This is a genomic window from Allobacillus saliphilus (genome assembly GCF_018138385.1).
In the GTDB taxonomy this organism is placed as follows: Bacteria; Bacillota; Bacilli; order Bacillales; family Alkalibacillaceae; genus Allobacillus; species Allobacillus saliphilus.
On the sequence record NZ_JAGSIE010000025.1, the window covers coordinates 1 to 57,671 of the forward strand.

The following is a 57,671-nucleotide window of genomic DNA, read 5'->3' on the forward strand; positions in this document are numbered from 1 at the left end:
ACTATGTGCTTACCGCTACCAGGTCACACTCGGGACTTTCACCCGTTAGAATTCACCCATGCCGGGCAAACTAAAGAAAACTTGGCAATTTACCAAGTTCTTTGTTCGTTTACTTGTACCTTTGCAAGGTGAATATGAGCAAATTGACTTAATAATGCACTTAATTTCTCAAATGATTGGATTTCTTTCGTCGTATAGATAATCGGTTCTACAGGTGCATCCATTGGCTCATGCAGAGTGTTTGTATAAGCTAATATCGATCTTACTTCAGTTGCTGTTTCCAGTGCAGAGGACAAAACCGTTACATGATCGCCAACTACTTCTTCAATGATGTCTTGAATAATAGGATAATGTGTACACCCAAGAATCAGCGTATCCATTTTGGCTTTATCTTGAAAGGGTTGCAAGCTCTCTTTTACGATTTTTTTAACTGCTTCGCCAGTGACATTTCCGTTTTCAATCATCGGAACAAATTTTGGACACGCTACACTCAACGATTCAATAGCCGGATTTAATATTTTCAGTGTATTTGCATAGGCGTCGCTTTTAACGGTATTCGTTGTTCCGATGACCCCAACCGCATTCGTTTTTGTTGATTGAACGGCCGCACGTGCTCCTGGTTCAATTACACCAATCACAGGAATGGATAATTTATCTCGTAAGTCATCTAATAAAATTGCTGTAGCTGTATTACAAGCAATGACTAGTAATTTAATATCATGCTGGGTTAAATAGTTGACTAATTCCCACGTGTATTGAACGACTTGTTCTTCTGTTTTTGTCCCATATGGACATCTTAATGTGTCTCCTAAGTATATAAATTGTTCATCTGGCAATTGACGATGTAATTCTGTTAATACAGTCAAACCGCCTATTCCTGAGTCAATTACCCCTATTGGTTTATTCATTCTAGTTGCCTCTCTCTAGTATAGGATTAATTTTGTTGTTCATGATCAATCATGACTTTGTATAACTGAGCCATGGAGTCATGTAGACAGTCGAATTCATCTTTTGAATGAGTTAATAAGATCTCTGACAAATAATCTTGTCGTTTTTGAATCACTTCAGTAATAATGTCTTTTCCCTTATCTAATAAATGTATTCGTACAACGCGACGATCTTTTGGGTCTCTAATTCGAACAATCAATTCATTTTTCTCCATTCGATCGACTAAATCCGTTGTTGTACTGAAAGCTAAATACATTTTCTTGGAGAGTTCACCAATCGTTAAATCGCCCAGTTCTCTTAACCATTGAAGGGCAATAAATTGTGGTGGTGTAATGGGATAGTTATTAAGAATCTCTCTTCCACGTTGTTTAACGATGTGTGATATGTATCGCAAACTTTTTTCCATCTCCATAATTTTTTGAGCATGCTCTGTCGAATTCACACAATCTCCTCCTGTCCGACTGCTCCATATAACTATTTTCAGTGTTTTTTATCCAAAATTCAAGTCTAAATGTACAAAACATCATTTTAAACGTATATAAGAGTTAATATCAGTATATAAAATAAAAATTTGATTAGTAATGAACTCTTTTTATTATTTTATGCATTTTCAATGAAATGGTCATCATATCTCTTCTTAAAATTCGTTGGATGGGTGTTGGGTAGGCGGCTCTCTAATCTTGTGGGGCGTGTTAAATGATTTTATCGGGTGGTTGAAACGCTGTGTCAAGCGGTTGGAACGCTTTGTCGAGCGGTTGGAACGCTTTGTCGGGCGGCTTAAACGTTCTGTCGAGTGGTTGGAACGCTTTGTCGGGCGGTTGGAACGCTTTGTCAGGCGGCTAGACCGCTTTGTCGGGCATGGAAACACTGAGTCTCGTGGCAGTCAGCATTCAATACACTACTCTCAATCGCGAAATCTAATTAAAACCATAATTAACTTTCTTCAAATGAACCCGTTCAACCAGCTAGTTTCGTCAAACAAGTTTAAATATAGAATAGCAATCAAAAACAAAACAATAAACCGGCAATTATGCCGGTTTACAATTTGATCTCTCCGATGCGGATTAACTCGACAACGGCTTGAGATCGCCCCTTAACTTGAAGTTTTTGAATCGTATTCGAAATATGATTTCTGACCGTTTTTTCAGAAATGAATAGCTGTTCTGCAATTTCTTTTGTTGTCCGATCCTGGACTAACAGCTCAAAAACTTCTCTTTCTCTTTTGGTTAATATATTACTGGCTCGATATTTGTCATTATTCAAGCGGCAACCCCTCCTCTGTGTAAGAAGTGAGCTACTTCTTCATCTGAGGAAATAAACTAGTCATCATACTTTATGAATAAGAAGGGGTTTCTGTTCGTAATTCTTATAATATATGCTCTTATACGGTTAATCTTTTGTTGATTCAATAATTTTTAATTGTTCTTCAGAAAACGGAGTTGATTTGCCTGTTTTTGCGTTAATTTGAACGACACGGCCTCTTCCAGTCAGACAAATATCACCCTTTTCGTCAGTAGCCATATAATGAATATCCATGGAACTGCGACCTAGTTGTTGGATCTTACAATATAGTTTAATGGTTTGACCAAAATACATTTGTTTCAAATAGTCACATTGTAAATCACTGACCACTGGTACATTTTCTACAGAACCGGTCAGTTCTCCAAAAATCTTATGTTCTTCAATGAATGATGTTCTTGCTTCTTCAAAATAAATAAACGTAGACACGTTGTTCACATGACCAAACATATCTGTTTCTGAAAAACGAACTTTAATGGGAATGTAATAAGTAAACTCTTTTTTCCATTCTTCAAAGTTTGGAATATAGGAAATTTGTTTCATTAATTTTTACACCTCATTTAATGATTTTACTAAAATGAATACTCATTCAGTTCTATTAAAAAATATAATGGTAGAAAAAAGGCCAACAAAATAAATTGTTGGCCCTTCCTTCACCATTAGTTGTGATAGTCACTTCCGAAGAAGCTCTTGAAAGAATGAATAGTAGCTTCACGGTTCACAGCTGCAATAGAAGTAGTCAAAGGAATTCCTTTTGGACAAACTTTTACGCAGTTTTGTGAGTTCCCACAGTCTTGAAGTCCGCCTTCTGTTAACAATGCATCCATGCGTTCAGCTTTATGCATCTCGCCTGTTGGATGAGCGTTGAATAAACGAACTTGAGATAATGGAGCAGGCCCAATGAAATCATTACGATCATTCACATTTGGACAAGCTTCTAAGCAAACACCACAAGTCATACATTTTGATAATTCGTATGCCCATTGACGCTTACTTTCAGCCATTCGTGGCCCTGGTCCTAAGTCGTATGTGCCATCAATCGGTACCCATGCTTTAACCTTTTTCAAGGAGTCAAACATACGGCTACGATCGACTGCCAAGTCACGTACAACAGGGAATGTTGTCATTGGTGCTAATTTAATTGGTTGTTCCAGCTTATCGACTAGTGCAGTACAAGATTGTTGTGGTTTTCCATTGATGACCATGGAACACGCACCACAAACCTCTTCTAAACAACCCATTTCCCAAAATACAGGTGTTGTTTTTTCACCTTTAGCATTCACAGGGTTTCTTCTGATTTCCATTAAAGCTGAAATTACGTTCATATTTTCACGATATGGAACTTCGAATTCTTCCTCATACGGCTTACCATCTGGATCATCTTGACGGGTAATGATCAACTTAATTGATTTCTTTTCTTCCGCCATTTTGAATTACCCCCTCTTCCATTTTGTAGTCCGTTCGACCTTACGATTTTGAGTAGTCACGTTTACGTGGCTCAATATAGGAAACATCTACTTCTTCATAAGAAAATTCTGGGGCATTTGTTTCTGGATTATAAGTAGCTTTAGTCGTTTTCAACCATTCTTCGTCATTACGCTCAGGGAATTCTGGTTTATAATGCGCTCCACGACTTTCGTTACGGTTATACGCTCCGATAGTGATTACACGTGCTAATTGTAACATATGATCCAACTGACGGATAAACATTGCTGTTTGGTTACTCCAACGGCTTGTATCATTGATGTTAATGTTTTTGGCACGTTCCATCAACTCTTGAATCTTCTTATCTGTTTCAAGTAGCTTGTCATTTTCACGAACAACAGTTACGTTTGCTGTCATCCACTCACCAAGTTCACGGTGAATATCATACGCATTTTCTGTACCCGTCGTCATGTTCATAATTTCATCAAAATAATCTTGCTCTTCTTTCAACTTCGCATCAAATAACTGAGAGCTCTGATCTGCTGCCAATGAATCTAATCCATTGATGTAATCAACTGCGTTTGGTCCAGCAACCATACCGCCATAGATACATGAAAGTAAGGAGTTTGCGCCTAAGCGGTTAGCACCGTGAATTGTAAAGTCACATTCACCGGCTGCAAATACACCAGGGATATTCGTCATTTGATCATCGCTCACCCATAGTCCACCCATTGAATAGTGAACAGCTGGGAAAATCTTCATTGGTACTTTACGAGGGTCTTCGCCAACGAATTTCTCGTAAATTTCAATAATTCCACCTAATTTAACATCTAGCTCTTTCGGATCTTTATGTGATAAATCAAGGTAAACCATGTTCTCGCCATTGATTCCAAGTTTTTGGTTTACGCAAACGTCAAAGATTTCGCGTGTCGCAATATCACGTGGAACCAGGTTACCATAAGCAGGGTATTTCTCTTCAAGGAAATACCATGGTTTTCCGTCTTTATATGTCCATACACGACCACCTTCACCACGAGCTGATTCACTCATTAAGCGAAGCTTGTCGTCTCCTGGAATTGCTGTTGGGTGAATTTGAATAAACTCACCGTTTGCATAATGTGCACCATGTAAGTATAAGCTAGTTGCGGCTGAACCAGTGTTAATGACAGAGTTGGTGGATTTACCAAAGATAATTCCAGGTCCTCCTGTTGCCATAATGGTAGCATCCGCTTTGAATACTTTGATTTCGTGGGACTGGATATTTTGAGCAACAATTCCTCTTGAAACACCATTCTCATCAATGACAGGTGACAAGAAGTCCCATCCTTCATATTTAGTCACGAGTCCGTTGACTTCATGTCGACGAACTTGCTCATCTAATGCATACATTAATTGTTGACCTGTTGTTGCGCCGGCAAAAGCTGTACGGTGATGTTGTGTTCCTCCAAAACGACGGAAATCCAACAAACCTTCTGGCGTACGGTTAAACATAACGCCCATACGGTCCATCATATGTATGATGCTTGGTGCTGCTTCACACATATCTTTAACCGGTTTTTGGTTTGCCAAGAAATCTCCACCATATACTGTATCGTCAAAGTGAATTGCTGGAGAATCTCCTTCACCTTTCGTGTCTACTGCACCGTTGATACCGCCTTGCGCACAAACAGAGTGGGAGCGTTTTACTGGAACAAGCGAAATCAAATCAACATGCACGCCTGCTTCAGCAGCTTTAATTGTAGCCATCAAGCCAGCTAAACCACCGCCAACAATAACGATATTTTTATTACTCATTGTGTTTGTTTCACTCCCTTATTATTGAACAGTTTAACGTGTTATGAAGCAAATGCGATTAGTGACGCGATTCCCATATAACCGAAAACGACAAATACGACTAGAACGACGTATGTCATAATCTTTTGGGATCTTGGTGTAATGATCAATCCCCAAGTAACAAAGAAAGACCATAGTCCATTCGCAAAGTGGAATACTGCTGAAAGGACACCAATTACATAGAACCAAAACATGAATGGTGATGATAAGATGCTCGCCATCATATCAAAGTTCACTTCAGTACCATAAATTGCGTTTGCTAAGCGTGTTTCCCAAACGTGCCATCCGATAAAAATAAGTGTAATGATTCCTGTAAGTCGTTGAAGCATGAACATCCAGTTACGGAACCACCCATACCTTCCTAGATTCATCTCAGATACAAAAGCGATATACACCCCATAAATTCCGTGGAAAAGAATCGGGATATAAATTAGCCCAAATTCCAAGACGATCCGAAGTGGCAAATTTTCCATAAAACCAGCAGCTGTATTAAAAGCTTCTTCACTATACGTGGAGAAGTGGTTGACTACCAAGTGCTGCATTAAAAATAAGCCAATTGGAATGACACCTAGCAATGAATGCAATCTACGCAAATTGTATTCGCGTTTTTCCTGATCCGCCATGTGTTACCCCCCTCATCTGATGAAAAATTGTTTTGAAAGAGTTTTCATACGACTCCCTAATAAAGTTACATGACAAGTTCAATTGTACTTCTAGGATGAAAAAGCGTCAAGAAAACTTGTCATTATTTTGACATGTAACGACAAGTTAATTGTCCTCTTCTTCCAATTCCAATTCCATGTTCTCTTGCTGAATATAATAATGACGAATATTTTCAGCAATATGATCGGGGATTCCAAGCTTTGTAAACGCTTCTTTTTCAGCTTGCTTAATTTTATCAATCGAACCAAAATGCTGTAACAACATCCGTTTTCTCTTTGGCCCAATTCCTTCAATTTCATCCAGACTAGACTGAATCGTCGACTTCCCTCTTACCTTACGATGAAATGTAATCGCAAAACGGTGAACTTCATCTTGGATACGCTGAATCAAGTAAAACGGTTGTTCATTTCGTTTGAGGGGTACCGGTTCAGGTGGATTCCCATATAATAATTCACTCGTTTTATGCTTGTCGTTTTTCGCAATTCCGCATAAAGGGATGCTCAAGCCTAACTCGTCTTCTAGTACGTCTAAAGCAGCCGACATCTGACCTTTTCCGCCGTCCACTAAAATTAAATCTGGAAGCGGTAATTTATCTTTCAACACGCGTGTATACCTTCTCCGAACGACTTCTCGCATTGTTTCATAATCATCCGGTTTTTCGACTGTTTTCACTTTGTATTTACGATAATCACTTTTTTTCGGTCGTCCGTCAATAAACGTAACCATTGCAGATACAGGATCTGTACCTTGAATATTGGAGTTGTCGAACGCTTCAATTCGATGTGGTGTTTCAATATTCAAGTATTCACCGAGCTCTTCGACAGCTTTAATCGTTCGATTTTCATCTTGTTCGATTAAAGAAAATTTCTCTTGTAAAGCAATTTGCGCATTTTCCATAGCCAAATCAGCAAGCTTTTTCTTCTGCCCTCTAAATGGTGTCTTTGCTCGGACATCTAAATATTCACCAATTAAATCGGCATCAGTACCAATCGGAAGATAAATTTCTTTCGGTTTTATATGATTTGAATGGGAATAAAATCGTGCAATATAACTAGTAAATGCTTCATCTGGATCTGTATAAAACGGAAATAAAGAAACATCACGTTCGATTAACTTCCCTTGTCGAATAAAGAATACTTGGATACACATCCAACCTTTATCGTATGCGTAGCCAAAAACATCTCTCTCCGTTAAGTCACCTAACTGCATCGTCTGCTTTTCCATGACCGATTCAATATGATCAATTAAATCACGGTATTCCTTCGCTTTTTCGAAGTCCAGGTTTTCAGAGAATGCATGCATTTTTTCTTTCAGTTCTTGCTTAATTTCTTTATGGCCGCCATTCAAAAATGTAGTGATTTTTTGGACAATTTCTTGGTTTGTTTCTTTACTAACCGGTAATTCACATGGACCTAAACATTGATTGATATGATAATACAAACAAACTTTTTTTGGCATGACATTACATTTCCGGAGTGGATAGAGTCGGTCTAAGAGTTTTTTCGTTTCTCTTGCTGCATAAACGTTTGTGTAGGGACCAAAGTATTTCCCTTTATCCTTCTTTACTTTTCGTGTCACGATCAATCGAGGGTGTTGTTCATTTGTAATTTTTAAAAATGGATACGACTTATCATCTTTTAGCATGACGTTATACTTCGGGTCATACTTTTTTACTAAGTTCATCTCTAGAATCAAAGCTTCCATTTCAGAAGATGTAACGATATATTCAAAGTCGACGATTTCATTTACAAGCCGCTGGGTCTTCAAATCATGTGCTCCGGTAAAATACGAGCGCACACGATTTTTAAGTAGTTTGGATTTCCCTACGTAAATGACTTCATCTTTATTGTTTTTCATTAAGTAGCATCCCGGCTTATCTGGAAGGACGGCTAACTTTTCTTGAATATTTTTATGCATATATGTACACCTCGATCAGTTTCTTTGTTCCTAGAGGAAGCATGTTAAAAAAGGCAAGAGCTAACTCAATGAGTCAGCCCTTACCCTATGATTTATGCATTTTTTGTAACGAATTCTTTTAAAGCATCTTTTGGTTGGTAACCATGTGCTTGATCTACTTGCTCACCGTCTTTAAATAGAATCAACGTTGGAATACTCATGACACCAAATTTTTGAGCTGTTTCTTGGTTTTCATCAACATCAAGTTTGACGATTTTTACCTCATCTCCCATTTCGGAGTCTAACTCTTCCAATACAGGAGCGATCATTTTACATGGACCACACCAAGTAGCCCAAAAGTCTACTAGCACGGTACCTTCAGATACTTCTTCGTTAAATGTTTGATCAGTTGCATTTACAATAGCCATTTTCTATTCCTCCTAACATTTCAAATTCAAACTAAGTATATCATGGCGTTATTCATTACTTCCAATACTTTGTTTATAAGTCGTCTGTGTGCATGTGTAAACGGTGACTAGTAGTTATTTTTACTGGAATTAGTAAAATGAAGTCTGATTGGGAGAGTAGCCTAAAAAGCTAGGAAGCTTGATTATTTTGTCGGGCGGCTCGACGCATTTGTCGGGCGGCTTGACGCGGTTGTCGGGTGGCTCGGCGCATTTGTCGGGCGGCTCGACGCGTTTGACGGACAGCTTGCACGACACGTTTAAGACCAAGAGTTGCTTTCCTATCAAAAAACCGGCTATATTCCCCTAAAGGAATTAGCCGGTTTTGACTTTAAATAATATTAACCTTTTAGCGCTTTAATTTCTTCCGTCAATGCTGGTACGACATCGAATAGATCTCCGACAATACCATAGTCAGCAACGTTGAAGATATTAGCTTCAGGGTCTTTGTTAATCGCAACGATAACTTTTGAGTTAGACATTCCTGCTAAGTGCTGGATTGCACCTGAAATACCGACTGCGATGTACAGGTCAGGTGTTACAACCTTACCAGTTTGTCCAATTTGAAGTGAATAGTCACAGTAGCCAGCGTCAGCTGCTCCACGAGAAGCACCTACAGCTCCGCCTAATACATCTGCTAATTCATACAATGGATCGAATCCTTCTGCACTTTTCACACCACGTCCACCTGCAACGATAATGTTAGCCTCTGACAAATCAACACCTTCAGAAGCCTTACGAATGACTTCTTTAATTACCGTGCGAAGGTTTTGAACATCTACTTCTACTTTTTGAACATCACCAGAGCGGGATTCGTCTTTTTCAAGCGGTGCAATGTTATTCGGACGAATGGTAATGAATGTCTTACCATTTGTAATGACTTTTTTCTCGAAGGCTTTACCTGAATAAATTGGTCGGATGAATTTTACATCATCTCCACTTCCTTCGATTTCCGTCACATCAGAGATTAATCCACTGTCCAATTTACTTGCAATTCGTGGTGACAAGTCTTTTCCTTCTGAGGTATGTCCCATAACAATGCCGTCTGGGTCTTCTTGCTCGATGACAGCCATTGCTGCTTGTACATATCCATCAGAAGTATAGTTTTTCAAGTTTTCATGCTGCACGACAACCGCTCGGTCCGCACCATATTGAATTAATTCCTGTCCAAGAGACTCAAGGTCCCCGTCGCCTAAAACGGCTGCTACAACTTCACTATTTTCATCGATTTGGCGAGCAGCTGCAATATTTTCAAATGAAACGTTACGCAACTCTCCGTCTCGAACTTCACTAATTACTAAATATTTCCCCATTGCTATTCTCCTTTCTGCACCTGTTGATTAAAGTACTTTTGCTTCAGTTTTTAATAAAGAAATAAGCTCTTTTACTTGCTCGTCTGTTTCTCCTTCTAACACTTTTCCTGCTTCTTTTTCAGGTGGAAGGAAAACTTCGACAGTTTCAGTTGCCGCTTCAACATCATCTTCATCTAAATCAAGATCGTCGATTTCAAGTTCTTCTAACGGTTTTTTCTTCGCTTTCATAATCCCCGGTAAGGATGGGTAACGCGGTTCGTTCAAACCTTGTTGGCAAGTAACGAGTAGTGGTAGTGATGTTTCCACTTTTTCAACGTCACCTTCTACGTCCTTGTCAATTTTCACAGTATCTCCATCGATTTCAAGCGATGTAATCGTCGTTACATATGGAATATCTAGCTTAGCAGCTAATCGTGGACCTACTTGACCACTCGCTTCATCAATCGCAACGTTACCAGCTAGAATAAGATCGACCTCTTTGTCTTCAAAGTATGCTTCCAAGATTCTTGTAGTCGTGACTTGGTCGCCCTCTTCAATGTCGTCTTCTGTGTTAATTAGAACAGCTTTATCTGCTCCCATGGCTAGCGCTGTACGTAACTGTGACTCAGAATCTTCGTCACCGATTGTTACAACAGTCACTTCACCGCCGTGTTCATCACGGACTTTAATTGCTTCTTCAATGGCATACTCGTCATATGGATTAATGATAAACTCAGCACCATCTGTATCGATTTTTCCACCATTGATTTGAATTTTTTCTTCTGTATCAAATGTTTTTTTCATCAGAACATAAATGTTCATTGGATTACCTCCTTCATTCTACTGGTCTTTGAAATTTGGTTTTCTCTTTTCGATGAAAGCTTGAATTCCTTCTTTTGCATCTTCATTACCAAACACTTTGCCAAACTCTTCTGCCTCTCGTTTCACACCTTCTTTAAACTGAGAAGTCTGAGTGAATGGTACTAACTTCATAACAGCATTGATCGAAGGGCCACTTTTTGTTGCGAATTTTTTTGCTAGATTCATAGAAAATTCTTCTAATGAATCCTCATACACAGCATGATTTGCGAGACCTAATGTTGCAGCTTCTTCGCCAGAGATTGGCTCTCCACTTAAAATCATTTCATAAGCTTTGGCCATACCTACATGCTGCGGCAAACGTTGTGTCCCCGCAAAGCCTGGTATAATGCCAAGATTCAACTCTGGCAACCCGAGTTTAGCACTCTTGGTGACAATGCGAACGTGGCAGGACATCGCCAGTTCGAGTCCGCCTCCCAAGGCAGCTCCGTGGATTGATGCAATGACCGGAATCTTAAATTTTTCAATTCTCCGGAATAAATTTTGACCTTGACTGGAAAGATCCTCGTAATCGTCGGCATTTTGTAAGGATGTAAATTCTTTAATGTCTGCACCGGCTGAGAAAAACTTGCCTTCGCCTTGAATGACTACCGTTTTGATCGTGGAATCATTTTCGACATCATCCAGCGCAGTCGCTAAATCTTTTAAAATCTGGGACGATAATGCATTAGCTGGTGGACTTTGAATGGTAACGGTTGCAATATTTTCTTTTTTCGTTAAAGAGAGTGCATCCATTTACTCAACCCCTTTACGTATGTTTTTTTAAGCCGTTGGAAATAAGGAAATGTACATCCTTTGCCTGTTTTTTCAAATCGTAGCGTTGATCCTGCATCACCCAATTGGTCACTACCTCATCAAGCATACCAAAAATCATCTGTCGAACCAACTTAATATTCAGATGATTGTGGAATATTTTTTCTTCCACTCCACTTTTGATAATTGAGTCAATAATGTGTAGATAGCCTTTCAGCACATCATTAATTTGCGCGCGTAATCGTTTATCGGATTGTCTTAATTCCAATTGGGTAACGACGGCTAGATGAGGATCTTCTGATAGTTGTCGAAAATGCGTATCAATTAATGCAAATAGTTTTTCATCTGCTCCCTCATCATTTTCAGTCGCTTTACGGATCCGCTCAATGAAGTTACCCATTTTCTCTTGAAATAAAGAGATGAGTAGATCTTCTTTATTTTTGAAATAAAGATAGATGGTTCCATCGGCTACCCCAGCTTTTTTAGCGATTTTTGATACTTGGGAACGGTGGTAGCCATTTTCTGCAATGACTTCCACCGCCGCATCTAATATTTGATTGTATTTTGGTTTTTCACTCTTCATAAATTCTGACTCCCTAGAATGAATGAATGGTCATTCACCTTTAATCATATAAATAAATCGTATTGCTGTCAACTACGATGCGACATTTTCAAACAATTAGTTTAATTTTTCTCTTTCCTCATCGACTAACTTACGTCGTAAGATTTTTCCGACAGCTGTTTTAGGTAATTCTGTACGGAATTCGTACATTCTAGGAACTTTGAAGGCCGCGAGATTTTCACGACAAAACGTATTTAATTCCTTCTCTGACACATCATATCCATCTTTCAATACAATATATGCTTTAACAGTTTCTCCACGATAAGGATCTGGTACTCCAGCTACTACCGCTTCTTGAATAGCTTCATGCTCATAAAGAACTTCTTCCACTTCTCTTGGATAAATATTAAATCCACCTGCAATAATCATATCCTTTTTTCGATCGACGACATAGAAATATCCATCCTCATCCATTTTACCCATATCACCTGTAAGGAGCCAGCCATCTTTTAAAGTCTTCGCTGTATCCTCTTCCCGATTCCAATAGCCTTTCATAACTTGTGGTCCTTTTACAGCTATTTCTCCGACTTCTCCTACTGGCATTTCTTCCATTGTTTCAGCATTGACAATTTTGGAATCCGTATCTGGCCAAGGTATACCAATAGTTCCTGAGCGTCTATTTTCCCAAACTAAATTGGCATGTGTCACAGGAGAGGTCTCTGTTAGTCCATATCCTTCAACTAATCGACCACCCGTAACCTTTTCGAATCGTTGTTGAACCTCACTTGGTAATGGAGCTGAACCACTAATGCACGCTTCAACAGAAGAAAGATCATACTTGTTCAACTTTGGATGATTGAGAAGTCCAATATAAATTGTCGGGGCACCCGGGAACATCGTTGGTCGCTCTTTTTGGATGGTTTTCAACACAGTATCGACATCAAATTTCGGGATAAGTATCATTTTCTGAGCCATCATGATCGATAAGTTCATTACAGTCGTCATCCCATAAACGTGGAAAAACGGCAAAATTCCAAGAATGCTTTCTTTCGCATACTCCGTTTTATATAACCAGTTCGAACACATTTGTGTGTTGGATACTAAATTGTAGTGTGTAAGCATTACCCCTTTAGGATAACCCGTCGTTCCACCAGTGTATTGTAACAAAGCCAAGTCTTCCACAGGGTCAATCTCAACAGGTGTATAATCCGTCGTGGAATCATCCATTACTTTTGTCCAAACATGCGTATCACCTGAATGCTCAGGTTTAACTACCATATTGTATTCACGTTTTTGAATGAATGGATAAATTAAGTTTTTCGGAAATGGTAAATAATCCTTGATACCGGTTACAATAATGTGTTCGATATCTGTTTCTGGCTTCACAGTCGTTGTTCTCGGCAACAAAATATCTAAACAAACGATAAATTTCGCGCCAGAGTCCTTCATTTGATATTCTAATTCACGTTCTGTGTACAATGGGTTTGTTTGCACAACAGTTGCTCCACCAAGCAATGCACCATAATAAGCAATTACTGCTTGCGGTGTATTCGGAAGCATGATAGCAACTCGATCATCCTTCTCTAACCCTAATGATTGTAAATAGGATGCGAATTTTCTTGCTGAATCGTAAACTTCTTGAAACGATAATTCTGTCCCCATAAAATGAACGGCAATTTTATCAGGAAAACGACTCGCAGATTCTTCCAAATATTCATGAAGTGGTCTTTTGTCGTATTCCATCGTTGGTGAAACTTGTTCTGGATAATGTTTAAACCATGGTTTCACTACGTCTACCCCCATAAATGATTCCTCCTTATTTTTCATCTTACCTTTATTATATACATTATTTCCGGAAATTTAAAATAGAATTTAAAATTGTCTGAAAATAAGTGAATGAATATTCATCTGTTCTTATTTAAATAACCTATATGTAAATGCTCCTAGTAGAAAAATGCTTATACAATAGTGCGGTTCCGGTGGATTAACTTTTAGCATGTTTCTAAATCCAAAAGGTTATGATAATGTAATAATAAGAAAATTCTAGAAATGAAGATTTCATTTGAAAGTAGGTATTGTTATGTGGATTATATTAGGTCTTATTGCTGTAGTAGCTACACTTATAAATATCTATATGTACATAGCTGGAAGAGATTATAAGCTTGCTATGGCAATTGGATTATCATTTACAGCATTTACTTTATGTTCAGAATACAGCCTTGTAGCTCAATGGGTAAAAGCGGAAGATTGGGCAGCTTTATCGGATGTAGTCTCAGGTATGGAAAGTGTGCTATGGCTATTAACGATTGCTTCAATTTTACTAAATATAAGCCCTATATTTCTTGAACGATTAAAAAATGACGCCCATTAGCCTGGACGTCATTGATTCATCAATTCATCACCATAAATACAACCCCGATAATCATAAACAAAACCGCCACAACAACTAACACTTTTGCTAATGTTTCCATGTCTAATCTCCTTGTTGTTCTATTTAAGCGAAAGGATTGTCACACCACTTCCACCTTCATTTGGATGACCTAAATGATAGCTTTTGATTGACCGATGATTTCGAGCGAATGCATGGACACCCTTCATTAACGCTCCGGTCCCTTTTCCATGAATAATTGATACTTGATGGTATCCTGCCAATAGGGCATCATCTAGATATTTTTCCAACCGATGTAGGGCATCCTCGTATCTTTCACCTCTTAAATCCAATTCTGTCTTCACGTGACTTTGTCTCCCGCGAACAGTAGCCATTGGCGTCGTCTTTTGCTCTTTTTCTTTTCGTTTAATGAGCTGTAATTGTTTTTTTGGTACCTTCATTTTCATAATTCCGAGCTGAACTTCATACTCATTGTCATTCAATTGAGAGACAATATGACCTTTTTGGTTGAAGGAAGATACATGAACTTCGTCGCCTGATTCAAATACGTCTGGTTGGTCTGTTGTCTCCATCTGTTGTTTTTGATCGGTCTCTTGTAAAGCTTCTTTTTGGTCCGAAATTTTCTTCCGGGCGTCAATTAATTGGTGTTCTTTGATTTCTGCTGAACTTTTCATTTGTCGAAGTTCTTGTAAAATTGATTCCGCTTCTTGTTCTGCCTGATCAACAATCTTCTGGGCCTTTTTCTTAGCCGCTTCTTGGTAATCCTCTTTCTTTGCTAAGTAGCGGTCATATTCCCGTTTCAATTCTTCACGTAGTCTCTCGGATTCTTGTAAAATTTCTTCCGCTTCTTCAAAGTCTTTCTCAGCTTGCTTTCTGGACGTCTCCAATGAAGCAATCATATTTTCTACAGATCGGCTATCCTCGTGAATCATCGTTTTTGCTTGTTCGATAATTTCTGGCTTCAAACCGATTCTTCCAGAAATCTCAAAAGCATTACTTCGACCCGGTACACCGATCAGTAATCGATAGGTAGGTTGTAATGTCTCCACGTCAAATTCAACGGAAGCATTGATGACTTGCTCTCGATTATATCCGTATGCTTTTAGTTCCGGATAATGGGTTGTCGCAATGACTCTGGCGTTAAAGTTGACGACATAGTCCAAAATGGACATGGCAAGACCTGCACCTTCTTGAGGGTCTGTACCTGCACCGAGCTCATCGAACAGGACCAACGAATTCGAATTAAACCGCTCAATAATGGATGCGATATTCGTCATATGACTGGAAAACGTACTTAAATTTTGCTCAATGGATTGCTCATCACCTATATCCGCAAACACGTGGTCAAATACAGCAAGCTGACAGCCATCAAGCGCAGGGACTTGCAAACCCGATTGGGCCATTAATGTACATAATCCTACCAGTTTTAATGTAACTGTCTTACCGCCCGTATTTGGACCAGTAATTAATATTGCACGATAGTCTTTTCCGATTTCGATATCATTACTGACCACTTTATTTTCAGGAATGAGTGGATGTCGAGCTTGGACCATTTTAATGTAACCGTCATGGTTCATTTCAGGTTTTGCTGCACGAATTTGCTGAGCATACTTCGCTTTAGCAAATAAGAAATCAATTTTTTGTAAAATATCCCCATTATGCTCTAACGGTTCCGCGTCTTGCTGAACTAATTCCGTTAACCGAGTCAAAATCCGTTCAATCTCTTGTTGTTCTTCCACCTTTGAAGCTTGCAACTTATTATTTAACTCAACGACCGCTTGTGGTTCGATAAATAGCGTCTGACCGGAGGAGGATGAATCGTGAACAATGCCACCAAAACTTCCTCGATGTTCGGATTTAACTGGAAGAACGTAGCGATCATTTCTAATCGTGACAATGGCATCTGATAACTTACTGCTAGAAGTTCGGGTATACCCTTCCAGTCGGTCACGTATACTGCTCTCCGACGAGCGGATTTGGCTACGTATTCTTCTTAGGGTTTGCGAAGCACTATCGATCACTTTGCCATCTTGATCGATGCACATATGAATCTCTTTCTCGAGGTTACTAAGCGGTTCAATTTGTTCAACTAAATTGATTAGAACCGGCGTATCCACTTCTTCTATATCTTGAACAAATATTTTCACCCGTTTACTCCCGCGCAATGTATCCGAAATCTCGAGCAGTTCTGTCGCACTCAACATTCCACCGATTTTAGCACGTTTTGTACTTCCACGAAGGTCATGAATACCACCTAATGGCATATGCCCTTGTGTTCGTAAAACTTGAACCGCTTCATCCGTTTCGTTTTGCCATCGAATGACTTCTTCAAAATCAGCTGAAGGCATTAACTTTGCAGCCGCTTCTTTTCCGCGATTTGTTTCCGCATGATCCACGATTTGCTTGATCAATTTTGGGAATTCAAGTTGTTTCATTATTTTTTGATCCATTACGCTTCACCTTTTTTCATTTTCAAAAATGATTGTAACTCCTCTGGGGTCCATGTATTGACTACTGTATGTTTTTCGATCCACCCTTTTCGAGCAGCCTTCACACCAATTGCCATATCATCGAGCATTTGATAGCTATGTGCATCTGTGTTGATCGCAATCCGTGCACCTTTTTCTTGTGCTTTTCGAAGTTCCGTCCAATGTAAGTCCAATCGGTTTGGGTTCGCATTCAGTTCGATAATCGTATTAGTTTCGACGGCCCAGTCAATGAACGTATTGATGTCTAATGCATAGCCTTCACGTCGTCCAATCAATCGTCCAGTCGGGTGAGCAATCATATCCACATATGGACTTTCCATAGCGGTCCGCATCCGCTTCATAATTTGTTCTTCTGTTTGATTAAAACTTGAATGAATCGATGCGATGACAAAATCCATTTCTTTTAAAAACTCGTCTGTAAAATCCAACATTCCATCTGGCAAAATATCCATCTCTACACCACAAAATATCTTAATCTCTGGATATTTCTCTTGGACTTCTTCAATTTTTTCGCGCTGTTGACGAAGTCGCTCTTCATCTAATCCATCTGCTACACGCAAAAACTTTGAGTGGTCTGTAATGGCTATAAATTGATAGCCTTTTTCGATATTCTTCTTGACCATTTCTTCGATCGATTGTGCGCCATCGCTCCAAGTCGTGTGCATGTGTAAGTCGCCTTTTACATCATCCAATTCAATCAATTTCGGAGATTGATTTACAGAAACTTCTTCACCTGTTTCACGTACTTCTGGTGGTAAATAAGGGACATCCAAAAACTCAAAAAATGCTCGTTCCGAATCAAATGTATGAATCTTTCCAGTCTCTTCTTCCTCGACTCCATATTCACTGATTTTCAAGCCTTTTTGCTTTGCTAATCTTCTCATTTCCACATTATGATCTTTGGACCCAGTGAAATGATGGAGTGTTGTGTAATACTCATTCGGTGCTACGAGACGAAAATCAACTGAAACATCCCATCTTGATTCTATTATTACCGTCACCTTCGTTTCTCCATGTGCAACAATTTCTTTTGCCATCGGTAACTGAACCAACGTGTCAGCTACTTGCTTTGGATTCGTCGTTGCGATAATATAATCCAAATCTTTTATCGTTTCACGGAGACGTCTCATACTGCCCGCTATTGAGTATTGTTCAATGCCGTCTATTTTTTCCAACTCGTCTTCAATCAGTTGTGGTAATACTAAAACATCAGAAAGAGGTAAACGCTCTGGACGTTTACCGATATCGTCTAATGCTTGTACTATTTTTTCAACGGATTTTTTTCCAAACCCACTTAACTTTTCTACTTCACCATTTTCACAAGCTTTACGTAATGTCACTGCATCAACTACACCGAGTTCTTTATAGAGCTTTGCCAGCTTTTTTCCACCTAACCCTTGTAGTTCTAATAATGGGATCAGGCCTTCAGGCACTTCTTCTTTCAATTCATTCAGCGTTTCCGTTTCACCTGTTTCGATGAATTCCATGATTACCGCATTGGTACCTTTACCGATACCATCCATTTTTGAAAAATCGTCAATCTCATCCAATGAATGTTCACTACGTTCCAATGCTTGTGCAGCTTTCCGATAAGCAGATATTTTAAATGGATTTTCACCTTTTAATTCCAAATAAATAGCAATCGTTTCCAAATGTTTAATGACTTTCTTTTTATCCATATAGAGCACTCCTACTCAGCAATTATTCATTCAATGACTGAAAAGAAAAGAGGCCAACTCGCATTGAGTGAACCTCTTCATTCGTTCATTCAGGAAATATTCGTTCTTTCAATTGCTCAGTCAAAACAGGTGTATGTTCAATCATAAATCCGGCAATTACGGAGTTTTGTATGAGATTTTGAATCATCTCTACCGAAACGAGCGACAAAATGAATAAGATCACGAATAATATTAGATACATCTCAATAAATCCTAGTATGGCACCCAATAGATTATTCACACTATGTAAAATCGGTAGGTTGGCTACAAAATCCAGTAAGTTCGCAATGATTTGCATGACGATCTTCACTAAGACAAATATCGCGAAAAAAGCTAACCCATTATAGAATGAGTTTTCTAGTATTGTAGAGTTTAACAATGCACCCCAAAATTGGTCTGTAGAAAAATCCGGATATGGAATCCATAATTCGATTTTGCCAGCTAACTGTTTGTAATATAAAACAGAGACGATAAATGCAACGATAAAACCGACAATGTGAAGGACTTGCATGACGAGCCCGCGTTTTAAACCAATTAAAAAACCAAAAATCAATAAAATCAATAATAAAATATCCAACATGTTACCTTTGATCCTCTTTCCGTCTATTTCCACGATTCACTCGGTTCAATAGTTCGTTATGTTCTTGTTTGAGTTTCAAGTAATCATTCATCGTATTCAAAGCTGTTAATACAGCTAATTGGGATGTATCCAATGAAGGCTTTGCGTATTGAATTTCATCCATTTTTTGGTCAACCAAGCTTGCTACCATTTTGATATGTTCTGAGGATTCTTGGCCAACAATGGTATATTTTTTCTTGTGAATTTCCACTGTTAATTTCGTTTGATTAGAACCATCCATTCAGTAGCCTCCTCCCGCGTTATTCTACTCCATATAGTAACACGTTTACATATCGCTTGGAAAGTACATTTACTTCCTGCGAATGTGAGTATCGCGTGATATACTAGGAGAAAATATGCTAATCCATAAAGGAGTTCTATTTTCATGGCACACGCTGTAGTAAAAGTAAACCAATCAATCATTCAACAGATGCAAAATACATACCAGTCGAATATTCTTCCAAAAACACCCCCTCACGCACATTTTTCGGCAAAGGTGAACGGATGCACCATCACGGCGTATCAGTCTGGAAAAGTGGTATTTCAGGGGAATGAAGCTGAGAAAGAAGCGAGCCGTTGGGGAAAAGCTGAAACCAATGACAAAAAGAAAAAGAATAAGACAAATCGAAGTCTTCCCGCTTTTTTAAACGATTCACATATGGGATCTGATGAGGCAGGAACAGGCGATTATTTCGGTCCCATTACTGTCGCTTGCGTTTTCGCTACCAAAAAACAACAAGAGCTGTTAAGAGAACTAGGCGTCCGCGATTCCAAAACCTTATCCGATGACACCATTCGATCGGTCATGAAAGACGTCTTATTAACCGATATTGTTTTTAGTTCCGTTGTTCTCGATAATCCGAGGTATAACCAATTGAAATCCAAAGGCTGGTCTCAAGTGAAAATGAAAGCTTGGATGCACCACCATGCGATACAAAACGTCCGAAAGAAATTAGGCAATTCATCTTTTGAAGGAACCGTTGTCGATCAGTTTTGTGAACCATCTACCTTTCATAAAGCCGTACGAGAAACAGGTGAGCAATCATTTGATGATTTGACATTCATGACAAAAGCAGAGAGTTATTCGACGCCAGTAGCTGCAGCTTCCATGCTAGCTCGCTATCGCTTTTTACAAGAGATCGATCGTATATCTGAAAAGGTTGGATTTTCGATTCAAAAAGGTGCTTCCAACATTGTCGACAAGCAAATTGCCCGATTGATCAAGCAAAAAGGTACCGGATATTTAGATCAAATCGCCAAAACGCATTTTGCCAACACACAGAAGGGTAAAAAGCTTTTGTAGGGGGATTTTCATTGGATGTACGTGAAGTTCAAAAAAATGATGCAGAAGCACTTATTCATTTGATCAAAGCAGTCGAGGATCACTCGAGATATATGCTTTTGGAACCGGGAGAAAGAAAGGTTTCCATTGATCAACAGCGAAATATGATTAGACAATTAGATGACCATTCAACCATTTTGGTTGCTGAAAAAGAGCAAGATCTACTTAGAAATTTAATGGTATTCGGTGGTAAAGCAAAACGGAATAAACATAGCGCCTATATTGTCATCGGGATTCATTCAAATCACCGTGGCCTAGGTATTGGTCGTTTATTATTTAAGGAAATGGAAGACTGGGCAAGAGATCGTGATATTCATCGATTGGAACTGACGGTTGTCAAAGAGAATATAGCAAGTGTTTCTCTCTATAAGAAGATGGGCTTTGAAATTGAAGGAACAAAAAGAAATTCTTTGTTGATTAACGGTCGATACGTGGATGCGTATTATATGTCAAGATTGATTTAATGATGGGAGAAGTTGAATAGACGTTCTGTTCAACTTCTTTTTCATGAATCTAAAAAAAAGATTGCTATCACTAACTAATTCGACTATAATCTAATTAGTTATCTATCTAATTAAGAGGTGTTTATATGCAACTGAACCGGATTGTCCGTTTTCACAAAGCCGTTGGTGATAAGACTCGTCTACGGATTATTGCCTTATTAAAGAATAGTCCGCTACATGGGCAAGCCATTGCAGGGAAATTGGGATTGACTCCACCAACCATTTCACACCATTTAACCAAGTTGAAAGAAATCGATATCGTCTATCAACGACGTGATAAAAATACAATCTATTTTCATTTGAACGAAGATAAATTAAACCGATTGGCCAGTGCCATCATGAAATTAGGAGATGATGAAATGAACAATGAATTAGAAGTGAGTGACGAAGAAAAATATAAGATTCTCAATAACTTCAAGGATTCAGAAGGTAAATTACGATCTATTCCTGCCCAGTTGAAAAAACGTTTGATTATCTTGGAACATATGGTTGAGGGGCTGGAACCCGGCAAGGTATATCCAGAGAAAGAAATCAACGAATACATTAAACAATTTCATGACGACTTTGCAACCATTCGAAGAGAAATGATTATGCACCACTTTATGTCACGGGAAAATGGAAATTATGAGTTGAATCCACGTGAATTATGGCTGATTTAAATCAGCTTTATTTTTCGGAAACTAATTAGATAGATATAAAATTAGATGTTTTCAAAATGAGGTTTTCGGTATGAAAAATTGGCGTGTTTGGAAAATGGAAAAGAATTATCAATTATTGTTTTTCTCTAATCTATTCAATGGAATGGGTAATCGGTTCACACAGGTTGCCTTGTTAGCATTAATTTACCAATATACCCAATCGGGATTCGCCTTAGGTCTCCTCTTTTTCGTACGACTCATTCCCTTTTTGATCATGGCCCCTATTGGTGGAATGTTGGCGGATCGCTTTTCCAAAAGGTCAATCCTACTATTCGTTGAAACAATCAGGGTACCGATTGTGCTGACTCTACTATTTGCCGAAAGTGCGGAACAATTATGGATTGTGTATGTCAGTTCATTTGGATTAGCGCTTGGCGAGGCGATTTACGCACCTACCCGAAAAGCTACCATCCCTGCACTCGTTCAGCAGGGACATTTGGTTCATATCAATTCGATTGAGCAAATCAGCATGGGTCTTGTCTTAGTCATCGGTTCATCATTAGGAGGATTAATTTCTTTCCTGTTTGGGATGAATTCAGCTTTTCTAATGAATGCACTTTGTTTTCTCGTGTCGATTTTCTTTCTGGCAAACGTTCAGGAGCCAAACGTGGAAATTTCGCATCAAACAGAGAGAATACCTCGTAGCTCTTATCGAATGTTTTTCAAATCCAAGCTGCTCATTATTTTTATCATTATTTCGTTTACGATGCCGATTGCCAATGGAGTCGATAATGTATTAATGAGCATTTATGCACTTGATGTGTTTTCAATGGCCGACCTTGGCGTTGGATTGATCTATGCTTGTCTAGGAATTGGATTTATTTTGAGTTCATTTTCATCAAACTTCATCAAGAAAAGATTAGTTTTCGTCATCATTTTATTTATTGCATTCGAGGGTCTCGGGCATATTTTTCTCAGTTTAGCCCCATCTTTTCTAACTGCACTATTGACGGTGATCTTCATAACATTCACCGGTGGAATCAGCGATATCGGCTTGAATACCTTGATTATGAAATCCGTACCAAGACACAAACAAGGTACGTTCTTCGGTTTGACCGAAATGATTACTAATGTAACATTAGGGATTATGATGGCAGTTGGTGGCCTATTTTTGGAATTTGCTGATCCTAGATTATTAGGAGCGGTTGTTGGTATGCTATATATCCTTTTTACATGTATCTACTGGATGATGTTTAAAAAGGTTGATTTTTACAAGGAGAAAAGAAGATTATTTTCATTATTTAATTGAGTATTACGCGAGATTTGATTTAATGGACGAATGTTGAGTGTCTTTTCTTTGAAGGTGGAATGTGTAGACTCGTTTGTTGGGCGTCTACGTTCATAAGTGAAGATTTCACTCAAAAATGCACTCCAGACTTTTATTGTCTGAAGTGCATCTTTTTTAACCACGAAATTCTGCGCTAAATGCCTCTTTTACCTTTTCGATGATTCGTTCTCTCGCCTCATCAACCTCTTCATCTTTCAACGTTCGTTCATTGTTTTGGAAGGTTAGGTTAAATGCAATGGATTTTTTACCTTCTTCCATATGCTCACCTTGGTACACATCGAAAATTCGAATGTCTTTCAAATACGGCTGTCCCTGTTCATAAATGGTGGCTTCGATTTCTTTTGCCGCAATCTCGGCATTCACAACGAAAGCCAGGTCTTGTGAAACAGCTGGATATTTAGTGATTGCCTCATAATCCGGTGTTTTGTCAACATAATCAAACACTTTTTTTAAGTTCACATCAAATACGTAAGTTTCATCCAAGTCATGATCTTTTTGAACCGTTGGGTGTAACTGTCCGATATAGCCAATCGTTTCTCCATCGATTTTCAATAATGCTGTCCGACCGGGATGCAAGCCAGCTAAGCTCGCTTTTTCAAAGTCTACTGGGCTTTTCAGGAAGTGTTCGAAAAGACCTTCTAAAATTCCTTTTAGCACGAAGAAGTCAACCGGTTTCTTTTCTCCTTGCCACGGATGATTCTCCCAAATCCCCGTAATTGCAGCAGCAACGCGAAGCTCTTCTTTTGGCAGTACATCCTCGCCTGCATTCGGTAAATAAACAGATCCGAGTTCATAAAACCCGAGATTATATTGGTTTCTTGCCACATTATATTGAAGGCTCGAAAGCAATTCAGGTATGGCACTTAATCGCAAATGACTATGCAAATCGGTCATTGGCATCATTAATTTCACGGCCTCTTGATCGGTTTGAATTTCCGGACTGACAAAATGCTTTGATTTTTCTTCTGTCGTCAGTGAATACGTCAATGCCTCGTTTAATCCTGTTTTTTGTAAATAAGCATGTACTTCACGAGTTAATCGTTGACGTTTCGTTAAGCCACCTTTATTTGATTGACCTGTTGGCAATGTATAAGGAATATGGTCGTAACCGTATAAACGAGCAAACTCTTCAACCATATCTTCGAGAATACGAAGGTCATTTCTTCGGGATGGTGGCGTAACAGTATATTGCTCACCTTGCTGTTCATATGGCAAGCGCAAACGTTCGAGAATATCATTCATTTGATCAATGGATAATTCCGTCCCTATACGCTCATTAATTTCATGACGTTCAAAGGTGATTTGTACTGGTTCACGATCCGTTGAACCTTCCTCAACCATTTCACCTAAAATTGTTCCGCCTGCTAACTCTTCGTATAATTCAGCTGCACGCATTGCTGCTTCTTTCACACGTGCAAGGTCGACTCCTTTTTCAAAACGTGCGCTCGCTTCACTTCGTAAATTGTGTTGGCTCGATGCTTTGCGAACGGTTCTCGGATCGAAATAAGCAGCCTCTAAAAGAATAGTCGTTGTATCATCTTGAACTTCGGAATCTTGACCGCCCATTACACCAGCCAATGCATGAGGCTTTTCGCCGTTTGTAATGAGTAGGTGTTCTGGTTGGAGTGTCCGCTCTTTTCCGTCAAGTGTCGTCATCGTTTCACCTTCATGAGCTGGACGAGTGACAACTTCTTTACTACCAAAACGGTCGTAATCGAAAGCGTGAAGCGGCTGACCGTATTCCAACAAAACATAGTTCGTGATGTCAACTAAATTATTGATCGGGCGAATGCCTGCACTGATCAAGCGATTACGCAACCATAATGGAGACGATTTCACTTCTAAATCCTTGATAATCCACGCACCGTAATACGGATTCATTTCTTTGTTCTCTATACGAACAGCGATGTAATCTTTGGACGACTCATCAGCTTTCGTAACAGCCGGTGACGGCAATTGAAGTTCTTTATTATAAATAGCAGCGACTTCATAAGCCATCCCGACCATGTTTAGGCAGTCCGCCCGGTTTGGTGTTAGATCGAGCTCTAGTACTTGGTCGTTTAGATTGAGTAACGGACAAGCCGGTTCACCGATTTGTACCTCTTCATCAAATACAAAAATACCGTCTTTTTGATGATCGGGAACGAATTTTTCATCGACACCTAATTCTTGCAATGAGCAAATCATTCCTTCTGATGCTTCACCGCGCAGTTTCGCTTTTTTAATTTTCAACCCGCCTGGGAGTCTTGCGCCAGGTCGAGCGACAACAACATACTGTCCTTGCGCAACATTCGGTGCACCGCAAACAATTTGCGCGAGTTCTTCTTCACCAACGTTCACCTGACACAGGTTCAACTTGTCGGCATTTGGGTGTTGTTCACACGCTTCAACATATCCGACAACAATTTTATCATCATTCAAAATCGGACCGTGGATGCCGTCTACTTCGACGCCTGTTTTTGTAATGGCTTCAGCTAATTCTCCTGTTGGAATGCCTTCGATATCCACATATTCTTTTAACCAATTAATTGAAACTAACATCGTTCATACCCCCTTATACCTGGTGAAATTGCTTCAAGAATCTGACGTCGTTCGTATAGAAATGACGAATGTCTTCAATGCCGTACTTTAACATCGCGATTCGTTCTGGCCCCATTCCAAATGCGAAGCCGGTATATTTTTTGGAGTCAAAACCAGCCATTTCCAAAACATTTGGGTGGACGAGTCCTGCACCTAAAATTTCAATCCAGCCAGTATGTTTACAAACGGAACATCCGTCTCCGTTACAAACTTTACAAGAGATGTCCATTTCAACGGATGGTTCAGTGAACGGGAAGAAACTCGGACGCAGACGAATTTCACGATCTTCACCAAATAAATGTTTTGCAAGTACATTCAATGTTCCTTTTAAATCACTCATCGTAATATGTTCATCCACATAGAGTCCCTCGATTTGCGTGAACTGGTGGGAGTGTGTCGCATCATCCGTATCACGGCGATACACTTTTCCAGGACAAATAATTTTAACGGGCCCTCTTCCTTCATGTGCGTTCAATGTCCGCGCTTGAACCGGCGAAGTATGTGTACGCATCAACAGCTCTTCTGTAATATAAAGCGAATCCTGCATATCACGAGCTGGATGACCTTTTGGTAAGTTTAACGCTTCAAAGTTATAATAATCCGTTTCAACTTCCGGTCCTTCTGCTACTTCATATCCCATACCGATAAATAAATCTTCAATGTCGCGAATAGTTTTCATAAGTATATGAGGTCCACCAGTATGTGTCGGTCGACCTGGAAGTGTGACATCAATCGTCTCTGCTTTCAGTTGCTCTTCAATCGCTTGTTTTTCCAGTAAAGCCGCTTTTTCCTCGATCGATTCGGTAATCTGATCACGCACTTCATTGGCGAGCTGGCCAATAACAGGACGCTCCTCTTTCGATAATTTCCCCATCCCTTTGAGAACTTCTGTAATTTTTCCTTTTTTACCTAAAAACTGAACACGGACGTCTTGCAAAGATTTTTGCGTATCGGCCGCTTCAATTTCAGTTATCGCTTCTTGTTTAATGCTCTGTAGACGCTCTTTCATTTATATCCTCCTTTTAGTCAACAATCGCTTTCCTCAAGCAAAATAAAAAAACTCCTCCCTGTAAATAAGGGACGAGTTGATTTCCGTGTTACCACCCTCGTTGATTTGCTTCATCTTAATGCAAACCCACTTCATTGAATAACGGATCAAGGACCCGGACACCTCTGTGTCAGCTCCAGAGTGAAATTCGTACAATCCCATCGATTGGAGTATTTTCAGTCCAGGATACTCCATCCCTTTCAATCGATGATCGGGTATTGCCTACTTGGCTCCTTCAACGCTTTTATAACGATTTAATCTCCAATTATTATAGATAATTTTCATTATTATATCAAGTGACATATCGAAAATGATATAAAATCACACTGGCAGCAATCCCAACATTAAGAGACTCCGCCTTTGATTCTTGTGGAATATAAATGGTCTCATCACATCGTTCAAGTAATGATGATTGCACGCCCATCCCTTCATTTCCTAAAATAATCGCGAACGCTTCAGGCGGTTTAATCTCAGGTAACGCTTTCGCTTGCTCGTCTAAGGCTGTTCCATAAACAGCGATTTCTCGCTTGTTTAGCCATTCACCTAAGTCGGATTGAAGGACAGGCAAATGAAACAGTGCACCTTGTGTCGCACGAACGACTTTCTCATTATATAAATCAACGGTACCCTTGCCTAAAATAATGGCCTCCACACCGAAAGCCAAACCGCTTCGAATGATTGTACCTACATTGCCTGGATCTTGTATTTGATCGAGCATTAACACACGTTGAGGTTGATTGACCTTCCATTCTTTTTGGCGAACGACTGCTGCGATACCTTGTGGTGTTTCTGTTTGAGATATCTCCTTCATAACTGGTGAGCTCACCAACTCAATCGGTAAAGTGTTCCACTCATCAAAAACATCTATGCCTTCTTCCACAATTAATGTATCGATCGTCCAATCACTTTTTATCGCTTCTTCGACTAAGTGCCAGCCTTCCACTAAAAAGAGACCTTCCCGATCACGATGTTTTTTCTGACTTAATTTTTTCCATGCTTTGACACGTTGATTTTGTTTCGACTCAATCATGTTTTATACACCTCACACATTTCCTATACATAGTTTAAAAGTCTTTTGGCCAAACTACAACAAAATTCAATTATGAGGTGAGCTTATGGATTTAAATTTACGTAAAGCAATTAAAAACAATATTGCAGGCAATAATGAGGAACAGCTTGAAGCAACAATTGTAGATGCTGTCGAAAGCGGTGAAGAGAAAATGCTGCCAGGTCTTGGTGTGCTTTTTGAAATGCTTTGGCAAGGCTCCAACGAAAAGGACAAGAAGTATGTATTGGATATTTTAGAGCAAGAAACGAATCAGCTTTAAGGATAGCTATTGAGAGGAAGCTCCAATATTAATGACGCGAAACTCAGCATTAATATTAGCGACTCTTACATTTATTTGACGAGCTTCAACGTTCTTATAACGAACTTCAACATTCATTTATCCAGCTTCAACATTACTTCATGAAGCTTCAATGTTAATTCGCATGGCTTCAACATTAATTTTCAAATCATCAACATTAAATCACTGATCTTCAACATTAATTTTCGAAGCTTTAACATTAATGTGAAAACACTCATTCTACTACCTCAATGGTAAATAAAAGAGCAATCCTTAAGATAAGGATTGCTCTATTTTAATTTAGTTAAATGTCAATTTTTCAACTGTTTCACGGTCCATCTTCTTGATGACCGCAACGAGTAGCTTCACAAGGTTATCAAAATCATCGTAATGAAGCATTGCTGCATGGGAATGGATATAGCGCGTTGGTACAGTAATGGACAACGAAGGAACACCATTCGCAGTCAAATGGATTGAACCTGAGTCCGTACCGCCACCTGCCATGGAATCATATTGGAATGGAATGTCGTTTTCTTCTGCAGTTTCAACAACGAAGTCACGTACGCCTTTATGAGAAACCATGGATGCATCATATAAAATAATTTGTGGCCCCTCACCCATTTTTGCTGCAGCATCTTTATCAGAAACTCCTGGCATGTCTCCAGCGATACCGACGTCCACACCAAAACCGATGTCCGGCTTGATCGCATGTGCACTTGTTTTCGCACCGCGTAGACCGATTTCTTCTTGAATCGTTCCAACACCATAAACGACGTTTGGATGCTGTTCATCTTTCAAACGTTTCAAAACTTCGATTGCAATGGCACAGCCAATACGGTTGTCCCAAGCTTTTGCAAGCAATAATTTTTCATTGTTCATTTGTGTAAATTCAAAATATGGAACGACAGAATCTCCTGGACGAACACCGAATTCCTCTGCTTCTTCTTTACTAGCAGCACCGATATCGATAAACATATCTTTTATATCAACTGGCTTTTTTCGCTGTTCAGCAGACAGAATATGAGGTGGTTGAGAGCCAACGACTCCTGTTACGTCACCTTTTTTCGTCATGATCGTTACACGCTGTGCTAGCATGACTTGGCTCCACCAGCCACCGACAGTTTGGAAGTAAAGGAAACCATTATCGTCGATGCGCGTAATCATAAAACCAATCTCATCCAAGTGACCTGCAACCATAATTTTTGGACCATTTTCATCGCCTGTTTTCTTGGCAATCAAACTTCCTAAATGATCTGTTGTCACTTCGTCCGCATATGGAGCTATGTATTTCTCCATGACTTCACGAGGTTCTTTCTCGTTTCCTGGGATACCTTTTGCATCTGTTAAATCTTTTAACATCTGCATATTGTCTTTTTGTGTCATTTTTGAATCCTCCTTATTTTCTGACTAACCCGTTTTTAATTATAACGCTAATCGTTTTCGAGGACAAAAGTTAGTACCCCGTTTTTTGCCTTTCATGATTTACTTCGTTTTTATCTTGATAAGCTCGAAAAATATCCGTTTCATTGAAGCCTAAAGTGTCGCCTAAACTTAAATAATCGGACAGTAATTGATGATAAAGTGTTTCGCTCGGATTTGATTTATACTGAACAATCCCTTCATAAATGACATGAAATTGCTCCGTTAATGATTTTGTCGATGGTTTTATCGTTGGCTGGATTGTATATGTACGATCTAATCCAATCGATATGAGAAAATGAATTCCATCTACATACTCTTCTAAAATATCTTGTCGGTCATTCGGTCCTTTCTCGCTCCAATACTTAAAGCACCTTGTTTCATTTGCCAATTCGCCCACTTCAACCAAAAGTGCAAGTAGTTTTTCGTCTTTTACTTCAGCGCGTGTTCGATTAATTTTATCCATAATTCGGTCGTCTAACACTTTTTGCATATCCATAATCATATTCCAATCCATCAAAAAACCTCCTCTGTTAGTTAGTATAACAAAGAAGGTTTAGCCTCCACATAGAAAAATTAATTTTCTAGTCGTTCTACCGCAAAGAAATCTTCCCATTTTAAAATGATTTCTTTGCGACGAATCAAATACATCAAAACTAATATCAATAATAAAAACAATATCAGGTGAACGACTCCTAATGATTGAAACCATTGGCCAAATGTTGTGTATACAAAGGCTAACGGCAGATTGGAAATGATCGACATTCTCGCGTACTCTTTGAAATTGCGGGTCATTTCAATCAGAATCAATGATATTAAATGAAAGTGAATAAATGGTGTGATCCGTAACAAAACGACTTGTGGCATGTTTAGTTGTCGATGTTTGCCAAACATTTTTTCTTTGAGCCTTTCAAATCGTTTAAATAAGCTCGGTGTTTGCTGAACAAACATATAAAAAAGAAGACTAGAAAGTGTGACACCAATCAATGAATAGACAACCCCATACGTCATCCCAAACAACAATCCACCCGTTATACATATGAATGCAACCGGAATAAATAGAAAAGGACGGATAATATGAAATGCAATAAACAAAACTGGCGCAAGCATCTGGTGGGAGTCAATTGACTGTTGGATCCAACCGATAACACCCTCCATGGCAGTCTCCTTTCAAATAGGCTTACTAAAGGATATGACAATAGACGAGCCTTTATGACAAGGTGACGAAAAGCTTAGCCCCATAAAAAGACTGCAGCCCATACCAATGTAATCAACGGTAGCCCAAAAGCAAATTGGATATGTTTTGTTTTATGACGAAAAACATTCATACCAGCCCAAGCACCGAGCGCGCCTCCCGAAAGAGCAATCGCCCAAATCCGCGATTCTGGAATGCGGTACTGTTGTCTACGGGCTTTTCGTTTATCCCACCCCATAACTGCAAATCCGATTATATTGATCATGACCAACCAGCTAGTTAATAAATACATACAATGCCTCTTTCTTATAAATGTTTATTGATTGATTATAATTTACTTTGGGAATAAAAGAAATTACATTGATATAGATTTCAATTAACTATCGAGCTTAGCCACAAAAAACCCCAACGAGCTTACGCTGGGGTTAAGCATTCTTATTGTTCCTGTAAATAATAATCGGAAAGCTGATCTCGTAATGCTCGTTTCAAAAACTTGCCGACGGATGTTTTAGGAATTTCATCGACAAAAACGATGTCATCCGGGAGCCACCATTTCACAAACATTGGTTTGATGAACTCGAATAACTCCTCTTTTGTTACATCCGATCCTTCTTTTAATACGACAACGCCAAGCGGTCTTTCTTGCCACTTTTCATGAGGGATACCAATTACACTCGCTTCAGCAACGGCTTCGTGAGCCATCAAACCATTTTCAAGTGCAACGGTTGAAATCCATTCTCCACCACTTTTAACCAAGTCCTTCGTTCGGTCCACAACTTGTATAAAGCCATCTTCATCAATTGTTGCTATATCGCCTGTATATAACCAACCATCCTTAACGGACTCAGCTGTTTTATCCGGTGCATTATAATACTGGTCTGTAATCCAAGGTCCACGAATGGTCAACTCGCCCATTGTTTCACCATCTGCAGGTACTTCACCGTCTTCATTAACGACTTTCACTTCGAGGCCTGGTACAACACGACCTTGTGTTGCTTTTATATTCAACTGCTCTTCACGGCTTAATTCCTTATGTTTGCTGAGTGGTCTGGAAAGTGTAGCGACAGGACTTGTTTCTGTCATGCCATATGCGTGAATAAAAGGAATATTAAAACGATCTTCATATAGTGCAATCAGGCTTTTCGGTGCAGCGGACCCTCCACATATGACGGCTTTTAAGCTCGATGTATCATAGTCCCCTTGCTCCAATGCTTGAGCGACACCTAACCAGATTGTTGGCACTCCAGCTGACATTGTCACTTTTTCTTGCTCGATTAATTCAAGAATCAATTGTGGGGTAACATTCGGTCCTGGTAACACCTGTTTTGTACCAAACCATGTAGCTGCATATGGGAATCCCCAGGCATTTACGTGAAACATTGGTACAAGTGGCAACGATACATCTTCTTCTTGTACACCTGTCGTTTCTGCAAGCCCTAACGCCATAGAATGTAAAAACGTACTTCGATGTGTGTAGATAACACCTTTTGGTTTTCCTGTTGTCGCAGATGTATAACACATACCTGCCGGATCATTTTCTTGTATGTTTTCTGGATATTGATAAGTGGGATTACCTTGTTCAATAAGTGATTCATAGAGATAAACAGAAGGGAGGGATGTTTCCGGGATGTTTTCTTCGTCCGTCATTAAGATGACGTGCTGGACTGAAGGGATTTCATCTTTAATCGCTTCAATTAAACCAATAAACTGTGCATCGATAAGCAACACTTTATCTTCAGCATCATTAATGACGTAAATTAAGTGCTCCTGTGGTAATCGGAAATTAATCGTATGCAATACAGCATTCATATTTGGAACCGCAAAATAAGCTTCTAAATGTCGATGATGATTCCAACCTAGCGTCCCAATTCGATCGCCTTTTTTTATGCCAAGTGCCTCTAATGAATCAGATAAAGATCTGCACCGTTGTCCAATTTCTTTGTAATTTAATCGATGAACCTTTAAATCCGTCCTAGACACAACCTCTTTTTGCGAAAAGTATTTCTCAGCTCGTTCTAGCATTTGAGTCGTCGTCAACTGAAAGTTATTCATAACTACTCCTCCTTTTTTAAATTATGTAGAACTCTTGATAGTATATCTTTAAATTTAAATTATTATGATAATTTTGTCAATTACTAGATGACTCAATAATTAAGCGCTTGATCACTAAAAGGATAAAACATGTCCATTAGATTACTGATCCGATAATTATGTCGAGGTTTTATTTGTTAACACTGAAGGTTTGCGTATTAACACTGAAGGTTTGAAAATAAACACTGAAGCTTCACTAATTAACGCTGAAGCTTCGCGGATAAACCCTGAAGATCTTCAAATTAACACTGAAGCATTTCGATTAAACACTGAAGACAGGATGTTTAACGCTGAAGGTCTGAAATAGATCCCGACATATAAAAAACCTTGATTGATGAGTATTCTCTACTCACCAATCAAGGTTTCCTGGGTCTATTATTTAAGTGCGTCTTTTGCTTGGTTAACAAGGTTTGTAAATCCTTGCTCGTCACTTACAGCTAGATCTGCTAACATTTTACGGTTAACTTCGATTCCTGCAAGTTTCAAACCGTGCATTAAACGGCTGTATGAAATGTCGTTCATACGCGCTGCCGCATTAATACGTGCGATCCAAAGCTTACGGAATTCACGTTTTTTCTGTCGACGGTCACGGTATGCATACTGACCTGATTTCATTACTTGTTGTTTTGCTGTTTTAAATAACGTTCTTTTCGAACCGTAATATCCTTTTGCTAGTTTCAAAACGCGTTTGCGTCGTTGGCGTGTAACTGTTCCACCTTTAACACGTGCCATGGTAATTCCCTCCTATTTATATCAAATCGTATAGTTTTTATTTGTTTGGTAGCATTTTCTCTAAGCGACCTTCGTCACCTTTAGCAACGATTGCGCTTTTACGTAGTTTACGTTTTTGTTTCTGTGTTTTGTTTCCGAACATGTGGCTTGTAAACGCATGAGCGCGTTTAAATTTACCGGTACCTGTTCTTTTGAAACGTTTTTGTGCACCTTTATGGGTTTTCATTTTTGGCATGATTATATCCTCCTTAATTTACGAACGAATTATTTTTCTGCTTTAGGAGCAAGCATCATAAACATGCTGCGTCCTTCCATTTTAGGCTTTGATTCCGCGTTGCTGATATCATTGGTTTGTTCAGCGAATCGGTCGAGCACTTCACGACCTAATTCTTTGTGGGTAATCGCACGCCCACGGAAACGTACGCTAACTTTGACTTTGTCACCTTTTCCAAGGAACTTGCGAGCATTACGTAATTTTGTATTGAAATCGTGTTCCTCAATTACTGGAGTCAGACGGATCTCTTTTACGTTAATAACCTTTTGGTTTTTACGTTGCTCTTTTTCTTTCTTTTGTTGTTCAAAGCGGTATTTTCCGTAATCCATAATACGAGCAACTGGTGGTTTTGCTTGTGGAGCAACCAACACGAGGTCTAGGTTCGCTTTTTCAGCGATCTCCAAGGCTTCGTTTCTGGATTTTACTCCTAATTGCTCACCATTGACATCAATCAAACGTAGTTCCTTTGCTCGAATGGATTCATTCACAATATCTTTGCTAATCGTTAGCCACCTCCATAATTTTTTAAATCAAGGCATTATCCGACAAGTGATTTCCTTCGAAAGTAGTTCAACCACTCTCAGGTAAAAATAAAAATGTGGGCACCTTGGCACCCACATTTAAACAGTTCGTTCTACTGAAGACTCAAAACGAGCCTTCTTCAACGGTTTTGGATCTGTTCAGACCTGTTAACTGCCCATTGCAGGCGTCAAGCAGGTGAGAAGCGGGTGCTTCTACTTGTCAGTCATGACCTTATTCAATTCACCTTACCTAGTATATGCATGATCGCTATAATTGTCAAGTCATAGATTTAATCTTAACTCTTTTCATTGACTTGATTTTTAATTTGATCGATAAATTGGCTCAAGCCGATTGTTTCAGTATCTTTTTCACCATACTTACGAACATTCACTGCATCCTCAGACATTTCTGCGTCACCTAATACTAACGCATATGGTACCTTCTTCGTCTGTGCTTCTCGAATTTTGTATCCGAGCTTTTCATCACGCACGTCCAGTTGGACCCGAAGTCCTTGCTCTTGCAGCTGTTCCTCAACTTTTTTAGCGTAATCCATATGTGCTTCCAACGAAACTGGAATAATTCTAACTTGCTCTGGTGCTAACCAAACTGGGAAGGCACCTTTGTACTCTTCAATTAAGAAAGCGACAAAGCGTTCCATTGTTGAAACAACGCCACGGTGAATGACGACAGGACGATGCTCTTTACCGTCTTTACCGATATACGTTAAATCAAATCGTTCTGGTAAATGGAAGTCGAGCTGAACAGTTGATAGTGTTTCATCTTTTCCAAGCGCAGTCTTCACTTGAACATCTAACTTCGGGCCGTAAAATGCCGCTTCGCCTGTCGCTTCAACGAACTCAAGCTCCATTTCTTCCAATGTTTCTTTTAAAAGCGCTTCTGCTCTATTCCACATTTCATCATTATCAACGTACTTCTCTTTATCTTCAGGATCACGATACGATAAACGGAAATAATAATCATCAACACCGAAGTCTTTGTATACGTTTTGCACCAACCGAACAACACGCATAAATTCATCTTTTAATTGATCTGGGCGGGCAAAGATATGGGCGTCATTCAATGTCATTCCTCGAACCCGCTGCAACCCAGCAAGTGCTCCTGACATTTCATGACGGTGCATCGTACCGAGTTCTGCAATACGGACAGGTAGATCACGATAACTGTGCAAATTATTTTTATAAACCATCATATGATGTGGACAGTTCATCGGACGAAGAACTAAATCTTCATTATCCATTTCCATCGCAGGGAACATATCTTCCTGGTAATGATCCCAGTGACCACTCGTTTTATAGAGCTCGACACTACCTAGTACTGGCGTATAGACATGGTTATAGCCTAATCGCTCTTCCAAGTCGACAATATACCGTTCAATGATGCGGCGAATCGTTGCACCATTTGGAAGCCATAACGGAAGGCCCTGGCCAACTTTTTGGGAAACTGTAAAAATATCCAGCTCTTTGCCTAACTTCCGGTGATCCCGTTCTTTTGCTTCTTCGCGTTGTTTTAAGTATTCATCTAATTGGCTTTTCTTCTCGAACGCTGTTCCATATACACGTTGTAGCATTTGATTTTTACTATCGCCACGCCAATAAGCACCTGAAATTGAAAGCAATTTAAACACTTTGATTTTACCTGTGTGAGGAACGTGAACACCGCGACAAAGGTCAGCAAACTCCCCTTGCTCATAAATAGTCACTGTCTCCCCTTCAGGAATGGCATTAATTAATTCTTGCTTCAGTTCATCATTTTTGAAGCGCTCTTTTGCTTCTTCTCGGCTTACTTCAACCCGGTGAACTTCAAGTGCTTCATCGGTAATTTTTTTCATTTCTTTTTCAATTTTAGGAAGATCATCCGGAGTAATGGACTCTTCCATATCCATGTCATAGTAAAATCCATCTTCAATGACTGGACCCACACCGAATTTCACGTCTTGACCGTAGAGACGGCGAATCGCTTGGGCCATTAAGTGTGCTGTTGAATGGCGTAATACTTCAAGCCCTTCAGGATCTCTGTACGTAATAATTTGGATCTCGCCATCATTTTCAAGTGGCTTACGAAGATCAACCATCTGTCCATTGAACTTCCCAGCGAGTGCTTGCTTCTTCAAACCTGAGCTAATGGATGAGGCTATATCTTCTGTTGTGGAACCTTTTTCAAATTCCTTCTGATTACCATCTGGGAAAGTAATTTGAATCCTTTCTGCCATGAAATCATCTCCTTTTATTGAAAGTACGAACTAATGATCGAATGCTTTCCATAAAAAAACACCCATCCCTAAATACATAAAAGGGACGAGTGTTTTAACCCGTGGTTCCACCCTGATTCTGTCAAGTGACAGCACTCAAGTGACATCGTAACGTTGATGTACCGTTCAATATTAATCACCGAATAGGTTTTCACATTGAATGCTCAAAGGTGGTAGATTCATTGGCATACCCGGAAAACTTACAGCCAAGGCTTTCCTCTCTGTTTGAGCTGTGTCAAATGAATCCATGTCCTTTTCAAAGCAGTTCGATCATTATTTATATCTGTATTATATCGGTAAGATGAAGGAAAAGCAAGAAAGAATGTACTTAGATTAAAACAGAGGAACGATTGCTCTTTCAAAAATTGTTCTTACAGCTTTCACTTTTTAGCTTGTTTAAAAATCCTAAGCAAAAAGCTATCAACAGCACAAACCTAATGATAATCCGGTGAATTACTTTTTCACATGCAAAAACGGAAACTTTCCAAGTGAACGAATCTCCACCTTTTCCTGAAAAACATTCATAATCGCATATAAATTATGGGTTTGATTTTTTGCTGTATAGACTATAATTTTTTCCGGATTGATCAATAATAACTTTCGCAATACCTCGGCATGCTTCAACATGTCTTCCGTTTCTTGTGTAAACCGGTACTTACTTTCCAACAATACATCATTCGAAATCAACCGAGCATGTTTGTCCATTACTACCGGCTCCTGTTGATGATCTAACACAACAATTACCTTGTCATGAACATTTGCGTAAATATCCAGCTGACCTCTCAACTCATTCATCTTTTCTTGATAAATTAATTCTTGTTTCCACTCCTCGATACCAAAACCGACAAGTTCGACCCAGTTATGATCTTGAAGGAATAGTTGCTGATACATTTTGTCGAAAGATATCAATTCATTGGATTCTTCGTACAAAAACTGAACCAACCGCTCATACAAAGAGTATTGAAATTGACTATGTACGAACTTCGGCGTAGCACTGAGTGTAACAATGTAAGGAATGATTTGATCTCGCTCTTCTTTTTCGAAATAAAATTGTTTTTCTAAAATGAAATGTGAAATTTTTGTTCCGTAATGCTCGAGGACAAATGGATAAATGAGTTCAACGAGTTCGACTGGCGAAGCGGTGGTGTCAGATTGAACTGTGATGGTTTGATTGGACATGGTTAGTTGATCTGTTTGGAGTTTACCGAGTAAAAAAAAGTAAAACTGTTTAGCTTCTTTCAGTTCACGAAATAAAAAAGATGTCTCTTTCACATAGATCCCTCTTTCATTGAAAAACTAAGGCTTATGCTTGAATAGCGGTGCTACAAACAAAAGCCTAAGGTTGTCTAACTGTATTCCTGTCTTGCTGGTCTTTGCGCATTGTCTCAGGTAATACATTGTATGAAATAAGGATTAAAAAAATGTGAAAGGACATTAATTTTGAAAATCTCGATAATTTTTCCCGTTCATTTCAACGGGTTCACTCACTTGGCGAATACGTTCCATGATCCGTGCACTTTTCATTTGTTCCATTTTACCTCTACCTGATTGAGATAGCATTGCTTCTAACTCATCTGGTGTATAGTTCGAAGTAAAAAATACGGGTAACCGTTCCATCATGCGGTATTGCAAGATTGCGCCTAGAATTTCATCTCTGAACCAAGGTGATAAAAACTCTGCACCAATATCATCCAATACTAGAACAGTTGCATTTTTGAATCGCTCAATTTTTTCACTAATTGTAGAGTCTGAAATAGACGATTTCATTTCGCGTACTAATTCAGGCATATAAATAAAATACGTATCAATTTTCTCTTCAGCTAAATGATTGGCGAGTGCAGCTAACATATACGTTTTACCGACACCAAATTGCCCATATAAATAAAGGCCGCGTGAAGGTAAATTCGTTTTGCTATCATGATAAAACTTTTGCACCTTTTTGAATGCTTCCACTCGCCCATCGTCTTGAAGATGCACTTGGTCAAAAGATGCTTCATGTATCTCTCTTGGCATATGAAGACTTTTAACCATCGCACGTTGTTTCTGTTGTTGAATGGCTTTTTCTTTTCTTGGACATTCATGATAAATCAATTTAATTTTCTCATTTTCAACCAAAATTTCTGGCGCGTAACCTTGGACGACATTCACACAACCATCCAATGAAGGGCAATTTTCACAAGCCTTCGATTGATAGTCGAACTCATACAATTTAATTAATTGTTTTTCGATTTGTTCATTTGTAATCTGTGGATGCTGAGCAAGGAACGCTTGAATCTCCGGAGATGATAAAATCTTAGATTTCATTTCATTCATCGATGCCTGATAATTCTCTTTTCCTTTTAACCACTGACTTAATGCCGTTTGGATTGGTTCCATCCGATTTCACCCTTATTGTCTAACGTTATTCATCCAGCTATTTTTGAAAGCTTTTTATAAATTGTTCCAATTCTTGGCGATCTTTCTCTAACTCTTCCGCTGACTTCTCTTGCTTTACTGGTTGTTTTTTCTTCGATTCTTTTTGTTCTTTAAACCATTTTGGTAAAACTTCATTCGATTTTTTCGTTTGTGTTTGTTTTTTCTGTTGCCATTTTTGATACATATGATGTTCCCGTTTCGCTATATCCATTGCTTGCTCAGCAGTCGTAATTTTTTCACGACTCCAATGGGCAGCAATCGTTTCTAAATAATTTTTGGCTAATTTATTTTGATTTCGTTTTAATACATAATCCACTAAGACGTTCATCACCGGTTGTTCAAGTCCATGTGTTTCCATCATTTCAGTAATCATATCGATCTCTTTCATGGAAGCTACGCCGGAACTTGATTGGTCTTCCAAAAGTTGACGATGGGTGATCGTTTCAAAGTGATGAATTAATTTATCCTTTTTTGAAAGGTTTTCGCTTTGATTGGAAGTATTCGTGCTTTTATTTTTATTAATTGGTGGCTTTTCCGTAGACTGTTCGTTTTGTCGATATAATCTTGGTGGGACCGTTCCATGTTTTTTATAATAAATATCTTTACACATCGCATGAAACTCTTTCCGGTCAAGTGTTGATGCTTCAGTCACTGCCCACATGACTGCCTTTTCAAGCTCCAAGAAATTCACATCATAGATTTTGATCATTTTCTCCATAAAGATTAAATTCGATTGAGTTAATATTGAATCAGGTTTAAGCTGTTGCTGTGAAAGCATTTTTTTCAACCAATCTACCGGCAAACTTGATTCTTCAATTTGTTTTTCTTGTTTAACTGAATGGCCTTCCGCTTCTTCTTTAGGAGCAACAGTCGTAAACACTTCATCGAATGACGTCGTTATCTGTTGTACGGAGTCCGGCAATTGTTTTGGTTGTATTAACTTTCTTTTCAATTGATTGGCAACATCTTGTCCAACTTGATGTTCCAATAAGACAGCATACATCGAATCAGCGAAAAATCCTTTAGCGGAAAATGGCGGCTGTAATAAATAATAAAAGGTCGTGTAGCTTAATGACTCTTTGTATGTTTTTAACAGTCCGATTGCTTCCAGTCTCTTCCTCGCTTCATAAAACTCATCCAAGTCCATGTTTAGCATCGTCATCACATAATGATGAGACGTTGATGCGTCAGCGGCTTGTTTCGCTGCTTCTTCTTTTAAAAATTGAAACAACGCAACGGCTTCTCTACCGATTAAAGGTTGATATAATAAGGTTAAAACGGAATCAGCATCCGTGAAAAACACTTCTTGTTGCATAACTTTCATACGGTCATTCGGTAATAAATGCTTCATCCGTTCCATTGTCATTTTATATAACCTCCAAACCTACTCTTTCTTCGTTCGGTGTATCATCTCATTCAGTTCATTCATAAAAACGTTAATATCCTTAAATTGGCGATATACAGAAGCAAAACGAACATAAGCAACTTCATCAACATCCGCTAATCGTTCCATAATCATTTCACCAATATCATTACTCATAACTTCCGAATTTCCTTGATTGCGTAATTCTCGTTCAACATCGAAAGCAATCTTTTCGACTTGATCGACAGACACCGGTCTTTTCTCACAAGATTTCAATAAACCTCTTTTGAGCTTCTCACGAGAAAACTCTTCTCTCATACCCTCTTTTTTTACAACAATTAACGGAATCTCCTCAACGCGTTCGAATGTAGTAAAACGATAGTTACATTCATCGCATTCTCTTCTCCGACGAATTGTTTTACCTTCATCAATCGGTCGGGAGTCCAGTACGCGTGTGCTTTTATAATCACAATTTGGGCATTTCATCGATAGCCACCCCAATTTATTCTTCTACTATTATTCTTCTTATTATAACAAATCACTTTGCTAAAGTTTAGTGTTGTTTTTTAACACTTGACTAGTTGCAGAACTCCAGCAATCCATAAATCTATCGACTCTTCTTTCTACCTACTTATCCCATAGGATTGACATGGTGTCAAATTTGGAAAAGTTACTTATCATGCGGTCATTAAATGAATAAATGATTTATATATACCGAATCGAATAGAATTAAGAAGATTTTCGATTTTTCTCCTTAGATGCAAGTGGTGTTTTCTTTTCAGCTCGGACGTAGCGAACTAGCGTGTAATTTGGTATCGACTTCGGTTAAGGAGCTTTCTAATCAGGGGTAACAGGCAGAAATTATGCTCTATCATCGATTAGAAGCGCTCTAATCAACGGTAGCATTCAAATATTAGGCTCTACCATTGATTAGAAGTGCTCTAATCAACGGTAACGGGCAAAAATTAGGCTCTATCATCGATTAGAAGCTCTATAAAAGAAAAAACCCGAACGATTTACGTTTAAATCGTTCGGGTTTCCTATTTTGCTATTAGCAAATGTTTAATCTACTTATTTAATTTTGTTAATTAAATATCAACATTTTCTTTTGTTCTAGTGTCAAGTGAATTCAAAGGCATTTCGTCAGCAATGTATTTAACAAGATCTACTACCCGGCAGGAGTATCCCCACTCATTATCATACCAAGCAAGTACTTTCACTTTTCTGTCTTCCATCACAATTGTTGAAAGTCCATCTACAATCGAAGAATGAGCATCAGTCATATAATCCATCGAAACTAACGGTTCTTTATTAATAGAGAGGATCCCTTTCATTGAACCTTCCATTGCGTCATAAAATGCTTGATTCACTTGTTCAACTGTAACATCTTGTTTGACGTCTACAACCAAGTCTACAAGGGAAACGTTTGGTGTTGGAACGCGAAGTGCCATTCCGTGCAATTTCCCTTGAAGTGTCGGCATCACTTCTCCAAGTGCTTTCGCTGCACCAGTTGAAGTAGGGATAATTGACTGAGTCGCACCACGTGCACGTCGTAGGTCTTTATGCGGGTTATCTAAGTTTTTTTGATCATTTGTGAAAGCGTGAACAGTTGTCATTAAACCATTCTCAATTCCAAATCGATCTTCCAAGATCTTCGCGACAGGTGCCAAACAATTCGTTGTACAAGAAGCATTCGAAATAACATGATCTGTTTCAGGTTGGTAATCGCCTTCGTTAACTCCCATGACAATTGTTCGATCAACTCCACCTTTACCAGGTGCTGTCAAAACTACTTTCTTAGCACCTGCATCGATATGGGGCTGTGCTTTTTCTTTTGAGTTAAACTTCCCAGTCGCTTCAATAACTACATCAATACCTAAATCTTTCCAAGGTAACTCCGCAGGATTACGATTGGAAACTGTTCTAATCAATTGGCCATCTATTACTAATTTATCATCTTCAACACTTACTTCACCATCATATTTTCCGTGATTTGAATCATACTTGATTAAATGAGCTAGTGTCTCAACAGGATAACTCGCATTTATTGCCACTACTTCTAATTGATCTTCTTTCATTGCACGGCGAAAAACCATGCGGCCAATCCGGCCAAAACCATTGATTGCAATACGTGTTGTTGTCATATTACATCCTCCTAAGGCATAAACGTTATACATATTTTGAAAATCCCACAAATAGTATAACACATTTGTGTCGAAAAGGAAGATGGATTTTAAATTGTTTTAAGAAAATGTTAGTTTTTGAGTAAATTGGGCACGTTCCAATTCGTTAAAATGTCCCTAAGTTGCTGCTTACTTTCATCAACTGTGCCACTATTATTAATGATTGCATCGGCTTGGTTTTTCTTCTTTTCAATGGATATTTGTGCATCTATGCGGGATTTTGCTTCTTCCCTCGTACTTCCATCCCTATCCATCAACCGCTCCAATTGTAACTCCTCCGGGATATAGACGACGAGCGTACGATCGACATAATCAAAGAGCTTGCTTTCAAACAATAAAGGAATGTCCATGACGACTAATGGTACATCCTGTTTAATCAATTTATCTCGTTGTGTAAGCATTTCTTTCCGAATTTCCGGATGAATAATTTGGTTTAATTCTGTACGTTTTTGTTCATCATTGAACACGATATTCCCTAATCGCTTCCGATCAAGTGTGCCGTCTGTTCCAATGACTTCATCTCCGAAATGCGCCTTGATCTTTTCAAAAGCGGGCTCACCCGGCTCAACTACATCTCTTGCAATTGCATCAGCATCAATCACTGGGATTTCTGCAACTTTGAACATATTGGATATTGTTGATTTGCCTGTTGCAATGCTACCTGTAAGTCCAACCACTAGTGTCATCATAATCCCTACCCTATAAAATATAAAATACCTATTCCGATTAAAATGATTCCTGGAACCCATGCAAATAAATGTGTTGCATGAAATTGTTTGAACCATTTACCTGTCCATGCACCGACATGTAAAAATAAGCTTGAAAAGATTCCTACTAAAAGGCCGAGCAGATAAAACGGTAACTCGGTAAATGTAGTCCCAATACCTGTCGCGAAGGAATCAAGTGATAATGCTAACGCAACAACAAACACTTCGACTCCTCGGATGGAACCAGAACGATCGATATCCGCTTCTTGCGGCTCTTTTAATACTCGCCATAGATCAACGATTGTCCATGGTGGTTCAACGGATTTCAATTTTTCCTTTTGTTCAGTTGCCCATTGGTAGAGCACCCAAAGACCAATAGTGATAAAAATTATTCCACCAATGGATTCAGACGAAAATGGAAGCACATATAACAAGTAACTTCCTAGCCAATTTCCGATAATGAAGCAACTACCAGTAATTAAGCCAATCAGCCAAACAAAACGAAAACGTAGCTGAATAGAACGTAATTGAAAGGTGAAACCGAAGAAGAAACTATCGAAGCTTACGGCAAAACTTAGTAATATCATGATGAAATACGGGCTCATGTAAAAGTAGCTCCTTCCATAAGCGGTCTACCTATCTTATGAAAAGAGCTTTATTCATGTGAGTTGCTCATTTATCGGGTCGCTAATTGACCCGGAATTAAAACTATTTATGGAGTTGGTTGGCAGACTGGGCAAAAATGCGTCCCACGTCCACCAACTTTTATTTTTTCAATATCAGTGCCACATACTTTACAGGCTTCCCCTTCTTTACCGTAAACAGCAATCTGAAGTTGAAACATGCCTATTTCACCAAGTGAATTTAAATAAGAACGAATAGATGAACCACCTACTTTGATGGCATCATCCAATACCTTTATAATCATTTCATGCAATTTTTCACACTCTTGCATAGTTAGTGTATTGGCAATCCGCTCTGGATGAATATTACTCCAAAACAATGCTTCATCAACGTAAATATTCCCTAATCCTGTGACGATTGATTGATCGAGTAAAGCTGGTTTTATTTTACGTGTTGTTTTTAGTAATTTAGCATGCAAATATTCAGACGAGAACCCATCGTCAAATGGCTCGAATCCGAGTTTGTTTAACGGTGCAGTCGTTAGCTCTGTTCCATTTGGCTTCAAGTGCATCGTGCCGAATTTACGAACATCACGGTACCGAAGTTCTTTCCCATTCGATAATGAAAAAATAATATGTGTATGGGCATCTTTAGGTTCATTTGCTTCATGAATGCCATATTTTCCTTCCATTCTTAAATGGGAAACAAGTGTGTAGTCTTTTAAGCGAAATAATAAAAACTTCCCCAGTCGATCGATCTGCTGAAAGGCTTGTCCAATAAGTAAATGCCTGAATGCCTCTGTATCTTCAGGTTGTTTGACAATTCCCGCATAACGAATTTCGACGTCTATGATCGTCGTCCCACTAATTAACGGCTCCAGCGTACGACGAACGGTTTCCACCTCTGGTAATTCAGGCAATTGTTATACTTCCTCTCTTCCACGATCTCTTTTAACTTATTTTTTTAAACGTTTAACTTATTTAGCATCATACCATGTGTCGCCATAAGAGGCATCGACACTTAATGGTACATCCAATGTAATTGTGTTCTCCATTGCTTCTGTTACAAGCTTCTTCAATGCGTCGACATCCTCTTTTGCCACTTCAAAAATCAATTCGTCATGAACTTGTAATAGCATATTTGCGTTAATATCGGATTCTTCTAATGCTTGTTTCACATCAATCATCGCTTGCTTAATGACATCGGCCGCACTCCCTTGGATTGGTGAGTTCATTGCTGTCCGTTCGGCAAAGCTTCGACGGTTAAAGTTACGCGCGTTAATTTCCGGCAAGTAGCGGCGTCGTTTCATAATTGTCTCAACATATCCGTCCCGTTTCGCTTGATTGACGATTTCCTCCATGTACTGCTTAACACCTGGATAGCTATTCAAATACGTGTTAATGAACACACCAGCTTCTTTTCTAGAAATTCCTAAACTTTGGCTTAAACCATAATCACTAATTCCATAAACGATTCCGAAGTTAACCGCTTTTGCATGACGTCTCATGAGCGATGTCACATCTTCTTCTTTGACATTAAACACTTCACTTGCTGTTTGCGTATGGATGTCTTTTCCTTGTCTGAATGCTTCGATCAATTTTTCATCTTGAGAGATATGAGCTAACACACGAAGTTCGATTTGTGAATAATCGGCTGCCAACATTACCCAATTTTCTTTAGACGGAATGAATGCTTGGCGAATTTTCCGCCCTTCTTCCAAGCGAATCGGGATATTTTGTAAGTTCGGGTCTACAGAACTTAGTCGGCCCGTTTGCGTTAATACTTGATTAAAACGTGTATGAATTTTATTCGTATCTTTGTATACGACTTTCAACAAGCCTTCTAAATAGGTTGATTGTAATTTACGTAACTGTCGGTAAAGAAGGATTTGGTCGACAATCTCATGCTCATGTTGTAATTTCTCAAGAACATCAGCCGCTGTAGAATAGCCTGTCTTCGTTTTTTTAATGACTGGTAAGCCTAAATCTTCAAATAGAACAACACCAAGCTGCTTCGGTGAGTCAATGTTGAATGTTTGTCCTGCCAATTCATGAATTCTTTTCTCAATCTCTTGTAACCTTAAGTCTAGGTCATCCTTCATTTCTTTCAAACGGTCGACATCTGTTCGGACTCCGATATATTCCATTTCACCTAAAATAATCGATAGTGGCATTTCCAATTCATGAAATAAATTTTCTTGTTCATTTTCTTGCAGTTCCTTTTGTAGTATTTCATACAATCGATGACCTACATAGGCTTTCCGTACAATATGTTCAGCATATACATCTTCTTCTGGAAGCTTTCGTTTAGCACCTTTTCCATAGATCTCTTCGTCAAAAGACGTATCATGTATGCCATAAAAGGTTGCAATACCCGGTAAGTCATGTGCAGAGTTCTGCGGATTGACGATATATGAAGCCAACAATAAGTCGAATGTTATACCTTCTACTTCAATGCCCTTCCAAGCAAGTGCTACTTTCATCGCTTTTGAATCACTGACGATTTTTTTCTTTTGTGAATCTTTAAGCCATTCGATGAATTTCGTTGATTCAAGTGCGACATCTGTTGGTATGAAATAATGCCCGGTTTCATTAGATAACGAAAAACCGACGATGTCGGATGAATGGTAGTTTTCTTCCCATGATTCCATAATAAAAATATTTTCTGTCGGGCTAAGTATCTCATCATCAAACTCACTAATTCTCTGAAAGCTCACTTCAGCACGCTCAACCGGCTCTTCGCTTGCTTCCCCGTCAATTCGGTCCATTAATGAGTTAAATCCGTAAGCTTTAAAAACTTCAATTACTTTTTGTGTCTCATAGCCTGGATAAACGATGTCATCGACACTGATTTCAATCGGTGAATTTCGATCAATCGTCACTAATTCCTTACTCATGAACGCATCTTCTTTATGATTCGTTAGATTTTCTTTTAATTTTTTACCGCTTATTTCTTCTAGATTTTCATAGATGTTTTCGAGTGTGTCAAACTGGTTCAACAGTTTTGCCGCTGTTTTCTGCCCGACACCAGCGACTCCTGGGATATTATCTGAAGGATCACCCATTAAAGCTTTGAAGTCGATTAACTGTTCTCTAGAAACACCCATTTTTTCAGGAATTGTTGCTGGTGTGTAGGCTTCTAAATCAGATGTTCCTTTTTTAGAGATCGATACGGTTGTATAATCATCAGCTAACTGCAATAAGTCTTTATCACCTGTAATGATGTTCGTATGCTTTTTTTGCTCGGATGCTTGCTTTGATATCGTTCCGATAATATCATCCGCTTCATACTGGTCCAATTCATAATGTTTAATTCCGAACGCATCTAATAGCTGACGCACAATCAAAAATTGCTCTGAAAGCTCTGGTGGCGTTTTTTGTCGTCCACCTTTATACTCTTTGTACGTCTCATGACGGAAAGTCGTTTTTCCTGCATCGAAGGCAACCAATATACTCTCTGGCTTTTTTTCCTCTAATACCTTCAAAAGCATCGTCGTAAAACCATAAACGGCATTCGTGTGAACCCCTTGATCATTACTCAAGAGAGGCAACGCGAAAAACGCCCGATACAAGACACTGTTCCCGTCAATTAATATAACTTCATCAGCCATTCAAGCACCTCATTTTCTATTTCTCAATTCTTACTTGTTTTTAGGCAAGTGAACAGTAATTTCCGTTCCTTCACCGAACGAACTATCAATCTCAATCTCGCCCTCATGTACTTCAACGATATGCTTAACAATCGATAATCCTAAGCCAGTCCCGCCGGATTGTCGGCTTCTTGCTTGATCGACCCGGTAAAACCGTTCAAAAATGCGGTGAAGTTTTTCCTTTGGTATACCAATTCCATTATCTTTAATTCTTAAGATGATTTCTTCGTCCGTTTGATCGATCGTCCATTCAATAGATCCACCTTCATCCGTATATTGAACAGCATTTACATATAAGTTCAATACTAATTGATACCAACGATGGTAGTCTGCAAAGACCGTTAAATCCTCCGGTACATGAACCTCTGTTTTTATATTTTTTTCCACTATTTTTTCTTCAACAACTTGATGAACTTCATCCATTAACATTTTTAAACGAAATTCCGTTTTCTCCAGTTGAAATGAATCTTTTTCGAGTAAAGCTAAATCCAATAAATCTTCAACAAGATTATTCAAGCGCTTGCTTTCTTTTTCAATAATCTTCAAAAATTCATTCGCTTTCTGTTCATCCACTTTCTGTTCTAACAATGTTTCTGCAAAACCTTGGATGGAGGTCAATGGCGTTCTCAATTCATGTGAGACGTTGGCAACAAAGTCTTTCCGTACATTCTCAACTTGCTTTATTTGTGTAATGTCATGACAGACGACGACAATACCTTTCCACGTATCATCTGCATTCTTAATCGGCGCGACATGTACGTCAAAATAATGGCCTTGTGTTTTAATTAGCGCATGCTTTTTCTCTTCAGTAAAAATAGCTTCTTGGATTAATTCATTTAATTGCTCATGATCAATGACTTCGTAGTAAACCTCACCAATAATCTTTTTCTCTTGAACAGAGAAATATTCGATGAACGCGTCATTAATCAGTCGAGTGATGCCTTTATCGTTCACTAATAAGACTCCGCTCACCATATTATTGACAACTGTATTCAAACGGTCATTTTGATTCTCGTATTTTCCTGTAATGTACTCCAGGTTTCGAGCTAATCGGTTAATCGAATGACTCAATTCAGAGGCAATCCCATAGGGAGCATCATGAATTCTCACTTGATAATCTCCTTCGACTAGCCGTTCCGCTGTATCTGCCGCTTTTCGAATCGGCATCACATAGCTATCATACAAACGGTTTCCGAAACTCCATAAAAATGCAATAACTAACGCAGCTAATATGCTAACAAGTAGCCATACGGTCCACTGCAGTTCGCGGATAGGTAATTCTTCGCTAACGACAACAAGCGTTGTGTTGTCAGAAACAGCATACCGATAAATTAATCGGTCGTTTTCCAACAGATACCCAGCTTCAGATGCCTGGCCACGAAGAATTTCCAAAAAGTCGTCGTTATTAGGTACGAAAGTGGACAATTCCTGTTGGTGATCTTGGTAATATAAATCTACTTGAAAGTACTCGGCATAATAATTGAGATCCTCACTGTTCAAGCTCCGTCGATCTGCTTCATCCTCGAGTTGCTCTCCGATGAAGTTTGCATCATTATTTAGTTGTTGCTCGGTTGACTGAACGACATAGTGCTGTGCAATTTGAGAGAATACATAACCAAGCACAGCAAAAAAAGCAATGATTAATAAAATATAAATATATAACGTATTTCGGTTTCCAGCTTTTCGGCTTTTCGTCATGTTTTATCCCTCAATTTTATAGCCAATTCCTCTGACCGTTTTTATCAATGTTGGTTTTTTAGGATCTAACTCCAGTTTTTCACGCAGATGGCTAATATGTACATCGACGATTCTAGTATCTCCAACGAAGTCAAAATCCCAAACATCTTTTAGCAATTCGGCACGCGGAACCGGTTTGTTTTTTCGTTTCACTAAATAGATTAGTAAATCAAACTCTTTTTTTGTAAATTCAACGAGTTCATCTTCTTTAAATACTTCATATGTTTCTGGGTCTACACGAATATGAGCCAGTCGAATTTGTTTTCCTGACTCCTCCACCGGCTGCGTTCGTCTCAAAACAACTTTTACGCGGGTCACCAATTCTTTAGGACTAAAAGGCTTCGTCATATAATCATCTGCACCATATTCAAGTCCAGTGATCATATCCTGCTCATGACGCTTGGCCGTTAACATAATGATTGGTGTGTGAATATTATCCTGCCGTAACTTTTGACAGATCTCCATGCCGTCCATCGACGGAAGCATCAAGTCCAATACAATGAGATCATAGTCTTCATTTTTCGCCGCTTCGTATGCTTGCTTTCCATCTTGATAGACGACAGTTTCAAATCCTTCTTGCTCTAAATTATATTCAATTAATGTAGTGATCGAAACCTCATCATCGACAATCAAAATACGCTGGCCCATCAAGTCAACCCCTACTATTCTTTTATATTTATCATATCGATAATTCACTAGTTTGAAAAGTAATAAGAAGTCGGGTCATCCGTGACAAAAAGAAACGAAAATGGAACATCCATGAACACGATGCTCCATTTTTTATTTGAAATGAATGAGGAACTATTTTCCAAATAACTGATCAATGACATCCATATAATCGGTCGACGGCGCTTGACAGGAGAAGTTTTCACACACAAATATTGTCGTTTGACCATTGAACTGTCTATAACCTTCCGCAAAAGGTGCCACTTTCGCTAGCTCTGTTGCATCACCAGCAATCAATGTTAGTTGTGGGCTGTAGCTTTGTTGATAATGCTGAATGAACTCATTGAAACTATCTGCTTCCTTATTCCCTAATAAAACTACTTCTTTTGAAGGAAAATCAGTCATAAGTAAACTTTGCAGGAAGAAGCTTGTGACATATGGATGCTTTTGAACGATGGGATAAAATAAATGATACATCGCTTCCAGTTTTTCAATATAATCAGACTCACCCGTCAAGGATCCTAAGCGGGCTAATAGTACGCCTGCAACACTGTTTCCTGATGGGATGGCTCCTTCTTGGATTTCCTTTTCACGGTCGATCAATGTTTCACCATCGTCACCATAAAAGAAAAACCCGCCTTCTTGGTCATCCCAAAACAACGTGAATAGTTCATCCATCAATTGCTTCGCTTTTTGTAAATACGTCAAGTCGAAATCAATTTCATAGTATTCCAAGTAGGCCCATGTTAAATAAGCATAGTCATCTAAGTAAGCCTTGTATTTAACATCTTTTTCTCGGTATCTGGCCATTAAACGACTATTTTGATACATATTTTCTTCAATGAACGTAAGCGCTTGAGATGCCATGTCGGTATATTCAGGTTGTTGGTATGCCTTTGCTGCTTTAAGTAACGCAGTAATCATCATCGCATTCCAGGAGGTTAGCATTTTATCATCCACATGCGGATAAATTCGTTTTTCTCTTTCATTTAAGAGCAGATTGCGTGCTTCCTCCAATTGTTTACTTAGTTCATGAACCGACAACTGATGACGTTCAGCGACTTGTTTTAAATCTACGTCAATCAGATGAGGAATATTCTTTTCTTCAAAATTACCCTGTTTCGTTATTTGGTAAGCATCTGTATATAAATCACCTAGCTGCTCGCCCAAGATTTGATATACCTCTTCATAAGACCAAACGTAATATTTTCCTTCTTGTCCTTCTGAATCGGCATCAATGCCTGAATAGAAGAAGCCTTCTTCACTCGTCATTTCTCTTTTTACAAATTGAATAACCTGCTCACTAATTTGTTGGTAAAAAGGATTACGTGTTACTTGATAAGCCTCCGTATAGGCCATCAACAAAAATGCCTGATCATACAGCATTTTCTCAAAATGTGGAACGAGCCACTTTTCATCTGTCGCATAACGTGTAAAGCCAAAACCGACATGGTCCCACAAACCACCATTAGCCATTGCTTGAAGCGTATGTTCCGCCATATGCAATGCCTGTTCATTATTCGTTTGATTATAATAGTTAAGTAAAAACAAGATGTTTTGTGGTGCTGGAAACTTAGGCGCCCCGCCGAAACCTCCATACGTTTCGTCATACAATCGAGTAAATAGTTCATATCCTCTGTGCACAGCGTTTTGATCCAATCGTTGTTCAGACGCTTTCAACTGAGAGCGTTCAATCGCTCGTTCAACACTTGTGGTAACATCCTCAATTTGCTTAGGATCATTTTTATAAGTTTCGTATAATTGCTTAACGACTTCTTGAAAGCTCGGTAGTCCATATCGTCCTTTTGGTGGAAAATATGTCCCTGCATAAAATGGTATATGGTCTGGTGTCATAAAGACGGACATAGGCCACCCACCATGCCCTGTCATCTGTTGACAGATTTTCATATAGACCGAATCAACATCTGGTCGTTCCTCTCGGTCAACTTTAATAGAGATAAATCGATCATTTAACAATGTAGCCGTCTTTTCATCTTCGAAACTTTCATGCGCCATGACATGACACCAATGACAGGTCGAGTATCCAATTGATAGAAAAATGGGCTTGTTTTCTTTTTTAGCTTGATCGAATGCTTCTTCACCCCACGGATACCAATCAACTGGGTTATATGCATGTTGTAGGAGGTAAGGTGATTTTTCATTGATTAGACGATTGGGTTTATGCATATGCTGACACTCCAATAATTTATTTTAGCGAGTCGTTTCTCTTCTCCTATTATCTTATCACGTTATAAGGACACCCAAACAACCGATAGACTTAAAAATAGAAAACAGGCATTCACCCATCAGTTATAATGGTGAATGCCCTAACCAACAAAGCTATTCTCTTTTTTAAACCTCTTCCAAAAAGTTAACGTGTGACACGATTTGTTCTACTGCTTGTTCGCCATTTTCTTCCCACTCATTTTTATCATGAATCTTTCCGTCCGTGTCTAGAGGTTTTTGAAATTGACCCAAACCTGAAATAGTTGCCAAAGCATTGGCATCTTTCTCCAAACCGATATTGACAACATGTTTAATGACATACGGTTTTTCAAATTCAATTAATGCATTGGGGCGATCGAGTTCTCCATCAATCACTTGAAAAGGCATACGCAAGTAGATCGTTTCACCAGCTTCTCGCCATAAAATCGAGTCAATGCAGCCACGGTCATAGTCCCAGCAACCACCGAGTGTATACTTGAGCCTTTTCGCTTCAGAAAGCATGTTTCCAAAAAACGTTCGCTTACCTTCCAGCTGAGTATCCAGTTCAATCATTTGAATCCACCTTTACCATATAGTTTATGATAGTCATAGTATTGGTTGATTCAGTTGGAAACATACCGGAATTCATGAAACTTTTGGTATGTATTAAATGTGTCTCAGTAAAGAAAACAACTCGGGAAAATATATTTTTTTCAAGTTAGTTTAACTCGACTCTAACTGCCATATATTTCCCGAGCAATAACGATTTCATTTTAACCCTTAGAATACTATTCTACTTTGTTTCATAATTATATTGCTCTTCAATCTCTCCTGAAGAACTGTGAACATAAGCAATTGTGTCATTTTCATCAGCAAGTTCAATTGCTTTTTCAATCGCCTCATCTTTCGAATCTGTGGTATATTCTGGTTCTTCCTTGCCGTCTTCTTTTACCGCCCATTCTTCTTCAGACGGTACAACGTGAAACCTTGCATCTTCAGTACCTGCTCTTTCTTTAAAAAACTCTTGACGTTCTTGTTCGGACATATTTAAAACCTCCTTTAGTTGATTGAAAATTCATGTTGCATTAGTCGATACCCGAATCACAATTTGGAAAACATAAAAAAATCCACCTTGGAAAATTCATTCCAAAGTGGATCATATGACGATTAATTATCTTTGTTTAATACGTCCATTACTTGCTGAACGGATTGTGCTGATTGATCTAATTGAGTTTTTTCTTCATCTGTCAAATCAAGCTCTATAATTTTTTCGAGTCCGTTACCACCGAGAATTGTCGGCACTCCTAAATACATATCTTTGTAGCCGTATTCTCCTTCGAGATAAGCGATCGCAGGTAAAATTCGTCGCTGATCTTTCAGAATTGCTTCTGTCATCTCTGTCAACGCAGCAGCAGGGGCATAATATGCTGAACCATTTCCGAGTAACCCTACGATTTCACCGCCGCCTTTTCGTGTACGTTCCACAATCTCATCAAGGCGTTGTTTTGAAATGAGCTTCTCTAATGGAATCCCTCCTGCATGAGAGTAGCGAAGCATTGGCACCATGTCATCACCATGTCCACCTAGAACGAATCCAGAAACATCCTTTACGGAAATATCCAGCTCTTCAGCGATGAATGTGCGAAAACGCGCTGTATCTAACACACCAGACTGACCGATGACCCGGTTTTTCGGTAAACCAGCTGTTTGGTATACCGTATAGGTCATCGCATCAACTGGGTTCGTTAACACGAGAATAATCGGCTCCTTGGAGTACTTCATAATTTCTTGTGTTACAGATTTCATAATTTTAGAGTTTGTCGCTACAAGATCATCTCGGCTCATTCCAGGTTTTCTAGCAATCCCTGCAGTAATGATGACGACGTCAGAATCTTTCGTGTCAGCATAATCCGATGTACCAACAATTTTTGCATCAAATCGTTGAACAGGACTTGCTTCCAACATATCAAGAGCCTTGCCTTTAGTCGGGTCCTCCATATCTGGAATATCAACTAAAACGACGTCAGCTAATTCCTTCTGAGCAACCATTAAAGCAGCCGTTGCACCTGTGAATCCGGCACCGATGACTGAGACTTTCCTACGCTTGATTGTCATCTAAAGCCTCCCTCAATTTGATTTTCAACCAATTGATTCTAGCTTTCCACATTCAAAGAAACATTAACCCATGTTTTTGATTAGTTCATCAGCGAACTCAGAAGTTTTAACTTCTGTTGCGTTATCCATCAAGCGAGCGAAGTCATAAGTAACGACTTTGCTTGCAATCGTTTTATCCATCGCTTTTGCGATCAGCTCACTAGCTTCTCTCCAGCCTAAGTGGTCAAGCATTAGCGTACCTGACAAGATTACTGAAGATGGGTTTACTTTGTCCATGCCAGCATATTTTGGAGCTGTACCGTGAGTCGCTTCAAAGATCGCATGGCCAGTATCATTGTTAATGTTTGCTCCTGGAGCAATACCGATTCCGCCAACTTGAGCAGCTAGCGCGTCAGAAATGTAGTCACCATTTAAGTTCATTGTCGCAACTACTTCGAACTCTTTTGGACGAGTAAGGATTTGCTGCAAGAAGATATCTGCAATTGCATCTTTTACAATGATTTTACCTGCATCTTCTGCTTCTTTTTGCGCTTTATCAGCTTCTTCGCGACCTTTTTCTTCAACAATCGCGTCATATTCATTCCAAGTGAAAACTTTGTCGCCGTATTCACGTTCAGCTAGTTCATAACCCCAGTTCTTGAAAGAACCTTCAGTAAATTTCATAATGTTTCCTTTGTGAACGAGCGTAACGGATTTTTTGCCTTCGTTTAATGCATACTCAATCGCTGCACGTACTAAGCGCTCAGTACCTTCTTTGGATACTGGCTTAATTCCGATACCAGAAGTTTCAGGGAAACGGATTTTGTCTACACCCATTTCGTTTTGGATGAAGTCAATCACTTTTTTCACTTCGTCCGTTCCTTCTTGCCACTCGATACCCGCATAAATATCTTCAGTATTTTCACGGAAGATTTGCATGTCTACATCTTCAGGATGCTTAACCGGAGAAGGTACCCCTTCGAAATAACGAACAGGACGTAGGCAAGTAAATAGGTCAAGCTCTTGACGTAGTGCAACGTTTAGAGAACGAATTCCTCCACCAATCGGTGTAGTCAATGGACCTTTAATCGCAATTTTATAATCACGAATGGTTTCTAATGTTTCGTTTGGTAGCCACTCACCAGTTTTGTCATATGCTTTCTGACCAGCAAGTACTTCTTTCCAAACAATTTTCTTTTCGCCGTTGTATGCTTTTTCAACAGCTTGCTCTAGTACGCGTGAAGCTGCAGCCCAAATGTCTGGACCAGTTCCATCTCCTTCGATATATGGAATGATTGCATGATTTGGAACATTCATTTTTCCATTTTCTACTGTAATTTTTTCACCTTGTGTCATTGAAATACCTCCTCATTTTTTACATCCGTTTTTGTTATCTGAAAATTGTTGAAAAATCCAGACAACATCACAAAAGCCGGAAAGTCCGGCTTTTGAATAATCTATAGTACCTTAATTCGATCGCTACTTAGCGCTCATTAAGTGGTACATACTTCTGTTTGCTTGGACCTACCCATTCAGCTCTTGGGCGAATCAAGCGGTTATCAGCATACTGTTCAAGAATGTGTGCCAACCAACCAGATACGCGGCTTACTGCAAAAATTGGTGTGAAGAGATCATGGTCGATCCCAAGACTATGATATACAGACGCAGAATAGAAATCAACGTTTGCAGGTAATCCTTTGTTTTCTTTAATATAGTCTTCAATCTTAATAGACATTTCGTACCATTTCGTTTCGCCAGCAATTTCTGTCAATTGCTTGGACATTTCTTTCAAGTGCTTGGCACGTGGATCGCCATTTTTATATACTCTGTGACCCATTCCCATAATTTTTTCTTTGTTCTCAAGTTTTTTCTCAATATACGGAATGGCATTGTCAACTTCACCAATCTCAGAAAGCATCGCCATAACACGCTCGTTCGCACCACCGTGAAGTGGTCCTTTCAGTGCACCGATTGCTGCCGTAACACCAGAATAAACATCTGAAAGTGTTGCTACACATACGCGTGCTGTGAATGTAGATGCGTTCAATTCATGGTCAGCATGTAAAACTAATGCTTTGTTAAATGCTTCAACTTCAATGTCTTTTGGCTCTTCACCATTTAACATATATAAGAAGTTTTCCGCATAGCTGTATTCTTTCTTTGGTGCAACCGGATCTTTACCATTACGAATTCTTGCGAAAGCAGTTACAATTGTAGAGATTTTTGCTTGTAAACGAATAGCTTTACGACGGTTTGCTTCTTCATCCATCGTATCTGCTTCCTCGTCATATAAACCAAGCATAGAAACGGCTGTACGCAATGCTGCCATTGGATGAACCGTTTTCAAGTCATACGATTTCAAGTGATCAACGATTTCAGAAGGGATATTCATATTCTCTGCTAAATCGTTTTTGAATTTGTCTAATTCATCTTTTGTAGGTAATTTTTGATTCCAAAGAAGGTAAACTACTTCTTCGAAACTTGAATTTTCTGCAAGATCATCTATATCGTAACCCACATAGGTAAGCTTATCATCGATGATCGAGCTAATAGACGACTCTGTTGCTACAATTCCTTCAAGTCCCTTTGTCTTTGACATCGTATCTCTCTCCTTTTTACTTTTTCTCAAAATGTGTATGAACACATTTATTTTCTATCGGAATGCTAGTATATCTTCCACATCCCATTATAAACAAATTCCGACTGAATGTGAAATTTTTTAAAATACTTAGAAGTATTTAGCTTCATAGCTTGGACATTTGGCTCATACAATGATGTATGAAGGCGTTATTTAATTGGACACCTGCTTCAACTGAACAATCCAACCATAGAATCGACAACGCGCATAGCGAGGTATGCGATCCCTGCTCCAATTAATGGTCCAACAGCGATTCCTTGGAAAAACACAACAGCAAGAATCGTTCCGAGAATCAGCGCTGTTGTCAAGTGCGGTTCATTCGCTAACAGCGTCAATCCGTCCTTTGCAACATAGGCCACAAAGATCCCTGCAAGAACAGCAATCCATGCATAATACGATTTAAAACTACTCGCTAGATCGGCAAACCCAATTTCACCTGCTGCAATCGGAACGAGTACAGCAACTGTAATAATGACAACGCCGATAAACATACCTTTCGCTTCTAGAAAGGGAAAAACACGGTCTTCTAATTTGAACAATTTAATGCCTAACAAAATATAAACAGCAATTAAAATCGCTTGGTTTTTAGCGATAAATCCAAGCGCTAATAAAATAAGTAAAAATATTGTTGAAGATGAAAACATTATCAATCACCTCTTTATTGAACCTTCACTTTATCCATTTGAATCCGAACTTTTCATCAAAAGAACATGAGCACGGATGAGAGACCTTCTCTCATTGTAGCAGAAAGGATTACAGGAATGAATATTGATTGGATAAAAGCTTTACAACTAACTGTCATTTTCATTGTGGCATTCACGTTATTTTACGTTAGCTTACCCATTTTATATCCG

56 protein-coding genes and 1 other annotated feature (1 of these 57 running past the window's edge) are annotated in these 57,671 nt (G+C 39.0%); of the genes, 8 read left to right on the forward strand and 48 right to left on the reverse strand.

What is annotated here, in order from left to right:
- Positions 1-89: 89 nt before the first annotated feature.
- A complete protein-coding gene (gene racE / locus KC820_RS08655) occupies positions 90-908 on the reverse strand; it encodes a glutamate racemase (protein ID WP_212370273.1) in 819 nt (272 codons plus the stop codon).
- 26 nt (positions 909-934) lie between these two features.
- A complete protein-coding gene (locus tag KC820_RS08660) occupies positions 935-1,360 on the reverse strand; it encodes a MarR family winged helix-turn-helix transcriptional regulator (protein ID WP_212370343.1) in 426 nt (141 codons plus the stop codon).
- A gap of 268 nt (positions 1,361-1,628) precedes the next feature.
- On the opposite strand from KC820_RS08660, the gene KC820_RS08665 reads away from it, so the two are divergent.
- Complete coding sequence (locus tag KC820_RS08665; RefSeq protein ID WP_212370275.1) at positions 1,629-1,997, forward strand: nucleotidyl transferase family protein; 369 nt, start codon at positions 1,629-1,631, stop codon at positions 1,995-1,997.
- On the opposite strand, the gene KC820_RS08670 is transcribed toward KC820_RS08665, so the two are convergent.
- The 12 genes from KC820_RS08670 to KC820_RS08725 form a co-directional block, all read right to left on the reverse strand.
- Positions 1,987-2,211 (reverse strand): helix-turn-helix domain-containing protein, encoded by a 225-nt coding sequence (locus KC820_RS08670; RefSeq protein WP_144088024.1) that lies wholly within the window; start codon positions 2,209-2,211, stop codon positions 1,987-1,989. The genes KC820_RS08665 and KC820_RS08670 overlap by 11 nt on opposite strands.
- A gap of 126 nt (positions 2,212-2,337) precedes the next feature.
- Positions 2,338-2,790, reverse strand: coding sequence for an acyl-CoA thioesterase (locus KC820_RS08675; protein WP_212370277.1), 453 nt, complete (start codon positions 2,788-2,790; stop codon positions 2,338-2,340).
- A gap of 116 nt (positions 2,791-2,906) precedes the next feature.
- A complete protein-coding gene (sdhB, locus tag KC820_RS08680; RefSeq protein ID WP_212370278.1) occupies positions 2,907-3,674 on the reverse strand; it encodes a succinate dehydrogenase iron-sulfur subunit in 768 nt (255 codons plus the stop codon).
- Positions 3,675-3,714: 40 nt separating this feature from the next.
- Entirely contained in the window at positions 3,715-5,466 is a 1,752-nt protein-coding gene (gene sdhA, locus KC820_RS08685) for a succinate dehydrogenase flavoprotein subunit (RefSeq protein ID WP_212370280.1), read from the reverse strand.
- 41 nt (positions 5,467-5,507) lie between these two features.
- Positions 5,508-6,128, reverse strand: a complete 621-nt coding sequence (locus tag KC820_RS08690) for a succinate dehydrogenase cytochrome b558 subunit (RefSeq protein ID WP_144088028.1) — start codon at positions 6,126-6,128, stop codon at positions 5,508-5,510.
- Between the two features lie 145 nt (positions 6,129-6,273).
- Positions 6,274-8,085 carry an excinuclease ABC subunit UvrC gene (gene uvrC / locus KC820_RS08695; protein ID WP_212370281.1) on the reverse strand — a complete coding sequence of 604 codons (1,812 nt, stop codon included), beginning with the start codon at positions 8,083-8,085 and terminating at the stop codon, positions 6,274-6,276.
- A gap of 92 nt (positions 8,086-8,177) precedes the next feature.
- Positions 8,178-8,492 carry a thioredoxin gene (gene trxA, locus KC820_RS08700; RefSeq protein ID WP_212370283.1) on the reverse strand — a complete coding sequence of 105 codons (315 nt, stop codon included), beginning with the start codon at positions 8,490-8,492 and terminating at the stop codon, positions 8,178-8,180.
- Between the two features lie 377 nt (positions 8,493-8,869).
- Positions 8,870-9,841 carry an electron transfer flavoprotein subunit alpha/FixB family protein gene (locus KC820_RS08705; RefSeq protein WP_212370285.1) on the reverse strand — a complete coding sequence of 324 codons (972 nt, stop codon included), beginning with the start codon at positions 9,839-9,841 and terminating at the stop codon, positions 8,870-8,872.
- 27 nt (positions 9,842-9,868) lie between these two features.
- A complete protein-coding gene (locus KC820_RS08710) occupies positions 9,869-10,642 on the reverse strand; it encodes an electron transfer flavoprotein subunit beta/FixA family protein (protein WP_212370286.1) in 774 nt (257 codons plus the stop codon).
- An 18-nt stretch (positions 10,643-10,660) separates the two neighbouring features.
- Positions 10,661-11,434, reverse strand: a complete 774-nt coding sequence (locus tag KC820_RS08715; RefSeq protein WP_212370287.1) for an enoyl-CoA hydratase — start codon at positions 11,432-11,434, stop codon at positions 10,661-10,663.
- 13 nt (positions 11,435-11,447) lie between these two features.
- On the reverse strand, positions 11,448-12,035 hold the full coding sequence (locus KC820_RS08720; protein WP_212370288.1) for a TetR/AcrR family transcriptional regulator: 588 nt from the start codon (positions 12,033-12,035) through the stop codon (positions 11,448-11,450).
- 96 nt (positions 12,036-12,131) lie between these two features.
- On the reverse strand, positions 12,132-13,817 hold the full coding sequence (locus KC820_RS08725) for a long-chain-fatty-acid--CoA ligase (RefSeq protein ID WP_212370289.1): 1,686 nt from the start codon (positions 13,815-13,817) through the stop codon (positions 12,132-12,134).
- 277 nt (positions 13,818-14,094) lie between these two features.
- On the opposite strand from KC820_RS08725, the gene KC820_RS08730 reads away from it, so the two are divergent.
- Positions 14,095-14,385 carry a hypothetical protein gene (locus KC820_RS08730; RefSeq protein WP_212370345.1) on the forward strand — a complete coding sequence of 97 codons (291 nt, stop codon included), beginning with the start codon at positions 14,095-14,097 and terminating at the stop codon, positions 14,383-14,385.
- A 119-nt stretch (positions 14,386-14,504) separates the two neighbouring features.
- On the opposite strand, the gene KC820_RS08735 is transcribed toward KC820_RS08730, so the two are convergent.
- The 4 genes from KC820_RS08735 to zapA form a co-directional block, all read right to left on the reverse strand.
- A complete protein-coding gene (locus KC820_RS08735) occupies positions 14,505-16,853 on the reverse strand; it encodes an endonuclease MutS2 (protein ID WP_212370290.1) in 2,349 nt (782 codons plus the stop codon).
- Positions 16,853-18,571, reverse strand: a complete 1,719-nt coding sequence (gene polX / locus KC820_RS08740; RefSeq protein WP_212370291.1) for a DNA polymerase/3'-5' exonuclease PolX — start codon at positions 18,569-18,571, stop codon at positions 16,853-16,855. Before polX ends, KC820_RS08735 begins: the two co-directional genes overlap by 1 nt.
- 85 nt (positions 18,572-18,656) lie before the next feature.
- Positions 18,657-19,190, reverse strand: coding sequence for a CvpA family protein (locus tag KC820_RS08745; protein ID WP_212370293.1), 534 nt, complete (start codon positions 19,188-19,190; stop codon positions 18,657-18,659).
- 1 nt (position 19,191) lies between these two features.
- Entirely contained in the window at positions 19,192-19,470 is a 279-nt protein-coding gene (zapA, locus tag KC820_RS08750; RefSeq protein WP_212370295.1) for a cell division protein ZapA, read from the reverse strand.
- A 144-nt stretch (positions 19,471-19,614) separates the two neighbouring features.
- Between zapA and rnhC the strand changes: the two genes are divergently transcribed.
- The 4 genes from rnhC (at position 19,615) to KC820_RS08770 (ending at position 23,021) form a co-directional block, all read left to right on the forward strand.
- Complete coding sequence (rnhC, locus tag KC820_RS08755; protein ID WP_212370297.1) at positions 19,615-20,532, forward strand: ribonuclease HIII; 918 nt, start codon at positions 19,615-19,617, stop codon at positions 20,530-20,532.
- 11 nt (positions 20,533-20,543) lie between these two features.
- The gene (locus KC820_RS08760) at positions 20,544-21,035 is read left to right on the forward strand and encodes a GNAT family N-acetyltransferase (RefSeq protein WP_212370299.1); all 492 of its coding nucleotides are present in this window, start codon (positions 20,544-20,546) and stop codon (positions 21,033-21,035) included.
- Positions 21,036-21,160: 125 nt separating this feature from the next.
- Complete coding sequence (locus KC820_RS08765; protein WP_212370302.1) at positions 21,161-21,733, forward strand: DUF2087 domain-containing protein; 573 nt, start codon at positions 21,161-21,163, stop codon at positions 21,731-21,733.
- Positions 21,734-21,803: 70 nt separating this feature from the next.
- Positions 21,804-23,021, forward strand: coding sequence for an MFS transporter (locus KC820_RS08770; RefSeq protein ID WP_212370304.1), 1,218 nt, complete (start codon positions 21,804-21,806; stop codon positions 23,019-23,021).
- Between the two features lie 153 nt (positions 23,022-23,174).
- Here KC820_RS08770 and pheT read toward each other — a convergent pair whose 3' ends face one another.
- The 3 genes from pheT to KC820_RS08785 form a co-directional block, all read right to left on the reverse strand.
- Positions 23,175-25,601 carry a phenylalanine--tRNA ligase subunit beta gene (gene pheT / locus KC820_RS08775; protein WP_212370305.1) on the reverse strand — a complete coding sequence of 809 codons (2,427 nt, stop codon included), beginning with the start codon at positions 25,599-25,601 and terminating at the stop codon, positions 23,175-23,177.
- Positions 25,602-25,614: 13 nt separating this feature from the next.
- Positions 25,615-26,649: a phenylalanine--tRNA ligase subunit alpha gene (pheS, locus tag KC820_RS08780; RefSeq protein WP_212370306.1), complete on the reverse strand. Its 1,035-nt coding sequence runs from the start codon at positions 26,647-26,649 to the stop codon at positions 25,615-25,617.
- 331 nt (positions 26,650-26,980) lie between these two features.
- A complete protein-coding gene (locus KC820_RS08785) occupies positions 26,981-27,718 on the reverse strand; it encodes a TrmH family RNA methyltransferase (protein ID WP_212370307.1) in 738 nt (245 codons plus the stop codon).
- An 85-nt stretch (positions 27,719-27,803) separates the two neighbouring features.
- On the opposite strand from KC820_RS08785, the gene sspI reads away from it, so the two are divergent.
- Positions 27,804-28,016 (forward strand): small acid-soluble spore protein SspI, encoded by a 213-nt coding sequence (gene sspI / locus KC820_RS08790; RefSeq protein ID WP_212370308.1) that lies wholly within the window; start codon positions 27,804-27,806, stop codon positions 28,014-28,016.
- A 318-nt stretch (positions 28,017-28,334) separates the two neighbouring features.
- Here sspI and KC820_RS08795 read toward each other — a convergent pair whose 3' ends face one another.
- The 27 genes from KC820_RS08795 to KC820_RS08925 form a co-directional block, all read right to left on the reverse strand.
- Positions 28,335-29,417, reverse strand: coding sequence for a M42 family metallopeptidase (locus KC820_RS08795; RefSeq protein ID WP_212370309.1), 1,083 nt, complete (start codon positions 29,415-29,417; stop codon positions 28,335-28,337).
- A gap of 70 nt (positions 29,418-29,487) precedes the next feature.
- Positions 29,488-29,970, reverse strand: coding sequence for a dUTP diphosphatase (locus tag KC820_RS08800; RefSeq protein WP_212370310.1), 483 nt, complete (start codon positions 29,968-29,970; stop codon positions 29,488-29,490).
- A 59-nt stretch (positions 29,971-30,029) separates the two neighbouring features.
- Complete coding sequence (locus tag KC820_RS08805) at positions 30,030-30,611, reverse strand: TVP38/TMEM64 family protein (protein ID WP_212370311.1); 582 nt, start codon at positions 30,609-30,611, stop codon at positions 30,030-30,032.
- A gap of 74 nt (positions 30,612-30,685) precedes the next feature.
- Positions 30,686-30,940, reverse strand: coding sequence for a DUF1294 domain-containing protein (locus KC820_RS08810; protein WP_212370314.1), 255 nt, complete (start codon positions 30,938-30,940; stop codon positions 30,686-30,688).
- A 143-nt stretch (positions 30,941-31,083) separates the two neighbouring features.
- Positions 31,084-32,700, reverse strand: a complete 1,617-nt coding sequence (locus KC820_RS08815; RefSeq protein ID WP_212370316.1) for a long-chain fatty acid--CoA ligase — start codon at positions 32,698-32,700, stop codon at positions 31,084-31,086.
- Between the two features lie 414 nt (positions 32,701-33,114).
- A complete protein-coding gene (gene rplT, locus KC820_RS08820; RefSeq protein ID WP_144088050.1) occupies positions 33,115-33,471 on the reverse strand; it encodes a 50S ribosomal protein L20 in 357 nt (118 codons plus the stop codon).
- Between the two features lie 37 nt (positions 33,472-33,508).
- Positions 33,509-33,706: a 50S ribosomal protein L35 gene (gene rpmI, locus KC820_RS08825; protein WP_144088051.1), complete on the reverse strand. Its 198-nt coding sequence runs from the start codon at positions 33,704-33,706 to the stop codon at positions 33,509-33,511.
- A 29-nt stretch (positions 33,707-33,735) separates the two neighbouring features.
- On the reverse strand, positions 33,736-34,236 hold the full coding sequence (gene infC, locus KC820_RS08830) for a translation initiation factor IF-3 (RefSeq protein ID WP_246065347.1): 501 nt from the start codon (positions 34,234-34,236) through the stop codon (positions 33,736-33,738).
- A gap of 326 nt (positions 34,237-34,562) precedes the next feature.
- Complete coding sequence (gene thrS, locus KC820_RS08835; protein ID WP_144088053.1) at positions 34,563-36,497, reverse strand: threonine--tRNA ligase; 1,935 nt, start codon at positions 36,495-36,497, stop codon at positions 34,563-34,565.
- Positions 36,498-36,575: 78 nt separating this feature from the next.
- Positions 36,576-36,805 (reverse strand) — a binding site (T-box leader).
- A 184-nt stretch (positions 36,806-36,989) separates the two neighbouring features.
- Positions 36,990-37,808, reverse strand: coding sequence for a sporulation protein YtxC (gene ytxC / locus KC820_RS08840; protein ID WP_144088054.1), 819 nt, complete (start codon positions 37,806-37,808; stop codon positions 36,990-36,992).
- 162 nt (positions 37,809-37,970) lie between these two features.
- Positions 37,971-38,912 (reverse strand): primosomal protein DnaI, encoded by a 942-nt coding sequence (gene dnaI / locus KC820_RS08845; RefSeq protein WP_144088055.1) that lies wholly within the window; start codon positions 38,910-38,912, stop codon positions 37,971-37,973.
- A gap of 37 nt (positions 38,913-38,949) precedes the next feature.
- Positions 38,950-40,317 carry a replication initiation and membrane attachment family protein gene (locus KC820_RS08850; protein ID WP_212370318.1) on the reverse strand — a complete coding sequence of 456 codons (1,368 nt, stop codon included), beginning with the start codon at positions 40,315-40,317 and terminating at the stop codon, positions 38,950-38,952.
- Positions 40,318-40,335: 18 nt separating this feature from the next.
- Complete coding sequence (nrdR, locus tag KC820_RS08855) at positions 40,336-40,800, reverse strand: transcriptional regulator NrdR (protein WP_212370319.1); 465 nt, start codon at positions 40,798-40,800, stop codon at positions 40,336-40,338.
- Between the two features lie 602 nt (positions 40,801-41,402).
- A complete protein-coding gene (locus KC820_RS08860) occupies positions 41,403-42,458 on the reverse strand; it encodes a glyceraldehyde-3-phosphate dehydrogenase (protein WP_212370321.1) in 1,056 nt (351 codons plus the stop codon).
- Positions 42,459-42,568: 110 nt separating this feature from the next.
- Positions 42,569-43,183, reverse strand: a complete 615-nt coding sequence (gene coaE / locus KC820_RS08865) for a dephospho-CoA kinase (RefSeq protein ID WP_212370323.1) — start codon at positions 43,181-43,183, stop codon at positions 42,569-42,571.
- Between the two features lie 8 nt (positions 43,184-43,191).
- A complete protein-coding gene (locus KC820_RS08870) occupies positions 43,192-43,809 on the reverse strand; it encodes a manganese efflux pump (RefSeq protein ID WP_212370325.1) in 618 nt (205 codons plus the stop codon).
- A gap of 107 nt (positions 43,810-43,916) precedes the next feature.
- A complete protein-coding gene (gene mutM, locus KC820_RS08875) occupies positions 43,917-44,747 on the reverse strand; it encodes a DNA-formamidopyrimidine glycosylase (protein WP_212370327.1) in 831 nt (276 codons plus the stop codon).
- A 57-nt stretch (positions 44,748-44,804) separates the two neighbouring features.
- On the reverse strand, positions 44,805-47,438 hold the full coding sequence (gene polA / locus KC820_RS08880; RefSeq protein ID WP_212370329.1) for a DNA polymerase I: 2,634 nt from the start codon (positions 47,436-47,438) through the stop codon (positions 44,805-44,807).
- A 30-nt stretch (positions 47,439-47,468) separates the two neighbouring features.
- On the reverse strand, positions 47,469-49,175 hold the full coding sequence (gene pnpS / locus KC820_RS08885; RefSeq protein ID WP_212370331.1) for a two-component system histidine kinase PnpS: 1,707 nt from the start codon (positions 49,173-49,175) through the stop codon (positions 47,469-47,471).
- Between the two features lie 3 nt (positions 49,176-49,178).
- Positions 49,179-49,862, reverse strand: a complete 684-nt coding sequence (locus KC820_RS08890) for a response regulator transcription factor (RefSeq protein ID WP_212370333.1) — start codon at positions 49,860-49,862, stop codon at positions 49,179-49,181.
- A gap of 153 nt (positions 49,863-50,015) precedes the next feature.
- The gene (locus KC820_RS08895) at positions 50,016-52,067 is read right to left on the reverse strand and encodes a thioredoxin domain-containing protein (protein WP_212370335.1); all 2,052 of its coding nucleotides are present in this window, start codon (positions 52,065-52,067) and stop codon (positions 50,016-50,018) included.
- 165 nt (positions 52,068-52,232) lie between these two features.
- Positions 52,233-52,658, reverse strand: a complete 426-nt coding sequence (locus tag KC820_RS08900; RefSeq protein WP_212370336.1) for a YugN family protein — start codon at positions 52,656-52,658, stop codon at positions 52,233-52,235.
- A gap of 220 nt (positions 52,659-52,878) precedes the next feature.
- Complete coding sequence (locus KC820_RS08905; RefSeq protein WP_212370337.1) at positions 52,879-53,130, reverse strand: DUF2188 domain-containing protein; 252 nt, start codon at positions 53,128-53,130, stop codon at positions 52,879-52,881.
- Between the two features lie 122 nt (positions 53,131-53,252).
- Entirely contained in the window at positions 53,253-54,200 is a 948-nt protein-coding gene (gene mdh, locus KC820_RS08910; protein WP_212370338.1) for a malate dehydrogenase, read from the reverse strand.
- A 63-nt stretch (positions 54,201-54,263) separates the two neighbouring features.
- Positions 54,264-55,535, reverse strand: a complete 1,272-nt coding sequence (icd, locus tag KC820_RS08915; RefSeq protein ID WP_212370339.1) for an NADP-dependent isocitrate dehydrogenase — start codon at positions 55,533-55,535, stop codon at positions 54,264-54,266.
- Positions 55,536-55,662: 127 nt separating this feature from the next.
- The gene (gene citZ, locus KC820_RS08920; RefSeq protein WP_212370340.1) at positions 55,663-56,778 is read right to left on the reverse strand and encodes a citrate synthase; all 1,116 of its coding nucleotides are present in this window, start codon (positions 56,776-56,778) and stop codon (positions 55,663-55,665) included.
- Between the two features lie 209 nt (positions 56,779-56,987).
- Positions 56,988-57,461 (reverse strand): DUF441 domain-containing protein, encoded by a 474-nt coding sequence (locus KC820_RS08925; RefSeq protein ID WP_144088071.1) that lies wholly within the window; start codon positions 57,459-57,461, stop codon positions 56,988-56,990.
- 66 nt (positions 57,462-57,527) lie between these two features.
- Between KC820_RS08925 and ytvI the strand changes: the two genes are divergently transcribed.
- Positions 57,528-57,671, forward strand: the beginning of a protein-coding gene (ytvI, locus tag KC820_RS08930) for a sporulation integral membrane protein YtvI (RefSeq protein ID WP_212370341.1). Its footprint extends 1,002 nt past the window's final position; 144 of the gene's 1,146 nt are visible here — the first part of the coding sequence; its start codon is at positions 57,528-57,530; its stop codon lies off the right edge, out of view.

Excerpts from the sequence above, each read along its gene's own strand:
- KC820_RS08720 (WP_212370288.1), bottom strand. The coding sequence starts at position 12,035 with ATGAAGAGTGAAAAACCAAAATACAATCAAATATTAGATGCGGCGGTG.
- nrdR (WP_212370319.1), bottom strand. The coding sequence starts at position 40,800 with ATGAAATGCCCAAATTGTGATTATAAAAGCACACGCGTACTGGACTCC.
- KC820_RS08925 (WP_144088071.1), bottom strand. The coding sequence starts at position 57,461 with ATGTTTTCATCTTCAACAATATTTTTACTTATTTTATTAGCGCTTGGA.
- KC820_RS08815 (WP_212370316.1), bottom strand. The coding sequence starts at position 32,700 with ATGAATAACTTTCAGTTGACGACGACTCAAATGCTAGAACGAGCTGAG.
- KC820_RS08690 (WP_144088028.1), bottom strand. The coding sequence starts at position 6,128 with ATGGCGGATCAGGAAAAACGCGAATACAATTTGCGTAGATTGCATTCA.
- rnhC (WP_212370297.1), top strand. The coding sequence starts at position 19,615 with ATGGCACACGCTGTAGTAAAAGTAAACCAATCAATCATTCAACAGATG.
- KC820_RS08710 (WP_212370286.1), bottom strand. The coding sequence starts at position 10,642 with ATGAACATTTATGTTCTGATGAAAAAAACATTTGATACAGAAGAAAAA.
- coaE (WP_212370323.1), bottom strand. The coding sequence starts at position 43,183 with ATGACACTAGTGGTTGGACTTACAGGTAGCATTGCAACAGGCAAATCA.
- KC820_RS08800 (WP_212370310.1), bottom strand. The coding sequence starts at position 29,970 with ATGGATTGGAATATGATTATGGATATGCAAAAAGTGTTAGACGACCGA.
- KC820_RS08705 (WP_212370285.1), bottom strand. The coding sequence starts at position 9,841 with ATGGGGAAATATTTAGTAATTAGTGAAGTTCGAGACGGAGAGTTGCGT.
- rpmI (WP_144088051.1), bottom strand. The coding sequence starts at position 33,706 with ATGCCAAAAATGAAAACCCATAAAGGTGCACAAAAACGTTTCAAAAGA.
- KC820_RS08730 (WP_212370345.1), top strand. The coding sequence starts at position 14,095 with ATGTGGATTATATTAGGTCTTATTGCTGTAGTAGCTACACTTATAAAT.
- racE (WP_212370273.1), bottom strand. The coding sequence starts at position 908 with ATGAATAAACCAATAGGGGTAATTGACTCAGGAATAGGCGGTTTGACT.
- KC820_RS08870 (WP_212370325.1), bottom strand. The coding sequence starts at position 43,809 with ATGAGCCCGTATTTCATCATGATATTACTAAGTTTTGCCGTAAGCTTC.
- pnpS (WP_212370331.1), bottom strand. The coding sequence starts at position 49,175 with ATGACGAAAAGCCGAAAAGCTGGAAACCGAAATACGTTATATATTTAT.
- KC820_RS08905 (WP_212370337.1), bottom strand. The coding sequence starts at position 53,130 with ATGTCCGAACAAGAACGTCAAGAGTTTTTTAAAGAAAGAGCAGGTACT.
- sspI (WP_212370308.1), top strand. The coding sequence starts at position 27,804 with ATGGATTTAAATTTACGTAAAGCAATTAAAAACAATATTGCAGGCAAT.
- KC820_RS08860 (WP_212370321.1), bottom strand. The coding sequence starts at position 42,458 with ATGACAACAACACGTATTGCAATCAATGGTTTTGGCCGGATTGGCCGC.
- KC820_RS08795 (WP_212370309.1), bottom strand. The coding sequence starts at position 29,417 with ATGACACAAAAAGACAATATGCAGATGTTAAAAGATTTAACAGATGCA.
- thrS (WP_144088053.1), bottom strand. The coding sequence starts at position 36,497 with ATGGCAGAAAGGATTCAAATTACTTTCCCAGATGGTAATCAGAAGGAA.
- pheS (WP_212370306.1), bottom strand. The coding sequence starts at position 26,649 with ATGAAAGAGCGTCTACAGAGCATTAAACAAGAAGCGATAACTGAAATT.
- KC820_RS08765 (WP_212370302.1), top strand. The coding sequence starts at position 21,161 with ATGCAACTGAACCGGATTGTCCGTTTTCACAAAGCCGTTGGTGATAAG.
- sdhB (WP_212370278.1), bottom strand. The coding sequence starts at position 3,674 with ATGGCGGAAGAAAAGAAATCAATTAAGTTGATCATTACCCGTCAAGAT.
- KC820_RS08805 (WP_212370311.1), bottom strand. The coding sequence starts at position 30,611 with ATGGAGGGTGTTATCGGTTGGATCCAACAGTCAATTGACTCCCACCAG.
- KC820_RS08850 (WP_212370318.1), bottom strand. The coding sequence starts at position 40,317 with ATGACAATGGAACGGATGAAGCATTTATTACCGAATGACCGTATGAAA.
- mdh (WP_212370338.1), bottom strand. The coding sequence starts at position 54,200 with ATGACAATCAAGCGTAGGAAAGTCTCAGTCATCGGTGCCGGATTCACA.
- citZ (WP_212370340.1), bottom strand. The coding sequence starts at position 56,778 with ATGTCAAAGACAAAGGGACTTGAAGGAATTGTAGCAACAGAGTCGTCT.
- polX (WP_212370291.1), bottom strand. The coding sequence starts at position 18,571 with ATGGATAAAAAGAAAGTCATTAAACATTTGGAAACGATTGCTATTTAT.
- KC820_RS08785 (WP_212370307.1), bottom strand. The coding sequence starts at position 27,718 with ATGATTGAGTCGAAACAAAATCAACGTGTCAAAGCATGGAAAAAATTA.
- polA (WP_212370329.1), bottom strand. The coding sequence starts at position 47,438 with ATGGCTGATGAAGTTATATTAATTGACGGGAACAGTGTCTTGTATCGG.
- KC820_RS08745 (WP_212370293.1), bottom strand. The coding sequence starts at position 19,190 with ATGTTGGATATTTTATTATTGATTTTATTGATTTTTGGTTTTTTAATT.
- uvrC (WP_212370281.1), bottom strand. The coding sequence starts at position 8,085 with ATGCATAAAAATATTCAAGAAAAGTTAGCCGTCCTTCCAGATAAGCCG.
- KC820_RS08810 (WP_212370314.1), bottom strand. The coding sequence starts at position 30,940 with ATGTATTTATTAACTAGCTGGTTGGTCATGATCAATATAATCGGATTT.
- KC820_RS08770 (WP_212370304.1), top strand. The coding sequence starts at position 21,804 with ATGAAAAATTGGCGTGTTTGGAAAATGGAAAAGAATTATCAATTATTG.
- zapA (WP_212370295.1), bottom strand. The coding sequence starts at position 19,470 with ATGGATGGTTCTAATCAAACGAAATTAACAGTGGAAATTCACAAGAAA.
- KC820_RS08715 (WP_212370287.1), bottom strand. The coding sequence starts at position 11,434 with ATGGATGCACTCTCTTTAACGAAAAAAGAAAATATTGCAACCGTTACC.
- rplT (WP_144088050.1), bottom strand. The coding sequence starts at position 33,471 with ATGGCACGTGTTAAAGGTGGAACAGTTACACGCCAACGACGCAAACGC.
- KC820_RS08725 (WP_212370289.1), bottom strand. The coding sequence starts at position 13,817 with ATGGGGGTAGACGTAGTGAAACCATGGTTTAAACATTATCCAGAACAA.
- pheT (WP_212370305.1), bottom strand. The coding sequence starts at position 25,601 with ATGTTAGTTTCAATTAATTGGTTAAAAGAATATGTGGATATCGAAGGC.
- trxA (WP_212370283.1), bottom strand. The coding sequence starts at position 8,492 with ATGGCTATTGTAAATGCAACTGATCAAACATTTAACGAAGAAGTATCT.
- KC820_RS08900 (WP_212370336.1), bottom strand. The coding sequence starts at position 52,658 with ATGATTGAACTGGATACTCAGCTGGAAGGTAAGCGAACGTTTTTTGGA.
- sdhA (WP_212370280.1), bottom strand. The coding sequence starts at position 5,466 with ATGAGTAATAAAAATATCGTTATTGTTGGCGGTGGTTTAGCTGGCTTG.
- icd (WP_212370339.1), bottom strand. The coding sequence starts at position 55,535 with ATGACACAAGGTGAAAAAATTACAGTAGAAAATGGAAAAATGAATGTT.
- dnaI (WP_144088055.1), bottom strand. The coding sequence starts at position 38,912 with ATGGAACCAATCCAAACGGCATTAAGTCAGTGGTTAAAAGGAAAAGAG.
- KC820_RS08890 (WP_212370333.1), bottom strand. The coding sequence starts at position 49,862 with ATGGGCCAGCGTATTTTGATTGTCGATGATGAGGTTTCGATCACTACA.
- KC820_RS08735 (WP_212370290.1), bottom strand. The coding sequence starts at position 16,853 with ATGGATCAAAAAATAATGAAACAACTTGAATTCCCAAAATTGATCAAG.
- KC820_RS08660 (WP_212370343.1), bottom strand. The coding sequence starts at position 1,360 with ATGGAGATGGAAAAAAGTTTGCGATACATATCACACATCGTTAAACAA.
- KC820_RS08895 (WP_212370335.1), bottom strand. The coding sequence starts at position 52,067 with ATGCATAAACCCAATCGTCTAATCAATGAAAAATCACCTTACCTCCTA.
- KC820_RS08675 (WP_212370277.1), bottom strand. The coding sequence starts at position 2,790 with ATGAAACAAATTTCCTATATTCCAAACTTTGAAGAATGGAAAAAAGAG.